The following is a 57,671-nucleotide window of genomic DNA, read 5'->3' as shown; positions in this document are numbered from 1 at the left end:
AGATTACTGGCTCTGGGAATTCCATCCGCTCAAGGATAATTGGTGCTTCAATTGCACATAATGTATCACCAGTAGTTACATCTTTTAAGCCGATAGCAGCTGCGATGTCACCTGCACGAACTTCTTTAATTTCTTCACGTTTGTTAGCGTGCATCTGTACGATACGACCAAAACGTTCACGTTTTTGACGTACAGAGTTTAATACTGTATCACCAGAATTAATAACACCAGAATATACACGGAAGAATGTTAAGTTACCTACGAACGGGTCAGTTGCAATTTTGAATGCTAATGAAGAGAATGGTTCTTCATCACTTGCATGACGTTCGCCTTCAGTTTCATCTGGATTGATACCTTTAATAGCTGGAATATCTGTTGGCGCTGGTAAATATTCAACAACGGCATCTAGCATAGCTTGAACACCTTTGTTTTTGAACGCAGAACCACAGGTTACTAAGATAATTTCACTTGCTAATACACGCTGACGTAATGCAGACTTAATTTCTTCTTCAGTTAAGTCTTCACCGCCTAAGTATTTCTCCATTAACTCCTCAGATGCTTCAGCTGCTGCTTCTACAAGGTTTTGACGCCATTCTTCACAGTCCGCTTGCATATTTGCAGGCACATCTTCATAAGTGAAAGTCATACCTTGGTCTGCTTCATTCCAGTTAATCGCTTTCATTTTGATTAGGTCAACGACACCTGTGAAGCTTTCTTCTGCACCAATTGGAAGTTGAAGTGGAACCGCATTAGCACCTAAGCGAGTTTTTAATTGTTCAACAACACGTAAGAAGTTAGCACCAGTACGGTCCATTTTGTTAACGAACGCGATACGTGGCACTTGGTATTTGTTAGCTTGACGCCATACAGTTTCAGATTGTGGTTGAACACCACCTACCGCACAGTACACCATTACCGCACCATCAAGAACACGCATAGAACGTTCTACTTCAACGGTAAAGTCTACGTGTCCCGGGGTGTCGATAACGTTGATACGGTGTTGTTGGAACTGTTGTGACATACCTGACCAAAATGCGGTAGTTGCCGCAGAGGTAATGGTGATACCACGCTCTTGTTCTTGTTCCATCCAGTCCATCGTTGCAGCACCATCGTGCACTTCACCGATTTTGTGGCTAACACCAGTATAGAATAAGATACGCTCAGTGGTAGTGGTTTTACCAGCGTCAATGTGCGCACTGATACCGATATTACGATATCTTTCAATAGGGGTTGTACGAGCCATTATTATAACCTTGTTTATTTAATATCAGTTTATATAAGGGTAAGGCTTCATCAACGATGAAGCCCTTTAAATTCAAAAAACTTATTACCAACGGTAGTGAGCAAATGCTTTATTAGCTTCAGCCATGCGGTGAACGTCTTCACGTTTTTTCACTGCTGCACCTTTATTATCTGAAGCATCAGATAATTCGTTTGCAAGGCGTAAAGCCATTGATTTATCACCACGTTTACGTGCTGCTTCAACGATCCAACGCATACCTAATGCGTTACGACGTACAGGGCGCACTTCAACTGGTACTTGGTAAGTAGAACCACCAACACGACGAGATTTAACCTCAACAGTTGGACGTACGTTTTCAAGTGCAACTTCAAACGCTTCTAAAGGCTCTTTACCTGTGCGTTGTGCTAAAGTTTCTAAAGCACCATAAACGATTGATTCAGCAACGGATTTTTTACCGTCTACCATGATTACATTAATAAATTTTGCAAGTAATTCTGAACCGAATTTCGGATCTGGAAGAATCTTGCGTGCTTCAACACTACGACGACGTGGCATTGCGAATTTCTCCGTATTTTAATCTTCAGGATATCCAAAACCCATCAGCAATATTTCTCTTTGAGAAAATTTGCAGCGCAAAGCGCTTTTTGACTGGAGTTTATGGTTTAAATTGTTTTGCTAATTTAGACGTTTGGCCTTACTTAACGGAGAACCATTAAGCTTTAGGACGTTTAACGCCGTATTTAGAACGACCTTGTTTACGATCTTTAACGCCTGCGCAGTCTAATGCACCGCGTACTGTGTGGTAACGCACACCCGGTAAGTCTTTAACACGACCACCACGGATTAATACAACACTGTGCTCTTGAAGGTTGTGACCTTCACCACCGATATAAGAAGTTACCTCAAAACCGTTAGTTAAGCGGATACGACATACTTTACGTAGCGCTGAGTTTGGTTTTTTAGGAGTTGTAGTATATACACGAGTACATACACCACGTTTCTGCGGGCAAGCCTCTAATGCAGGAACGTTGCTTTTTACAACCTTTTTCACACGCGGTTTGCGTACTAGCTGGTTGATAGTTGCCATTAAAAAAGCTCCAGTTTAAATGTTATTCAATAATAGAATGTTGTTCAAAAAATCTACTTCCATACAGAAATAGACGGCGAATTTTAATCGTTCTGAGGTTTGTTGTCAATAATTAAACAGCGCCAAAGATCCGTGAAAGGATCTTTCGTTGCGTACAAAAAACGCTTACCAAATTCACCGCACTTTTTATTCAAAATGCCAAACCAATTGCCCCAGCGAAATGACAGTTTTATAATTTCTACTTAATTAGTATTAAATTAATATGATTATGTTACGCTCGCTCAAATTTCACTTACGCTATTTCTTCCATAAAAAGCTACGCCAAACACACAGAATTTCCCACAAAAGTTTAGAATTTATCTGCCTAATTATAGGGGCAACATTTGTCTCACTCTTTTCATTTGGCTTTGCTAAATTGTCCGATCTTGGTCTAGAACTAAACGCTCACTGGTCATCTAAATATCCTATTGCAGTTTGGTTTGTGTTACCCATAGGCATGGCTTGCCTGACTTGGTTTACGAAAAAATATACTCCCTATGTTGGAGGAAGTGGTATTCCGCAAGTCATTGCATCAATTAATCTTCCTCATAGTAGCTATAAAACCAAATTAGTTGAATTCAGCCAAACTATTTGGAAAATTCCTCTTACCTTTCTAGCAATGCTTATTGGCGCATCGGTTGGACGTGAAGGTCCATCAGTACAAGTTGGCGCAGCTGTCATGCTTGCATGGGGAAATTATTGTAGAAAACATAATTTAGCATTTAGAGGATTAAGCACCAATGAATTACTTGCCACAGGTGCAGCAGGTGGGCTTGCAGCAGCCTTTAATGCACCTTTGGCTGGCGTGATATTTGCGATTGAAGAACTCGGGCGTGGTGTAATGTTACGTTGGGAACGACGCGTATTGATGGGCGTATTAGCTGCTGGTTTTATTCTTGTCGCGATTCAAGGAAACAGCCCTTATTTTCCACGTTATCAAGGGGCAAGATCTGTTTCTTATCTCTATCTTTGGCTTGCAATTTGTGGGGTGGTTTGTGGCATTCTAGGTGGCATATTCGGACGATTATTAGCAAAAGGTCTCGCAGGATTATCACCTGAAAAATGGCGTGGTTGGGTTCGCCAACATCCTATTTATATTGCTTTATTATTGGGTTTAGTGCTTGCCGCACTTGGCAGTTACACTCATGGACAAACCTATGGCACTGGCTATGAGGTTGTTGCACGCGCCTTAGAAGGGCAAGCTATAGAGCCTGAAATTGGCATCCTTAAACTTTTGGCAACGGTGACCACTTATTGGAATGGTATTGCCGGTGGTATCTTTACCCCATCGTTGACAACAGGCGCGGGCATTGGCGCAATGCTTTGGGATCTCAGTGGCGGTATGGTTGATCAACGTTTTTTGGTGATTTTATGTATGGCGGCGTTTCTAGCTGGTGGCACACAATCGCCAGTTACTGCCAGTGTTGTTGTAATGGAAATGACAGGCGCACAACCCGTTCTCATTTGGCTCTTGATTTCCAGCATTATTGCATCCATAATCTCGCGCCAATTTAGCCCAAAACCATTTTACCACTTTGCTGCAGGCCGTTTTCGCCAGCAAATGCAAGCTCGCCAAGCCGAAGAATTACGCAGCAAAACCGAATAAGAGAAATAAAAATGCCTCAAAATCTACCGCACTTTTACCGCGGCCGTTTTTCTGTTGCACCAATGTTAGATTGGACAACACGCCATTGTCGTTATTTTCATCGCCAATTTTCAAAGCATGCGTTACTTTACACTGAAATGGTCACCGCACCTGCGATTATCCATGCCAAATACGATCACTTGGATTTTGATTTACAAGAAAATCCCATTGCGTTACAGCTAGGAGGAAGCAATCCTGAGCAACTCAAACATTGTGCAAAACTTGCTGAGGAACGAGGTTATCACGAAATTAATCTTAATGTAGGATGCCCTTCTGATCGCGTACAAAATGGAATGTTTGGCGCTTGCTTAATGGCGAAAGCAGATTTGGTGGCAGACTGTGTAGAACAAATGCAAAGTGCGGTCAAAATTCCAGTCACTGTGAAAACGCGTATTGGCATTGATGAATTAGACAGCTATGAATTTTTATGTGATTTTATTGAGAAGGTTCAAGGAAAAGGTTGCCAAGAGTTTATTATCCATGCACGGAAAGCTTGGCTTTCAGGGTTAAGTCCCAAAGAAAATCGAGAAATTCCACCATTAGATTATGCTAGGGTGTATCAACTAAAACGTGATTTTCCACATCTAACTATCGCAATTAATGGCGGCATAAAAACCATTGAAGAAATGAAACAACATTTGCAATATGTGGACGGCGTGATGGTTGGGCGAGAGGCCTATCAAAATCCAAGTTTACTTGGGCAAATTGATCAAGCCTTATTTGATCCTAACGCACCAATTGTTACCGCTCATGAAGCGGTACAATCAATGCTTCCTTATATTGAACAACAACTTAGCCAAGGCATACACCTTAATCATATCGTCCGTCATATGCTAGGCGCATTCCAAAATTGCAAAGGTGCCCGTCAATGGCGACGCTATTTAAGCGAAAATGCATTTAAACAAGGTGCGGGAATTGAAGTGGTTGAAACCGCCTTAAGCTTTGTAGAAAACGAATCCTAAAAACAAAATAAGCCGCAAAAGTGCGGCTTATTTTTCAGCTGTTTTTCTTATGCAATACGCATTTGAAAAATCACCAATTCAGCTTGGCAACAGAAAGTGAAATCTGCCTTTAATAAATAGCCATCATCCACTTTTGTAATTTCAGATTGAATTTCACAAGGTTCACTTTCTACATCACGCGCTTTCTGAGTAAAAAATGCGAGCGCTTCTTGCGCTTGTTCTTCACTGTCATAAATATATTCAATAACCTGACTACAATCACGATTATCGAAAAGTGATTTCATATCAAATGTGTTACAACCCACACATTCAATCGGTTTTTCAGTTTGAATTGCCATAATATTATCCCTTTTATTTAGATTATTTTGCAGCAACAAAACCTACTGCTTCATACACTTTCGCCAAGGTTTCTTGTGCTTTTGCACGAGCTTTTTGCGCACCTTGTCGTAAGATATTATCTAATAAAGCCTCATCATTGCGATATTGATGGAAACGTTCTTGTAAACCAGCAAGTAAAGTTGAGACTTCATCCGCTACAGCTGTTTTTAAATGTCCGTACATTTTGCCTTCAAATTCTTTTTCAAGATCAGCAATAGGCTTATCTGTAACCGCAGAAAGAATATCTAAAAGATTAGATACCCCCGCTTTATTTTGCACATCATAACGAACAACAGGCGGCTCATCTGAATCTGTTACGGCACGTTTAATTTTCTTCGCCACAGATTTTGGATCTTCTAAAAGTGTCACCACATTGTTGCGGTTATCATCTGATTTTGACATTTTCTTTTCAGGATCTTGCAATGACATAATACGCGCACCTGCTTTTCCTATGAAAATTTCAGGAATGGTGAAAATATTGCCATAAAGCGCATTAAAGCGGTTTGCAATATCACGCGTAATTTCTAAGTGTTGTTTTTGGTCATCGCCAACAGGCACGCTTTTTGCTTGATAAAGTAAAATATCCGCCGCCATTAACACGGGATAATCAAACAAACCCACGTTAATATTTTCTGCATAACGTGCTGATTTATCTTTGAATTGGGTCATTCGGCTCATTTCACCGAAATAGGTGTAGCAGTTTAACACCCAGCTTAATTGCGTGTGTTCTGGAACGTGAGATTGAACAAAAATAGTACTTTTATTTGGATCAATTCCGCACGCTAAATAAAGTGCAAGCACATCAAGCGTTGCTTTGCGAAGGGCAACAGGATCTTGACGAACAGTGATCGCATGCAAATCAACTACGCAGAAAATACATTCATAATCTTCTTGCATTTTTACCCAGTTGCGCAACGCGCCCAAATAATTTCCGATAGTTAATTCACCAGAAGGCTGCACGCCACTAAAAACAATTGGTTTTGCCATAATCAATCCTTAATACCTTAAAACTATTCGCACATCATACCAGAAACTCTAGGCTTTTTTAATGTTCGAGTTCAAAAGCTAGGTTAAAAATGCTATATTTAACGGAAACGTTTTCCTAATATTTCCTAATGAAAAACTACCACGATATTGTTCTTGCCCTTGCTGGAGTGTGCCAATCAGCAAAATTGGTTCATCAACTTGCAACAGAAAGTCGAGCAGATTCAGATACATTTTTAACCGCACTTAATAGCCTTTTCATTACCCAACCACAACGAATCGAAGATGTTTTTGGTGGCGAAGTTCGTCATTTAAAATTAGGTCTAGAAACCTTAATTCATCAGCTCAACGCGCAAGGCGATCAAAATTTAACTCGCTATTGGCTAAGCCTTTTGGCATTAGAAGGAAAATTATCGAAAAATCCCGATGCCAAAAAAACATTGGGCAATCGAATTTCTCGCCTAAAAGAACAGGAAATTCATTACGCTCGAGATAGTGAAACAATGCTATCTATTATGGCAAATATTTACAGCGACGTTATTAGTCCATTGGGCAAAAAAATTCACATACTAGGCTCGCCTGATTATTTGCGACAAGAACTCGTGCAAAATAAAATTCGTGCAGTTTTACTTGCAGGTATTCGCTCTGCCGTACTGTGGAAACAAATGGGCGGAACAAAATGGCAAATTTTATTTTTCCGCAGAAAATTACTTGCCACCGCAAAACAGATTTATTCTTCTATTTATTAATACAATTCTGGAGCAAACATTTATGCAACTCTCTACACTGACCGCACTTTCCCCTCTTGATGGTCGTTATCAAGATAAAGTAACTCCATTACGCGCTATTTTTAGCGAATTCGGGTTAATGAAATTCCGTGTAGCTGTGGAAGTTCGTTGGTTACAAAAATTAGCTTCAACGGCAGACATTACCGAAGTACCGCCATTTTCTACGCAAGCAAATGCTTTTTTAGATGGAATTGTGGCTAATTTTAATGAGACCGATGCTGCGCGTATTAAAGAAATTGAACACACAACCAATCACGATGTGAAAGCTGTTGAATATTTTCTGAAAGAGAAAATTCAAAGTGAAGTGGAACTTGTGAATGTTTCCGAATTTATTCACTTCGCTTGCACCTCAGAAGATATTAACAACCTCTCTCACGCATTAATGTTAAGCACCGCGCGTGACGAAGTGATTTTACCAGAATGGCAAAAACTGATTAATGAAATCACTCGTCTTGCAGAAGAATATAAAACGATCCCATTACTTTCTCGCACACATGGCCAGCCAGCTTCACCAAGCACAGTGGGCAAAGAAATGGCGAATGTTGTTTATCGCCTAAAACGTCAATTTAAACAACTTCAGAACGCAGAAATCTTAGGCAAAATCAATGGCGCAGTAGGTAACTACAATGCGCATTTATCGGCATATCCTAATATTGATTGGCATAAATTCAGCGAAGAATTTGTCACTTCATTAAGTATTCAATGGAATCCTTATACCACGCAAATTGAGCCGCACGATTACATCGCTGAATTTTTTGATGCTGTAGTACGCTTTAATACCATTATCATTGATTTTGATCGTGATTTATGGGGATACATTGCATTAAATCACTTTAAACAACGAACTATAGCAGGCGAAATTGGTTCCTCTACCATGCCACATAAAGTCAATCCAATTGATTTTGAAAACTCAGAGGGCAATCTAGGGTTAGCCAATACAGTGATGACTCATTTAGGTCAAAAGTTACCAATTTCTCGCTGGCAGCGTGACTTAACGGATTCAACCGTATTACGTAATTTAGGTGTAGGATTAGGTTATTGTTTGATCGCTTATGCTTCAACTCGCAAAGGCATTAGTAAACTTGAAGTAAATCAACCGCACTTATTAGAAGAACTCAATCAAAACTGGGAAGTTTTGGCTGAACCAATTCAAACCGTAATGCGCCGCTATGGAATAGAAAAACCTTACGAAAAATTAAAAGAATTAACGCGAGGTAAACGAGTGACAGAACAGGCCATGCGTGAATTTATTGATAAGTTGGATATTCCACAAGAAGAAAAATTACGTTTACAAAAATTAACACCCGCTACTTATATTGGGGCCGCAGTGGAATTAGTAGAGAAACTATCATAGGAATTTGGCTCTTTTTCCAACAATATTCTTTACAAGAACATAGCTTTTCTCTATAATCCTGCGCCTGTGTTAGTCAATCTAACAAATTTCTGGTTGGTGCTTGACCTATTCAAGCCCCATCCAAGACCGTAGGGGAGTAATCTTAATTATCCTACGTAGATGGTGAACAGAATAAGAATTTTTCTTGCTTCTGGGCGCCGAAGTCATCCTAGTCTTAGGATTAGGTAAATTAATTCCGAGTAATCGGAGTGTATTCAGGAGCTAAAAGCCAATGGCATTAAATCTTCAAGACAAACAAGCAATTGTTGCTGAAGTAAATGAAGCAGCCAAAGGTGCACTTTCAGCAGTAATCGCGGACTCTCGCGGTGTAACTGTTGATAAAATGACTGAATTACGTAAATCAGCACGTGAAGCTGGCGTTACAATGCGTGTAGTTCGTAATACTTTATTACGTCGCGCAGTTGAAGGCACAGATTACGAATGCTTAAAAGATACGTTTGTAGGTCCAACACTTATCGCGTTCTCTAACGAACACCCGGGCGCAGCTGCTCGTTTGTTCAAAGAGTTTGCTAAAGCAAACGATAAGTTTGAAATTAAAGGTGCAGCCTTTGAAGGTAAAATCCAAGATGTTGAATTCTTGGCAACATTACCAACTTACGAAGAAGCGATTGCACGTTTAATGGGCACAATGAAAGAAGCTGCAGCAGGCAAACTTGCTCGCACCTTCGCGGCATTACGCGACAAATTACAAGAAGCAGCTTAATCATTAAGCGTTTCTTACTTCATCTAACTTTATTTATTTTAGGAATTGATTGTTATGTCATTAACTAACGAACAAATTATTGAAGCGATTGCTTCAAAAACTGTAACTGAAATCGTTGAATTAATCGCAGCGATGGAAGAAAAATTCGGTGTTTCAGCAGCGGCAGCAGTAGCAGCAGCTCCAGCAGCAGGCGGCGCAGCGGCAGCAGAAGAAAAAACTGAATTCGACGTAATTCTTGCAGCAGCTGGTGCTAACAAAGTAGCAGTAATCAAAGCAGTACGTGGTGCAACTGGTTTAGGCTTAAAAGAAGCTAAAGATTTAGTTGAATCTGCTCCAGCAGCATTAAAAGAAGGTGTTTCTAAAGAAGAAGCTGAAGCACTTAAGAAAGAATTAGAAGAAGCTGGTGCACAAGTAGAAGTTAAATAATTTCTCTTTTAACCACTTTAAAATTCAGAAAACCGATGGGAAACCATCGGTTTTTTCCTATCTACAAAGCCACAACTTCCTTAAGTTAAAAACTTATCATCTTCTCCTTTATACGATAAAATATCTCCCATTATTATTGATAAATAAAGAGAAAATCTATGACTACAAAAGCATTAAGTGCGGTAATTTTAGCAGCCGGAAAAGGAACGCGCATGTATTCCGATTTACCTAAAGTTCTACATACAATAGCTGGTAAACCAATGGTAAAACATGTAATTGATACAGCTCATCAATTAGGCGCAGAAAATATTCATTTAATCTATGGCCACGGTGGGGACTTAATGCGTACCCATCTTACAAATGAACAAGTAAATTGGGTATTACAAACAGAACAACTTGGCACAGCACATGCAGTTCAACAAGCGGCACCTTTCTTTAAAGATAACGAAAATATTGTTGTACTTTACGGCGATGCACCATTAATAACAAAAGAAACATTAGAAAAATTAATTGAAGCAAAACCAGAAAATGGCATTGCATTGCTTACCGTAAATTTAGATAACCCAACAGGCTATGGACGAATTATCCGTGAAAATGGGAATGTTGTAGCAATTGTAGAACAAAAAGATGCAAATGCAGCTCAACTAAATATTAAAGAAGTAAATACTGGCGTGATGGTATCCGATGGTGTAAGTTTCAAAAAATGGCTAGCTCGTGTAGGTAATAATAATGCTCAAGGCGAATATTACTTAACGGATCTTATTGCTCTCGCAAACCAAGATAATTGCCAAGTTATTGCAGTACAAGCAACAGATGTCATGGAAGTTGAAGGTGCAAATAATCGCTTACAATTAGCCGCACTTGAACGTTATTTCCAAAATAAACAAGCCTCCAAATTATTACTTGAAGGCGTAATGATCTACGATCCCGCTCGCTTTGACCTACGTGGAACATTAGAGCATGGAAAAGATGTGGAAATCGACGTTAATGTTATTATCGAAGGTCGTGTTAAACTCGGTGATCGCGTAAAAATTGGCTCAGGTTGCGTATTGAAAAATGTTGTTATTGGCAATGATGTAGAAATAAAACCCTATTCAGTGCTAGAGGATTCTGTAGTGGGAGAAAAAGCCGCAATTGGTCCATTTTCTCGTTTACGCCCAGGTGCAGAACTCGCAGCTGAAACGCATGTCGGTAACTTTGTAGAAATTAAAAAATCTACCGTTGGTAAAGGTTCTAAAGTAAATCACCTTACCTATGTTGGCGATTCAGAAATCGGCTCAAATTGTAATATTGGTGCGGGTGTCATCACCTGTAACTACGATGGTGCAAATAAATTTAAAACGATCATCGGTGATGATGTGTTTGTGGGATCTGATACACAATTAGTCGCGCCAGTGAAAGTCGCAAATGGCGCAACTATTGGTGCTGGAACAACAATTACACGTGATGTTGGCGAAAATGAATTAGTGATTACACGAGTTCCTCAACGCCATATTCAAGATTGGCAACGCCCAACAAAGAAAAAATAAAATAGCATAAAAAATCCTACGTTTTATCGTAGGATTTTTTTATAAACCGATTTTACAAATCGTAATTAAAGCTATATAAAAAATGACCGCACTTAATACCAATAATTTAAAAGCCAATTTTGGTTTTTTCTGATGTAGGCGATATAAAATTCGAGCTACCACCGCAAGAATAATAGGGTAAATCCAAAAAAATATTGAGAATAAATTAACTTGCCAAGTTTCTAAGTTAGGATTTTTATCAAATGTAGTGGAAAGCAACAGAGCCATCGGACATAACAATACAGGGGCACAAAAAATAGCTAATCCCCAGGAAAATAAACTAAAACCACGAGGCAAAGATTGTCTTGTCATAATTTAAAAATTTTACAAATAAAAGATAAGTACAATATAACAAATACTGTGATTATTAGAAAGTAAGTGGAAATCAATAGGCTTGAATAAAATGAAATGGCGCACCCGAAAGGATTCGAACCTTTGACCGCTCGGTTCGTAGCCGAGTACTCTATCCAGCTGAGCTACGGGTGCGTAGATGATGCTTTAATTATTCATAACCACTTTAATAAGATAGAGCCGTTTTAAAATGGCGCACCCGAGAGGATTCGAACCTCTGACCGCTCGGTTCGTAGCCGAGTACTCTATCCAGCTGAGCTACGGGTGCAGAATAAATAAAACAAACAATGGCGGTGAGAGAGGGATTCGAACCCTCGATGGAGCTTTTTAACCCCATACTCCCTTAGCAGGGGAGCGCCTTCAGCCTGCTCGGCCATCTCACCACAATCGGTGTGAGCGGTATAATACGTTTTTTAGAAAATATGTCAAACCATTTTTTGAAAAACATACCTGTTTGAATATTTTATCTACACATTAAATATATTATTGAATAAAAATCTACTCATCATTCAAAAATACTAAAATCTTAGATATTGTTTCCCGTCTCAATTCATCTTGCTCAAATAACACCTCATGTTTAGAATTTAGTGCTGTTAATGCCCCTTTGTTCTATTATTAAAAAAGAACCGCACTTTTTAAAGTGCGGTTATATTTTTAATAGTTTTACGCCACCTGTTTAGGTTGTTTAAATACCGTAACTTCTGGTGCTACATCTGTAAATTTCTCAATCTGAACGATACAAGTATTTGGTGAATTGCCTTGTGCCAATTTAGATGTACCTTCATCTCGAGTTAACACATTTGCACAACCATTTTTACATAATGGTTTTTCACCTTTACCAAGTTCATGTGGATCATACCATGCACCTTCGTGGAGAGCTACAGTACCTTTGATGATATTTTCTGTTACAACTGCACCTGCAAGCACTTGACCGCGTTTGCTATGAATGCGAACAACATCACCGTCTTTAAGACCACGAGCAGCCGCATCTTCAGGGTGAATCATCACTGGCTCACGATCATTTACCGCATATTTTTGACGTAATGAAGTATGCGCCAATTGACTGTGTAAACGATAGTAAGGATGTGGTGTCACTAAAGCTAACGGATATTCTTCCGTCACATTACCCGCAAACTCTTCAGGTTCCATCCAACTAGGATGCCCCTTACAATCGTTATAATTCATTTTCTCAACAACATCAGAGAAAATTTCAATTTTACCTGACGGTGTGCCAAGCGGATTGAGCAATGGATCTTCACGGAATTCACCATAACGCACCCATTTCTTCGCAGCTTCACCCGCCTCAAAACTTAATGGTTTATTTTCTGCCCAGAATTTGTCAAAACGAGGCATTGCTACACAGTTTGCACGTGCGGCACTAAAGGCTGCATTATAGAATTCTTCCAGCCACTCCATTTCAGTTTTACCTTCAGTGTATTGTTCTTCCACTCCGGCACGTTTAGCAAGCTCAACGAAAATATCGTAGTCATTTTTCGCTTCAAATTGTGGTGGAACCACTTGTTTCATCGGGTAAACGCTCATCATGGAGTAGTCGCCAGCCATGGTTAAGTCATTACGTTCATAACTGGTGGTTGCCGGCAATACAATATCTGCCATACGCGCAGTTGGCGTCCAGTTCACTTCATTCACAATTACCACATCCGGTTGTTGGAAAGCCTTCACCAAAGTATTGGTATCTTGATGGTGAACAAATGGATTGCCACCGGCCCAATATACCGCTTTAATATTTGGGTAAGTAATTTCAGTACCGTTATAGTGAATTTTTTTGCCTGGATTGAGCAACACATCTGAAATACGTGCCAGTGGAAAAGCGGATTTAGACGTATCATCTAACCATGTTTTTGCACCCGCTTTGCCTGATGGACTTGCGGTAATGGAGCCGATAATACCCCCTGTCGCCGTTGGCACCCCACCATTTGAATAGTGATAACTCAAACCGAAACCACCACCTGGCAAGCCAATTTGTCCTAACATAGACGCTAGAGTGACTAACATCCAGTGGGTTTGTTCACCATGGCGTTGGCGTTGCATACCCCAACCACCCATTAACATGGTACGTTTGCTAGAGAAATCTGCTGCAAGCTGTTTAATCGTTTCTGCTGGTACACCACAAATTTTTGCCGCCCATTCTGCTGTTTTTGGTTGACCATCTGTTTTACCTAATAAATATTCCTCGAATTTAGCATAACCCGACGTATATTTTTTCAAGAAATCTTTATCATGCTTACCTTGTTCAACTAAAGTATGCGCAATACCAAGCATTAATGGTACATCTGTTGCTGTATTCACTGGAATCCATTCTGCATTCAGCATTTGGCAAGTTTCGCTTTTTTGCGGGTCGATACAAATAATGCGTTTACCACTCGCTTGGAATTTTTTGAAATATTCAATCCCTTTTTGGTCGGTAGACATCCAAGCAATACGCATGGTTGTGAGTGGGTTTGCAGACCAAAGCACAATAATATCGCTGTTTTCTAACACAGATTCCCAGCTGGTTTGTTGTTCATAGACTTCAATAGTACCAAGCACATGCGGCATGATTACTTGCGCAGCACCCGTAGAGTAGTCCCCTTTGTGTCCCACAAAACCACCGGTAGCGTTCATGTAGCGCTGTAATAACGTACGAGATGCATGTAATGAACCACAACTAAACCAACCATAAGAACCGGCAAAAATACCTGTTGGTCCATGTTCGTCACGCACACGTTTAAGTTGATTGTGTACTAAATCTAACGCTTCATCCCAAGAAACGCGCACCCATTCATCACGACCACGCATTGTAGTATCGCTTTTTCCTGGATTAGCTAAAAAGCCTTTGCGCACCATTGGATATTTCACGCGAGCTTCGCTATACAATTGTTCGGCAACAACTGTCTGCAATTCGTTCGGCACTGCAGGCTCAATAGCAGGACCAGATTTCACGACCTTACCATCTTGTACAACAACTCCAAGAGATCCCCAGTGAGCGGCAGTCACTACCGTTTTCATTTCAGCTTCTTTTGCTACCGCACTTTTTGATACGATGCCCACCATACCACTGGAAAGGGCACTACCAGCCACTCCTAAAGATGTTTTTTTCAGAAAATCTCGACGTTGTTCATTTACGTTATTCTTTTTCATTTCAGCCTCGTTTTAGATACTCAGTAATTATTTTTTTGCCATATCTTTGGCATTGCGTTGCAGATAAATAGTTAACGCCCGGACTTCATCTTTATTCATTGATGTACGGTCTTTCATGGAATTCACCACGCCAATCCATTGGTTAGCGGTGTAATGATCAGCGCTAATTGCAGCATGACAACCACTACATTGAGTTTGGTTTAACTGATTACCGTATTGATTAAGTGCGGTTAAATCTGATGTCATTTTTTCTTTAGCTACATTCACCGTAACACTGATTTCTTTCCAATCAGAATCTGTTACTGCATCATGAACTATTTTTAATACTTGAACATGATTACGAGCATCTTCGTCCATTAAAGCAAGCGTGATACGTTTACCTAATTCTTGATACACAACTGCTTCAGCCCCCACTTGTTGCCAGCCATGTAAAGTACCTTGAATTTGATTACCATCCACTTTCCATTGCATTAATTCAACATAAGGCATTAAGCGAACCTCATTTCCTTTAGTATTGGTCGCTTTTACCATTTCAGTAGCAAAAATCGCTGAACCATCAGAGATAGATCCACCTTTTGCTTCATAGGATTTTTGTACATTTTGATCACCGTGCGCCTCAGGGAGGAAATGCACAATTCCCTTGTGACAATCAATACAAGTTTGACCGTTTGTTTGCGCCTCCGTATGAGTTTGTTTTGCTAATTTAGTTTGTTTTGAAAGCTCCATTGCATCAAAACTGTGACAGCTACGACAGGTTTCTGAATCATTGGCTTTCATATCCTCCCACACTCGTTGTGCCATTTCTGCACGGTGGGCTTCATATTTTTCTTTATTCTCAATCTTGCCTTGTGTTTCATACCACAAGTCTTTTAAAGCAATAAATTTAGCTTTCACATAATGCCAGCCTTCTTTTGGAATATGACAATCTGAACATTGTGCTCTAACCCCTTTTACATTAGCAAAATGGCTAGAGCCTTCCCACTCCTGTTGTGGATAACTCATTGAATGACAACTAGCACAAAACTCCGGTGAACTTGTTTTATGCATAACCCACTGCGTTCCCCACAATGCCACAGCGCCGACACCAGCCAAGCAAAGTGCGGTGGCGATTTTCTTCATTTTTGACATAGATACTCCAACGATACAAACGACAAAAAACATAACTACAAATAAGTATTATGGATTGTAGGGATATAGTGAGAAAGAAACTATGATCTTGCTCAATAAAAGGCTAAACACTCATAAGATAGAAATACAAAACATTATATAAATCAATATATAATGTTTTGTATTTAATCTAATTAGGAAAATTTAAGAATGAAGAAATTGATTCACTCGCTCAAACACTGCTTTTCTCACGTTATCCTTTTCAAAAAGGATTTCATGTTTTGCTTGAGGTACAAGCATGGATTCTGCATGCGGAAAAAGTGCGGTCAATTTTTCAAGATTTTTGTTATCCACAATTTTTTCTTTTTCCGCTTGTAAAATAAGCACGGGTGTTTCCACTCTTGGAATGATTTTAGGGAGCGCTTTTATTGCATTCAAACACAAATGCACCCAACGGAATGTTGGTCCGCCAAGATGAATTGCTGGATTCTTACGATTGACACGATTCATCCATTTCATTCTGGTTTTACAGAAACTTAGTTCATTGTATTCCAAATGGGCTTGTTGATAAGGCCCTTTACCAAAAACATAACGCTCGCCTTGTCCGAAAATATTCATCAGGGCAATAATCAGTTCATCTCTAATAGGGTGTTTTAAAGGAATACCGTAAAAAGGTGAAGAAAGTACCGCCTTATTAATGCGATGATCACAATTTGCCAAATAATAGGTTGCAATCAATGCGCCCATCGAATGAGCAAGCAAATGCTGTGTGGAATAATTAAAAAGTGCGGTCACTTTTTCGATGATTTTCGCCATATCATCGACATAGAAACGAAATTCGTCTAAATGCCCTTTTTCAGAATCCTTCAATAAATGGGTTGAATAGCCTTGACCACGGTGGTCAAATAGCAACACATCATAGCCTTGATGATAAAAATCATAAGCTGGCTCCGACCATTTCAACATATTTTCAGCACGACCACTCACTAAAATCATCAATTTTCTATCCGCACTTTTTGCGTGGATTAAATGACGATAAGCGATTTGGACATTATTTTTGCCAGTGAAATATTTCGTTGGAAATTGATTAAAAAAAGGTAACAGTTCAGTAAAGGCAAATTGAGTAAAGTCGGATTCTCGATTCATAAGTTTTTAGATGGGATACATCAACGCATACAAAAGAAAGAAAAAGTGCGTGAGATTTTACCTCACGCACTCTGCCAATTATGCTACCAATTGTTTTAAGATACGGCGAACTGGCTCTGCTGCACCCCATAATAATTGGTCACCCACAGTAAAGGCAGCCAAATATTCAGGGCCCATTGCCAATTTACGTAAACGACCCACTGGTACACTTAATGTACCTGTTACTTTCGCTGGCGTTAATTCACGCAATGTGGTTTCTTTGTCGTTTGGAATCACTTTCACCCATTCATTATGTGATGCAATAATTTGTTCGATTTCTTCTAATGGTAAGTCTTTTTTCAGTTTGATGGTGAATGCTTGGCTATGGCAACGTAATGCACCGATACGCACACATAAACCATCTACAGGAATTGGATTGTCGCTTAAACCTAAGATTTTGTTGGTTTCTGCATAGCCTTTCCATTCTTCTTTAGTTTGTCCGGTTTCTGGAAGAAGTTTGTCAATCCAAGGGATTAAGCTACCACCTAATGCAGCACCGAAGTTTTCTGTTGGGAAACTATCAGAACGCATTTCTGCAGTCACTTTACGTTCAATATCTAAAATAGAAGAAGCAGGGTCTTTTAATTCACTTGAAACAGCTTGTTCTAATAAGCCCATTTGTGAAAGCAACTCACGCATATTTTTTGCGCCAGCACCTGAAGCCGCTTGGTAAGTTGCCACAGAAATCCATTCCACCAAATCTTTTTCAAATAGACCGCCGATAGCCATTAACATTAAGCTTACGGTACAGTTACCGCCCACGAAGGTTTTAATACCTTTTTTCAAACCTTCAGAAATCACGTGTTGATTTACAGGATCAAGCACAATAATTGCATCATCTTTCATGCGTAGTGCAGAAGCAGCATCAACCCAATAACCATCCCAGCCTGTTGCTTTTAATTTTGGATAAACTTCATTGGTATAATCGCCACCTTGGCAAGTCACGATAATGTCTAATTTTTTGAGTTCTTCAATATCGAATGCATTTTTAAGTTCGCCTGCATCCTTGCCACCAAATACAGGGGCTTTTTGACCTGCTTGTGAAGTTGTAAAAAATACGGGATTAAGATTCGCAAAATCATTTTCCTGCGACATACGATCCATTAATACGGAACCCACCATCCCGCGCCAGCCGATAAAGCCTACATTTTTCATTGTTGTTTCCTTAGCTTGTTGTGTTTGAATAGCATTATTAATTACAAGATAGCGTTAGCAAAATCAAGTATTTTTCATGGAAATTTACATTTTGCGAAAGAAATTACATAAGAAATAAAAAAGAGCGGTCAATTTAAAAGAAAATTTAACTCGACCGCTCTTTTTCTAGTTATCTACTTCGACACTTATCACGCCTTCTTCCGCTTTCAACAATGCATACGCATCTTTCAACATTGTGGAATCAATGGAAAAACAGCGAATTTGTAACCGCACTTCACCACTACTTTGATCTTTCACCTGTATATGTTCAATACGATACTGATTGTTTACTAACAATTGGGTGACTTTTCCAATGCTTTCCGCACCATTGACAAGAATATTGAATTTTGTTCGACGACGTTGTGATTTACGATGAACCCAATGTTGAACCAGAGGACTTAATCGAATAGACACCAAAATCATCACAGTGGCGATGACCGCATCAAACACGAAGCCCGCTCCAGCAGCAATACCGATCCCCGCAGAAGCCCAAATAATCGCCGCGGTGGTTAAACCTGAAATCGCATCATTTTTCTTATGCAAAATCACACCTGCACCTAAAAAACCGATGCCACTAATCACTTGAGCCGCAAGACGCATCGGATCCGTACGAATATTTTCTGAAACTTGCGCATAATGCTCTGCGGCTTGAATCGAAACAATCGTTAACACACAAGTGGTGACGGCAATAATGGCACAAGTTTTCACGCCCACAGGTTTGCGCTTAAGCTCACGCTCTAAGCCGATAACGCTACCAAGCACCATTGCCAACAGCATTTTGCTAAAAATAATTAAGTGATAAGGATCGAAAAGTGCGGTTAAAGGTAAAGATGAATTTTCCATAATGATAAAAATAAGTCCGACATAATCGTCTATTCTACATCACTTAGATTAAAATCTTTACCCTTCCAAGCCTTTAATTTATCGCCTTTCTTGCGAAAATTGAGTAAAATCTTGCGTTTGAAATTTTATAGAGCGAAAGAACGGTTATTTTATGCAAAATTCAACCCCAAGCATTGGCTTTGTAAGCCTTGGTTGCCCCAAAAACTTAGTAGATTCTGAACGAATCTTAACGGAACTACGCACCGATGGTTACAACATTGTGCCAAGCTATGAAAATGTGGATTTAGTGATTGTGAACACTTGTGGCTTTATTGATAGTGCGGTGCAGGAATCCCTCGAAGCGATTGGCGAAGCATTAGAAGAAAATGGGCGAGTTATCGTGACTGGCTGTTTGGGGGCAAAAGAAGACCAAATTCGTGAAGTGCATCCCAAAGTTTTGGAAGTCAGCGGTCCACATAGTTATGAAACAGTGATGGCGCAAGTTCACAAATACGTGCCAAAACCGACACATAGCCCTTACACCAGCTTAGTACCAAAACAAGGCATAAAACTCACACCGAAACATTATGCCTATTTGAAAATCTCTGAAGGCTGTGATCACCGTTGTACGTTCTGTATTATTCCATCTATGCGTGGTAATTTGGAAAGCCGTTCTATTACACAAGTTTTGGACGAAGCAAAACGTTTAGCCGAAGCAGGCGTAAAAGAATTGCTTGTGGTATCACAAGACACTTCCGCTTATTCAATGGATTTAAAACGCCAAGAGGGCGGTGTAAAAACGGCGTTCTGGAATGGTATACCAATTAAAAATGATTTAATGACGCTTTGTAAACAGCTTGGCAAACTTGGCATTTGGGTCCGCTTACATTATGTGTATCCCTATCCGCATGTGGATGATTTAATTCCATTAATGGCAGACGGCACGCTCTTGCCGTATTTAGACATTCCATTACAACACGCCAGCCCGAAAATCTTAAAAGCAATGAAAAGACCGGGCAGTATTGACCGCACTTTAGAACGCATTAAACAATGGCGTGAAATTTGCCCAGATTTAACATTACGCTCCACCTTTATTGTAGGTTTCCCAGGTGAAACAGAAGAAGATTTCCAATTATTGCTCGATTTCTTAAAAGAAGCCCAACTTGATCGCGTAGGCTGTTTCAAATTCAGCCCTGTTGAAGGTGCACCTGCAACAGAGATGGCTGACCAAGTACCAGAAGATGTGAAAGAAGAACGTTTCCATCGTTTCATGCAATTACAACAGGAAATTTCTGCAAATCGTTTAAAACAAAAAATCGGCAAAACCCTTGATGTATTAGTGGATGAAATTGACGAAGAAGGCATTATTGGGCGCTCCAAAGCAGATGCCCCTGAAGTGGATGGGTTAGTTTATGTCGATAATTTAAGCGGAATCAATGTAAAAGTCGGCGATGTAATTAAAGTAACCATCACAAATTCTGATGAATATGATTTGTGGGGAAGTTGTTAAATAACAACAATCTTAACGAAATAAACAAAAAATCCATCTTCGTATTGAAGATGGATTTTTTATTAGTCGAACACTTTTTCCAAGTGTGCTTGATAGTCTGCTAAATATTGTTCTACTTGTGGATTTTTAATCACATCGTTACATAAGAATGTTGGCAGACGGGTCAAGCCGATGAACTCGTTAAGTTTGTGGAAAGGCATGTACACAGCATCTACGCCTTTGCCTTCGAAGAAATCGCCTTCACGGGTGAACGCTTCAATCGGCGCATTCCAAGTAAGCGAAAGCATGTGTTTTTTGCCTTGCAACAAGCCACCTGTGCCGTAACCTTCTGTCGGATTGACACGATGACGGCCATCACTGTGGTAAAGCTTGCCGTGTCCGGCGGTTAATACTTCGTCTATGTATTTTTTCACTGTCCAAGGTTCGTGCATCCACCAACTTGGCATCTGCCAAATTACGGCATCCATTCACAAAAATTTTTCGATTTCTGCTTCAACATCATAGCCAGCATCGATCACAGTTTCTTTTACATTGTGTCCAAGTGCGGTCAAAACTTCTTTCGCTTTTTTATGAAGCGTATGGTTCAACTCGCCATGTGAATGACCAAACTCTTTTCCACCGTCTAATAATAAAATATTCATCTTTTTGCTCCTAAAACAAATAATTATAAAAAATGGGGTTGCCATTATGCCTTTTTACGTTAATTTTTAAAAGTATATTTGTCTGCCACGTTATTTCTAGACTATAAGGAAGACTACAGCCCATAGGGTGGGAATAAACCCTAGTTAAACGCGTGGGCTTACGCCCACCCTACATTGACTACATTAGCTGGAATTGAAAGTGCGGTAAAAAATTGGTGGAAATCAAACGAAAAATGACTGCACTTTGCGATTTAGAACTTTTTTATAAAAAATCTGAAAATAAATTTTTTATAAAATAACTTTCTTCAAAAATCCCCATTTAGGGGATTTTTATTTTTTTAAATAACTTGATTTTTTAGAAAAAAGAAATAAAATCAATTAAAAAATATGAATTATATTAAAAGCTTATAAAAAATTTTATTTTATAACCACCTAATATAACATTTTCTAGACATAAGCAAAATATAATTTAAAAAAATTATTTTTTGTTTGTGCCTTTTATTTTTTAATAAAAAATATTATGAATTTATGAGAATATGATTTTGAGGAAATTTATGATAAAAGAGAAATAAATTTTAGAAATATAGCTATACTTTTAACTCATTGAATAGAGTTAGAATTTAGGTATAAATGAGAAGATTATTTTATTGTTAATTGACATGATAAGTCTGATTGAAAAAGTTATTGGTATTTTTGAAAAGTCTGAAATGAAGTAAATAAATTTTCTTGTAGAATTTGTCTTTTTAATGAATCTGAAAAGCTTGTAGATTTCTTGGCAAATTTTAGAATTGATTGACAGACTCTAAAAGAAATTTTTGATGAAAAAATAGCTCCTTATGAAGAAGATAAAGATAATTGTATAGTAGCTATTTTATAAAATAAATTTTTAAAAAAATCCCCATTTAGGGGATTTTTATTTGACTTTATTATAAAATAAGTTATAGATAAGGGTTGTTTAACTTTTAAACAAACAAGGAGAAGCTTATGAAAGTAAAAACATTAGCTATTTTGGCTTTAGCTGCTATTTCTGTTAGTGTTAGCACTCAAGCAGCAATTTTGAAAAAAAATGAAATTGTTATTGATTGTGAACAAGATTCAAGAGTTTATGAAATAGTTAACAATCGACTAAAATTTAAAGCTTGTGGTAAAGAATATTCTTTAATAAGAAAGGGGGATAAATTTATAATTAAAGATTATGAATATACTAGTACAATTGTAGGTGTAAATGAAGCAATGAAGAAATCAGTTCGTCGTCTAGGTTTTGCTCCATATTCACCTTATATTACACTTTCTTACTCTAGTTATTAAATACTGCAAAATTGAAAAAATCCCCAAAAATGGGGATTTTTCTTTTTTTAAAAACTTGACTTTAAAGAATTTTCACTATAATCGAAAAGATTTTTTTTCAATTCAAACTAAGGAGAAAATTATGAAAGAAAGAATTCCAGCTTTTTTAGCTGCAAACCTTGCATATTATAGAAAAACTCATGTACCAAACAAAAAGTAAATCTATAATTTCATAAAACAAAAAATCTAGAAAAAATTTTCTAGTAGAATAACAATCCGCACGTAAAACGTGCGGTTTTTAGGCTCCCCTATAAGGGCCTATACTTCACAATCCCCTCAAGGGGCTTGTGAGAACTGACAACCGCGTCTAATTATTTCCTTGATTACCCCTTAAAGGGGTCAACATGTTCTTTCGTTGATAAATTATCTTGAACCATATCTTCTTTTTCTTGGTTTCTTATATAATCCTCTACTACTTTTGTATTTAACCCTACTGTGCTTACAAAAAATCCTTTCGCCCAGAAATGCCTATTTCCATATCTATATTTTAAGTTCGCGTGTCTTTCAAAAATCATCAGCGCTGATTTCCCCTTCAGGTAGCCCATAAAACCTGATACTGATATTTTAGGTGGGATTTTTAAGAGCATATGGATATGGTCTGGCATTGCATGCGCTTCTATTATCTCCACATTTTTATAGTCACATAGCTGCCTCAATATTTGACCTATATCTGCTCTTAACTTTCCATAAATTGCTTTTCTTCTGTACTTCGGGATAAATACAATGTGATACTTACCATTCCATTTTGTGTGTGATAGACTTAAATTGTCACTGGTTTTACTTACCATGATAATCCTCCTATATGTTGAATTTTGGTTGTCAGCCTTGTTCATTATATAGCGAGGATTTTTTCCGTTCATCGCTTAAGCTATTTGGCTCCATACGCATAGCGTATGGTTTTTATAGCCAGACTTTCGTCTGTCTATAATAAAATGTCGTCTGAAACCATTTTCAGACGACATTTTTCTTCAAAAGTACGGTCAGATTTTGAAATATTTTTGCTTAAAACATCAATCATTTGGACGTTGATGCTTTTCCCTGTGATGAAGAACTGCCCAGCAGCAACATAATGCAAACTTTTTAACCCATCAATTACGTCATCACATTTCCAATGTCTATTATGGAATAGTCAGTCATCTGTTCAAGTAGCCAGGACTTCGCCTATGAAAAGATCATGCTCTTGTTGATTATGTACTTCTGGAATTAGTTTACAAACAACATAGATAGCGCAATATTTAACCATTGATATATCAAAGCCTGCTTGCTATAACGATTCCACTCCATTTTCAGCGAGTTTTTTGAGGTAGCCTTGTAGCTCTATCCCTCGTTATCATAGCTTAGGCTTGTTTGGTAAATGACACTTGGATGGTGAAACTACTACTTTTTACAATTAGCGAGCGGGTAACGCTGATTTTATCCAGCACAACAGCGATCTTAGCAGTTAGCGATCGCACCAAGATGAGGCGTTACATTTCGATGTTATCCACTTTAGCAGATAACAAAATAAGCGTCCCATATTTATCATGACATTAGTAAAAGTGCGAAAAATAGATAAAACAAATGAAATATAGGTTTAATATTACGCACACAAGAATGATTTGTCCCAAAATATTTTAATTTGTCCCGTTTAAGGGGTATAATCTATTAAAAAAGAGAGGTTATAGTAATGAAAAAAGCTGATGTACTTGATTTAATCAAATATCATTTTGAAAATAAAAAAACCGAGTTTCGGAATCAGGCGATTGCAATTGCACGATACTTTGATAAAACAGGCGATTCTCAACTTGCTCAATATATTATGGGAATAATGTCTCAATCAGATAGATTTATCCCTCAACGAGAAGACTACAATGAGAATCTTATTCCAGTGAAGTTGAATACTGATCCATTGCCTTTACCAACAACCATTATGAATGACTTGAAAGGTATAATTAATGCGGTGAATCATAATATTGGTATTAATAAGTTCTTGTTTGTAGGTTCTCCTGGTACAGGCAAGACTGAGAGTGCAAAACAGATTGCTCGACTGTTAAATCGAGAATTATTGATGGTAGATTTTAGCCATTTAGTCGATAGTAAGTTGGGACAAACGGCTAAGAATTTAACTAATGTATTTAATGAAATTAACCAACTACCATTTTTAAATAGTTACATAATTTTATTTGATGAAATTGATACAATTGCACTAGATCGTATCAATCAAAATGATATTCGTGAAATGGGACGTGTAACATCAACTTTCCTGAAAGCTCTAGACAATTTAAGTAATGAAGCCGTGATTATTGCCACTACAAACTTATATAAAAATTTAGATAAAGCACTGGTCAGACGTTTTGATGCAATCATAGATTTCGACAGATATTCAGATGATGATAAGGTTGAAGTGGCAGAGGTTATTCTTAATTATTTCTTGAAACAGTTCAAATATGCAGCAAGAGATACACGTCTTTTCAAAAAAATTATAAAGAGTGCTAAAAAGATTCCAAATCCTGGGAATTTAAAAAATATCATCAGGACATCATTGGCATTCAGTGATATCAATGATCCTTATGACTATTTTAAACGTTTTTTAAAAAGTATATATGGAGGTACAATTCCTAGTATAGAAGAGCTACATAAATTAGGATTTACAGTACGCGAAATAGAGATTTTAACAGGAATATCAAAAAGTAGTGTGTCAAGAGGATTAAATGGAGATAAATAATGAATAATATTTTGGCATTAAAGGGGAATAAATTTAAGCAAGAAAATAGAAAAAATCAAACTGTACAGATTACATTACCTAAACATTCAAAAATAAAACTATCTCACCTGAAAAATCTTCATAGTTCCTTAGTAGCTACGAGAGAATTTTGGTTTGATAATAAAATCATTGAAGGTGTTTTAATTAGTGTGTACTACGATAGAATAGTTGCTAAAAGTAATCGTATTAATGGGTATTTAGATGGTGGTAGAAATTCAACACCAATTGATACAGTGGTTGGTGCAAAATTTAATCCAGATAAAACAAAACACATTATTACGCACTATATTTCTAAGGATATTCTAGATAAAACGATTAATATCTCTAGTAAAGTTATTGATCTATTTGAAAAGTCATTTTCAGAAGGTATTATAACTGACGAGTTATTTAATAAACCATTTATATTTGATAAGTTGCAGTATAGTGATTATTCACTATCAAAAAGTACTTTTAAACAATACTTAAGAGACGCTTTTTTTGTTGAGAAATTTAGTGTTGAAAAAGTAGAAAGGCAAGATTTAAGAAATTCTATTGTTACTTTTTATGATGTTAATACCAATATTCATGATCTATTAAAAAAAATCAATATTGATATATCTGCTGCCAATATATTAGATCGAACTACCGTTCTACTAGATGAAAAAAAAGTGGATATAGTTTTATCCAAGGTTCCTTATCTAGTATCTATGGCGGTTGAAAATTTTTCATCGTTAGCACCAGAAGATTTTCAAGGTATAGTAAATCAAGTTGAAATCCCTATCCCTTTGCCTAAAACAGAGCCTGTTATAGGTGTCATTGATACCTTATTTGATCGAAATGTCTATTTTAGTGAATGGGTTGAGTATCACGATTGGATTTCAGATGATATTCGTAAAGAAGCTGCAGATTACAAACATGGAACAGCAGTATCATCATTAATTGTAGATGCTCCTAATCTGAATAAAAATCTTGATGATGGCTGTGGTAGATTTCAAGTAAGACATTTTGGTGTAGCTCTTCATAAAGGATTTAATTCATTTAATATCATTAAACAAATTAGAGAAATCGTATCTCAAAATACAGACATCAAAGTATGGAATTTATCACTCGGTTCCAATGACGAAATAAAAGATAATTTCATTTCTGCTGAAGCGGCAGTTTTAGATGAAATTCAATTTGAATATGATGTTATTTTTGTGATTGCTGGTACTAATGGAAAAATAAGTGGAGAACAACGAAAAAAAATTGGTTCTCCCGCCGATTCATTAAATTCATTAATCGTAAATTCGGTTGATTTTAATAATAATCCGGCAGATTATTCCCGCAAAGGGATTGTCTTATCATTTTTTATTAAACCAGATATTGCCTATTATGGTGGTGGAAATGGCCAATTTATCAATGTATGTGAACCTTTAGGCTCTGCAAGAGTCAGCGGTACAAGTTATGCGGCTCCCCTTGTTGCACGAAAGTTGGCATACTTAATTTATATTATGGGATTAAGCCGTGAAGAGGCTAAGGCTCTATTGATTGATTCTGCCATTAACTGGAATGACAAAAAAACTTTTGAAGAAAGAATACTGATTGGTAATGGAATTATTCCAGTTAGAATAGAGGATATTCTTTCAACGCCTGATGATGAAATTAAGTTTATTGTTTCAGATATTTCAGAAAAATATAACTCTTATAATTACAATTTTCCGGTACCATTATCTGAAAATAAATATCCTTATGTAGCTAAAGCAACAATGTGTTATTTTCCTAAATGCTCTCGAAATCAAGGCGTTGATTATACCAATACTGAATTAAATATCACTTTTGGAAGATTAACTGGAAAAGACATAAAACCAATTAATGGCGATAGGCAGCATTTTGATGATGCTCCTGGATATATTAAAGAAAATTCTGCACGGTCTATTTTTAGAAAATGGGATAACGTAAAGCATATTGGTGAATCTTTTACCCCGAAAAAACGCTCTAAATCTGTTCTTAATATATCCAACCCACAATGGGGAATGAGTGTTAAGACTATTGAACGTTTAAGGAGAAGAGATGGAGATGGGATACGATTTGGAGTGGTTGTAACCTTAAAAGAAATAAATGGAGTTAATCGCATTGATGATTTTATTAGACAAGCTTTACTAAGAGGCTGGCTTGTAAATGAACTGCGAGTTGAAACTCAAGTTGACATTTATAACAGACTTAATGAGGAAATTGAATTCAATTAACTCTTAAATCTACAATTTAACTGCCATAAAAAAGGATGTCTGAAATTACAGTTTCAGACGACCTTTTTTCTTCCAAGTGATCTGCACCACAAAATCTGGACACCTATTTTGAGGTGCAGATTATGTCCTACTCTTATCAATTTCGTTTGAAAATTATCAAACTCGTCACCGAACAGGATTATGGTATCCGTGAGGTGGCTAAACTTCATAAAATTTCCCACGCTCTCGTCATTTATTGGCTAAAAGCATTTCGGGAAAGAGGGCTTGATGGCGTAAAATCGCCTCATACAAACCTTCAAACACCGAAAATAGTGAAGCCAAAGATGAAAAAGAAAGACATTGAAATTCCAGAAACCACAGACTTTTCACCTAAAGCGTTTAAAAAGTTACAACGAGAGCTCGCCTTGGCTCGAGCGGAGATTGCTTATCTAAAGGAGTTGAAGGCGTTCGACCGTCAAAAACAACGACAGAAAAAAGAAAAATCATTGAAAGATTGAAGCCAAACCATGCATTAAATGATTTACTTCGTGTAGCTAAAACGAGTTAGGCATTCATTCTATTTTACGCAAAAAAAGACATGGAAAACGAGGAAAAACATCTCATATTGCCCCGAATTTGCTGAATCGTGATTTTACCGCAACGGCACTCAATCAAAAATGGGTAACGGATGTAACGGAATTTCAGGTTGGGCAAGAAAAGCTTTATTTTTCACCGTTGATGGACTTGGCTAACCGAGAAATTATTGCCTATAACTTTGCGACACGCCCGAAGTTTTCATTGCTAAAAAAGATGTTAGAACAAGGGCTTAGTCGGCTTAAACCGACAGAATGCCCGATTATTCATAGCGACCAAGGCGTATTGTATGGCACGGAGGAATGGGTAAAGATGTTGAAGGTAAAGCGGTGCAAAGTATGAGCCACCGAGGAAATTGCTACAATAATGCGGTGATTGAAAGTTTTTTGGCGATACTAAAATCAGCGTGTTTTTACTCTCGAACTTATCATTCAATTGCTGAATTACAGGCTGAAATTGAAGAATATTTAGTGTATGACAACCAAGAACGAATTAAACTTGGTTTAAAAGGATTGAGCCCAGTGCAATACCGAGCTCAATATTTAAGTTAACTAACCTGTCCAACTTTTGGGGGGCAGATCATGTTTCCTTAACTCTTCTTAAATTTCCTATTAAAGAAACCCATGCAATGTCTCATTTTATGTTTGTAAATAACATAATTGCTAACCTTAAATACATCATCTAAAGAAGATTAAATGATGAAAAAACTGATGGTTGCACTTTTGAGAGACAGAAATAGGTCTTTGAAAATCAAATTTTGTTTATTTCACGATTTATATCGTTCCATTATTTCTATAGTTTGTTTTTCTAATTCAGGAAATAAAGTTTGAGTGCTAATTCCAAAGGATTTAAGTTCTTCCATTATTTTAGCCTTATTTTTTTACAATAATTTTCTTCCCATCTATTTTTTGCTGCCATTCTTCAGGAACTTTTGCAGGTTGTAATTTGTTTTTATCAAGTCCATATAATAAAAAGCAACCTTGTTGGCGTGATATTCTAGCATTATTAAGTTTAGCTTTCACACAAATCACTCTCTCTAGATCACTACATTCTATTTCAGGACGAAAACTTGGCTTATCCGCCCTCACATCATGAAGTAATTTTATTATTTCTTTTTGTTCATTAAATGATTTTTTGAATGCATCTTTCCCTTCTTCTTTTGATTCAGATAAAATTAATTTTACATATTTATCTATATTCATCATGCTAATACCATGATTTTGACTTAAATAACTTTTAACTTCGTTAAAGTTCTTAACATTCCCTGCCTGGCTAAGTAAATAATTATTTTCTTTCACTATTTTTTGCGTTTCTGCAATTTTAATAGCTTCCATTATTTCAAAATTACTAGGTTGTACACTAATAGCGGTTAAGATTGCAACTGTATCACTATCAAAATATTTTATTTGATCATTCGGAATGTCTAAAATGATTAATTCTCCATTTGTTTGATGATGTTTCTTCTCATGGCAAGCAAAATATAAAGCAACCAAAGCATTTGTGGTTAAATCCAAAAGCCTTGTTTTACAACCATAATGCTGTAATTTCACCAGCTTCTCAAACAAAGTATCAGTAGGTAAAAAATCATCTGGACAATTAGTTAATACATCTTTAATAATTTTATCCTCATTCTCAATAAGATATGGCTCTCTAAAGATACTTGGATTCATGTCCCACTTTTCGTCTGCTTGTCCTCTAAAAAACGAGTGGTTCCCTGTTTAGGTTCTCCTAATTTTTGAATAAGATTATTCAACTCATTGATACTACTAATTTCGTATGTTTTCATTTTACTTCCTATAACTATAAACTAATAAAATCTATCCCATACAACGGCACATTCACCATCCAATCCTGCTCCCTATAATCCGCCATTGAAAAACGAATTGCTTGTTCTGGCTGAAATTGTTCTATATACACTTTCAAACTTTTTGCTTTTAAATTTTCTTCTGCTTTGACTTCAATCGGAATCACAGCTTGCTTACGTTGCACAACAAAATCAACCTCTGCTGTACCTTTTTCAGTTGCCCAATAAAAAACAGGATTTTCTTGCGTGGCAATCAGTTGTTGTAAAACGTATTGTTCGGTTAAAGCGCCTTTAAATTCGGTAAAAATACGACTACCTTCTAGCAGTACGCTGGCTCCAAATTGCTTTGCACGGCAAGCAGCCCACATCTAAACCATACAATTTAAAGGAATTATCTTGATAAGCGGAAAGCGGCAAATGTGGTTTCTTTACTCGAGGCACGCTATGCACTAAGCCGCTGTCTTTTAGCCACTGCAGAGCTATTTCATAGTCTTTGCTTCTCGCCTCTTTTTGTAGCTGAGCATAGATAAATTTTTTATTTTCTTTGGCAAGCTGCTCAGGAATGGAAGCCCAAATTGACCGCACTTTTTGCACAGTTTGACCATCGTGAATATGTTTGGAAAAATCTTGTTCATACGCCATCAATAAATTACGTTGTACTTGGCGCACTTCATCGACATTTTGTGTTTCGATAAATACTTTTACCGCTTCGGGCATACCGCCCACAAAATAATATAGACGGAGCAAATCAATATAGGTGGTTTTCATGGCTAAAATTAGCGACCAGTCTTTCAGCTCAAGCAATTTCACCAAATCTTGTTTGCCAAGTGCGGTTAAAAATTCATGAAAATCCATGGGATAAAGTGGTAGAAAGTCCACTTTGCCGACAGGAAAAGAGACTTGATGATGTAGCGACACCCCAAGCAATGAGCCTGCCGAGACAATATAAAATTGAGGTGCATTTTCGTAAAAATATTTGAGTGATGATAATGCTTGCGGGACTTCTTGTACTTCATCAAAAATAATCAGAGTGTTTTCTGCTTGAATATCGACACCGCTTTCAATTTTCAAACCGAGCATTAAGCGATCAATATCATAGTCGCCAGAAAATAGCGTTTTCATGCGAGGGTTATTATCAAAGTTGATATACGCCACTTTTTCAAATGATTGCTCGCCAAAATGTTTCATCGCCCAGGTTTTTCCTACCTGTCTTGCTCCTTGAATAATTAATGGTTTGCGGTTTGTTTTGAGCTTCCACTTTTCTAAGGATTGTATGATCTTACGCTGCATAATGTTTCTCTAAAACAAGGGATGTAGAGTAATTATGCATTTTTTCTAACAATAGATAGGAACAAATTAACATTTTTTTAAATGAAAAATAGTGAATTAATACACTTTTTAAAACGAAAGATGTTTTTTTCAGACGGTCTTTTATGTTCTAAAGTGCTGTCAATTTGCAAAAATACTTTAAAACCTGACTGCACTTTTCTTCCTGTCTTTTCATTCCAAGCTAGATTTTCTAGCTTCCTTTCAAAATCGCCCTTAATCGATCTAGTTGATTTTGTGTTTTTTCTTGTTTTTGCTCGGTGGTTAGTTTTGGTTTATCGCGTTCCCATAGCACATTGTCATTAGGTAATTCAGCTAAAAATCGGCTGGGTTCTGGGCGAACTAATTCGCCATATTGACGGCGCTCACGACATAAAGAAAAAGTAAGTTCTTTTTGCGCTCTTGTGATACCCACATAAGCCAAGCGGCGTTCTTCTTCCACATTGTCTTCATCAATGCTAGTTTGGTGGGGTAAAATGCCCTCTTCCATACCAATCAAATAAACATAAGGAAATTCCAATCCTTTAGATGCATGCAATGTCATCAGTTGAACTTGATCGCTCTCGTCATCGTCTTCGCCTCGCTCTAACATATCCCGTAATGTCAGGCGGGTTACCACTTGATTAAGGTTCATCGGCTCATTGGTTTCATCACCTTTTAACATATCCGCAACCCAGTCAAATAGCGTGGCGACATTCTTACTTTGCATTTCTGCCGCTTTAGGGCTTGTTGCGTATTCGTACAAATATTCTTCATAATGAATCGCAGATAACATAGAACGTACCGCACGTTCTGGTTCAGAACGTTGAATTTCATCATTAAGTTCTACAATCCAACGGCCAAATTTTTGCAATGAATCATAGGCTTTTGGCGTGATGCGTTGAATAAGCTCAAACTCAAAAATAGCGTCAAACAAACTGATGTGTTTTTCTTGAGCCAACTCTCCAAGTTTTTGTAACGTCGCGGTACCAATTTCACGTTTCGGTGTATTCACAATACGCAGGAATGCGGCATCATCATCTTGATTCACCACCAAGCGCAAATACGCCATCATATCTTTGATTTCTGCACGAGAGAAAAAAGAAGTACCGCCCGAAATTTTGTAAGGAATACGGTTTTGCATCAGTACTTTTTCGAGTAATCGGGATTGATGGTTGCCTCGATACAAAATCGCATAATCTTTATATTTGGTTTTACGGCTAAAACGATGGGCGATCAACTCGGCGACAATCCGTTCTGCTTCGTGTTCTTCATTTTTTGCTTCGATAACAAGCAATTTTTCTCCTTCACCAATGGTTGAAAAGAGTTTCTTATCAAACACGTGCTCATTGTTATCAATCAAAATATTGGCGCAATGCAGAATACGTTGGGTTGAACGATAATTTTGCTCTAGCTTAATCACTTGCAAACGAGGGAAATCATCGCGTAAACGCACCATATTTTCTGGTCGTGCGCCACGCCATGAATAAATAGATTGGTCATCATCGCCCACCACAGTAAAACATGCACGATCACCCACTAAAAGTTTAATCAGTTCATATTGACTGGTGTTGGTATCTTGATATTCATCCACCAACAAATAACGAATTTTTGCCTGCCATTTTGACCTCACTTCTTCATTTTGCTTGAACAATAATGTCGGCAACATAATTAAATCATCAAAATCAAGGGCATTGTAGGCTCGAATTTGTGTGGCGTAACGCTCATAACATTTTGCAAAAGTTTGATACTTTGCATCACACGCTAACGCAAATGCCTGTTTTGGCGAAATCAAATCGTTCTTCCAGTTAGAAATCACTGAAATTAACTCACGCAATAAATCCTTATCTTCTTTTAACACATCAGCGGTTAGCTCTTTTAACAACGCAAATTGATCATGTTCATCAAACAAGGTCATATTTGATTTAAAGCCCAACGCTTTATATTCGCGCTTAATAATGTCAAAACCGAGCGTATGAAAAGTAGAAACAAGCAAGCCTTTGGATTGTTCTTTGCCAATGGAATGAGCAACACGCTCTTTCATCTCACGTGCGGCTTTGTTGGTGAAAGTAACAGCAGCAATTTGTTTTGGAGAATAACCGCACTTTTCAATTAAATGGGCAATTTTATTAATGATTACGCGAGTTTTGCCTGAGCCTGCGCCAGCAAGCACAAGACAAGGGCCTGTCACATATTTAACGGCTTGTTGTTGTTGAGGATTGAGTTTCATAAGAATTATTGAGCCCACACATAGGGCAGTAACACGGTGTCTAATAAAAATGAGAGAGGCAAATCTAAGATTGGCAATCCCCATTGTTGCGCCATTTCAAGATCATAAGCAACCCCTGCATAGGCGGTATATTTTTCTGTTGGATCGATAAGTTTGATCACGGAACCACAACCAGATAAAGCGATAAGTGCGGTTAAAAAAATAAAGGTTTTTATCATCGTGCTTTTAACGCATTGAACACAGACACAGGAACTAGCTCTGCCACATCGCCGCCGTGCAAATAAATTTCACGTACAATGGTGGAAGAAACAAACGCCCATTTTTCTGCTGGCGGGAAAAACAGACTGTCTACGCCTTGTGTGAGTAAACGATTCAGTGCCGCCAATTGAAGTTCATATTCAAAGTCTGTTGTCGTGCGTACGCCGCGAATAATAGCGGAAATACTATGCTGTTTAATTACATTGGCCAACAAATCAGAGAAGCCAAACACCTCAACATTGGATAAATGTGCAACAGATTGACGAACAAGCTCCACGCGTTTATCCAAAGAAAATAGCGTTTTTTTGCTTGGACTATTTGCCACCGCCACTAAAACACGAGGAAAAATTACCGCACTTCTTTCAATAATGTCTAAATGACCGTTCGTAATCGGATCAAAAGTACCGGGATAAATCACGCTCGTCATACATTGCGCTCCAAATAAGGTTTTAATAAATCTAACAAACGCTGTAATGCCCCTCGGTTTTCCATCAGCACTTCATAGCCTGCATTGCCTAAACGTTCGCGAGCTTCTTTTGAGTTTAATAAGGCTTCTACTGCACGTTCTAAGGCATCTGCGGTTGAATTAACTTCCAACACACCTTGCACTTCCACCAACATTCTAAATATCTCGGGGAAATTGAACGTGTGCTTGCCAGTAATCACTGGCATTTTAAATGCAAGAGGTTCCAGTGGATTATGTCCACCATGTTTCACAAGGCTTCCACCCACAAAAGCAATATCAGAAATGCCATACATCAACATCAGTTCGCCCATACTATCACCCAAAATCACTTGAGTATTCTCATTTGGTAACTCATTTGTGGAGCGACGAATAAATTGGAATTTTTCCTTTTTAAGTAAATCAGCCACCACATTAAAACGCTCTGTATGGCGCGGAACGAGCAATAACAATAAATTTGGGTATTTTGCTAACAAAGCGCGGTGAGATTTTAAAATGATTTCATCTTCTCCATTATGCGTGCTGGCAGCAATCCATATTGGGCGATCTTGCTTCCAAAGCGTGCGCAATGAATCAATTTTACGTAATAGTTCATCATTCGTATTGAGATCATATTTAATATTGCCCGTGATATTCAATTTTTCCTTTGGATAGCCCAAAGTGGCATAGCGTTTTCCGCTAATGTTATCCTGCGCTGCAATCAAGCTAATTTGCGACCACATTGTTTGTAAGCGCGCTTTTATTTTTCCGTAACGATGTGCAGAACGCGCAGATAAACGTGCATTAGCGATAACAAATGGAATATTGCGTAAAAATAATTGATGAATAAGATTAGGCCAAAGTTCTGTTTCCATCACGATACATAATTTAGGTTGTACAAAATTAATAAAACGATGGATCGAAAAAGGTAAATCAAGGGGGAGATAATAATGAAAAACGCTGTCTCCAAAAGTGGCTTTGACGCGCTCTGAACCTGTGGGCGTAAAAGTCGTAAAAGTAATGGATAAATGTGGATAATCTTGTTGCAATTGACGAACCAGCGGTATCGCAGCAATCACTTCCCCTACGGAGGCGGCGTGGATAAAGATTCCTTGTGGTGGAGGGCAAGACGCATTGCCATAAAAACCATAACGTTCAGCCAAACGCTGACGATAACGTGGAGATTTAACACTGAGCAAGCCAATAAAACACAATATCAACGGCTGGCAGATTAAAAGCAAGCTGGTATAAAAAAAACGCCACATAAATGAAATTCGGTTATACTTGAAAAAATTTCGGCTAGTATAGCAAAAAAAGGATTGAAAATATGCCTACAATTAGCGTTGCGATGATTGTAAAAAATGAAGCACAAGACCTCGCCAATTGCTTAGACACCGTAAAAGATTGGGTGGATGAAATTATCATTCTAGATTCTGGCAGCACAGATAACACTAAAGAAATTGCACTCAGTTATGGGGCGAAATTCTATGAAAATAGCAACTGGCAAGGCTTTGGTAAACAACGCCAATTAGCCCAACAATATGTAACTAGTGATTATGTACTCTGGTTAGATGCTGACGAACGCGTTACGCCCAAGCTACAACAGGCTATCTTAAGTGCGGTTAAAAATGATCGAGAAAATACCGTTTATGAAATTCCACGGGTTAGTGAAGTATTTGGACGTGAAATTCGCCATTCAGGCTGGTATCCAGATTATGTGGTTCGTCTCTATCGCACAAACTATGCGCAATATAACGATTCGCTTGTACATGAAAAAGTGGAATTTCCAGCTGGCACAAAAGTAGAAAAATTGACAGGTGATTTAGAACATTTCACTTATAAAAGTATCCATCATTATCTAGTGAAATCAGCGGGTTATGCCAAAGCCTGGGCAGATCAACGTCAAACTAAAGGAAAAAAAGCCACACTTTGGCAAGGAATTTCGCACGCCATCGGTTGTTTTGTGAAGATGTATTTGTTAAAAGCGGGTTTTTTAGATGGCAAACAAGGATTTTTATTAGCGGTGTTATCGGCGCATTCAACCTTTGTAAAATACGCCGATTTATGGGAGCGCGATCAGCATAAACACTAGCGAGTTTTGCAAGGACAATCATTTAAATGATCGTCTACTAACCCCATGGACTGCATAAACGCATAGCACGTGGTTTCACCAACAAAGACGAAACCACGTTTTTTTAAGGCTTTAGAAAGTGCTTTCGATGCTTCTGTTTTAGCCGGCACAGTTCGCAAATCAGGCACATCATTGACGATTGGTTTATGATTCACAAATGACCAAATAAAATCACTGAAATTTTCACCGCACTTTTCCATCTCCAAATAAGCTTTCGCATTTTTGACAATGGCCTCTAACTTGGCTCGATGGCGAATTAATCCTGTATTTTGCATGCAAACATCAATATCAAGAGCGGTCATTTTTGCGATTTTTTTCGGATCAAATTGATGAAAAGCCTCACGGTAAGATTCACGTTTTTTCAAAACCGTAATCCACGAAAGCCCCGCTTGCTGCCCTTCCAAACAAATTTTTTCAAATAGCTTTTGGCTGTCGAATTCAGGTTTTCCCCATTCCTTGTCATGATAATCAATATAAATAGGTTGTTCGCCAACCCAAGGGCATCGAGTAGTCATAACATCTCCTTTTTAAGCTGCTCATAAACCGCCACAAAATCTGGCATTACGCCTCGCCATAAATGGAAAGAATGTGCTGCTTGCGCGACCAGCATTCCAAAGCCATCGCTAACATTGGTTAAACCTAAACTTTTACATAATGCAATAAATGGCGTGTCCGCACCTTTCGCATATTGCATATCGTAAAAAGCTGAACCTAATCTTAAAATTTCAGCATCAACTGGAGCCGTTCCACCACTTAATCCAGCTGAAGTTGCATTAATCACCAAATCATAAGTTTGTAGCGGAATAGAATCTATTGAGGCAGCTTGAATATTGCCGTAAGGCTGAAATCTTTCAGCTAATTCTTTGGCTTTCGAAAAAGTGCGGTTAGCAAGCACAATGTTTTGTTTGGCTTGTAAAAGTGGCAATAATACGCCTTTTGTCGCTCCGCCCGCCCCCAAGATTAATACGCGCTGATTTGGGTGAAGCCAATTCAAACGTTGTAAATCTGTCACCAAACCGATCCCATCGGTGTTATCCGCATAAAGTTTTCCATCATCGAGTTTTTTTAGCGTATTGCAGGCTTCCGCCAGTTTTGCTCGTTGGCTATATTCGTCTGCCAGCTGATAAGCTCGTTCTTTAAAAGGCGAAGTAATATTGCAACCTTTTGCGCCCTCCTCAAAAAATGCCAAAAGTTGTTGTTCAAAAGTATCAAGATCACCTAATTTTGCAATGTATTCTATGGTTTGATGGGTTTGTGCGGCTAACTGACTTTGAATCAATGGGGATTTACTTTGCGCAATCGGATTCCCCCATACAGCATAAAGATCCATAAATTATCCCTGTCTAAAAAGTTGATTTGTGCGCAAGTCTCGAATTTCGGATGGATTATGCGCCCCGCCTACCATTTCATCCAATACAGGAAAATCTGCACCGAATTGTGACCGCACTTCATCAGCCATGCGACAAGGGGGCTCTCCTGTTAGATTTGCACTCGTTGAAGTTAATGCAAAACCCGTGATTTCACATAAGGCTTTCACAGATGGGTGATCGCACAAACGTATTGCAATGCTATCAAATTTGCCTGTGAGAAAATGCGGGGTGGTGGATTTAGCTGGCACAATCCAAGTCGTTGGACGTTCATATTTACCTTGCAGGCGAGAAAGCTGTTCATCGTTAATCTGCTCAAAATCAACAAAAGGACGGAAAAAATCCAAGCTAGGCGCCACTAAAATCAATCCTTTTTCTACTGGGCGTTGCTTTAAATCAAGTAATTTTTTTACCGCGCTTTCACTTTGCGGATTACAGCCCAAGCCAAATACAGCTTCAGTGGGATAAGCGACCACTTGATTTTGTCGAAGGGCCTCGGCGATCTGTTCTCTATTCATTTCACTCTTTTACTTTTATTGCTCTAAAATATGACGGCAAGTTTTATTTGCACACTGAAAAATTTGTTTTTCCTCATCTTCACTTTTTAACAAAGAAAGTGGGAAATGGCAGGTTGGGCAAGGCACGGTATAAGGCTTGGTAGGCAAGGAAAATTTACATTTAGGGAAATTATCACAGCCGTAAAAAATTTTTCCTTGGCGACCTCGACGAGAAATCAAATGCCCCATTTTACATTCAGGACAAGCAATTTCTTCCTCAGATTCAGATTCTTCCCGCACCACAAAATCGCATTCAGGATAATGGCTACAACCAATAAACATCCCAAAACTGCCTTGTTTCAACTGCAATAAATTACCGCACTTTGGGCAAATTTCATCAAGTGTTTTTAATACTTTATGTTCCGCTCGCTGCAAAGGACGCAAATAATCACATTCAGGATAAGCAGAGCAACCTAAAAACAGCCCTTTTTTGCCTTGTTTAATTTGCAAAGGCGCTCCACATTGAGGGCAATATTCCTGTTGTTTGCTATGATGAAAAAGGCTTTGATTCATAATCTATCCTTATGCTTGAAGCATTTCTTCCAATTCTTCCTGAGCGGTCATCCATTCCGTTTCTACATCACCTAATGCTTTCTTTACATCCACTTGTTGAGCCAAAAGTGCGGTCAATTTTTCTTTATTTTCGGCATTATATAATTCGGCATCGGCCAGTTGATTTTCTATGTTCGCAAGCTCAGAAGAAAATTTATTCATTTTTTCTTCTAATTGCGTGATTTTTTTACGCAATGGCGCAGTTTGTTGGCGTAACTCTGCTTCACGGCGTTTTTGTTCCTTACGATTTTGAACCGAATTTTCATTATCGCCAACTTTTTCTGAGACTTTATTTTCAGATGTGCTATTTTGCTCACTCAGCCATTTTTGATAGTCTTCTAAATCGCCTTTAAATTCTTCCACTTTTTTATCGTGAACTAAATAAAACTCTTCCACGGTATTACGTAGTAAGTGGCGATCATGGGAAACCACCACCAAAGATCCCTCGTAATCCACCAACGCTTCCGTTAATGCCTGACGCATATCCAAATCCAAATGGTTAGTCGGTTCATCAAGTAGTAACAAATTCGGGCGTTGCCAAACAATCAAAGCCAACACCAATCGAGCTTTTTCTCCTCCTGAAAATGATTTTACTGCTTGATTCACTTTATCACCGTGGAACGCAAAACTGCCCAAATAATCTCGAACCTGTTGCTCCGTTTGTTCGGGTGCGAGTTTCTGCATGTGCCACAGGGCAGATTCGTCTGCGCGTAAAGTATCTAATTGATGCTGGGCAAAATAGCCAAGCTGTACACCTTTTGCCAACTGTACCGTGCCTGAAAGTGCGGTCAGTTCTCCCGCTAAAAGTTTAATCAAGGTTGATTTTCCCGCACCATTTTTTCCGAGTAAACCAATGCGCGAACCTGGCACCAAATTCAGTTTAATTTTACTTAAAATTTCTACCGCACTTTCATCGCTACCATAACCTGCACTCGCCTGCTCAATCATCACCAACGGATTCGGCAAGGATTGCGGCGGACGAAATTCAAAGGTAAAAGGATTATCCACATAAGCCGGTGCAATCAGTTCCATACGCTCTAAGGCTTTCATACGGCTTTGTGCTTGTTTGGCTTTGGTCGCTTTCGCTTTAAAGCAGTCGATATATTTTTGTAAATGAGAGATCTTTTGTTGTTGCTGGCGATACATAGCCGTTTGTTGCGCTAGCTTGGTTGCTCGTTGCACTTCAAAGGAAGAATAATCGCCCGTGTATTCGTTGAGCTTCTGATTTTCGATATGGAGGATTTTTGTCACAATTGGATCGAGAAAATCACGGTCGTGAGAAATTAATACCAAGGTACCTTGATATTGCACTAACCAACGTTCTAACCAAATAACTGCATCCAAATCCAAATGGTTGGTTGGCTCATCCAGTAACAATAAATCTGACGGACAAAGCAGAGCTTGCGCCAAATTCAAACGCATCCGCCAACCACCCGAAAAGGCTTTCACTGGCTGAGTTGTTTCTTCTTGGCTAAATCCTAAACCATGCAATAAGGAAGCTGCACGAGATTGAATTGTCCAAGCATCTAAGGTTTCTAATTGCCCGTGAATGCGCGCAATCGCATGGCCATCATTACGTTCATTTGCCTGCTCAAGCTCTTGTTGCAAACGGCAATATTCACGATCCCCTTGAATCACATAATCAATCGCAGAAATATCCAATGCAGGCGTTTCTTGATTCACCCAAGATACCCGCCAATTTGCTGGGTAATTTATCTCGCCACCCTCTGGCGTTAATTCTTTTTTTAATAAGGAAAAAAGAGACGACTTACCGCAACCATTCTTCCCCACTAAACCGACTTTTTGCTTGGGATTAATCGTAGCAGAAGCATTTTCGAGAAGTTCCGTTTGCCCTCGTTTTAAGGATAAGTTACTAAATACAATCATGAATAAAATTCTTAATTCAATATAGTTTTACAATTTAAATTAATATTCTCTTTCTACTGGTAAATTTGCTTTCTCCCATCCATCAAATCCACCAATCATACTAAACACATTTTCATATCCTTGTTCCACTAGAAAGGTCGCTACATTTTTACTGCTTACGCCATGATAACAACTCACAATGATAGGTGAATCAAAATCTACTAATTCTTCGAATTGCAAAAAACTTTGATTCGTTAAATGAAAAGCACCTTTAGGATGCGAGTGGGTAAAGCGGGCATCATCGCGAATATCAGCTAACACCGCCCCTTGTTGAACCATTTCCCAAGCTTGTTGTGGCGTAATTTCTTTAAATGACATTTATAAACTTCCTTTTGCGTGCTGTTTGTACACACCATCAATCACAACAAGAATCATAGCGAGCACTAAACAAATAAAAAGCGGGTAACTTTCGGCGTCAATTTGTTCACCGATAAAAAACGATACGAAAATCATCATAATGGTTTCCACATAACCAAGTAGCCCAAGCAAATTCATTGGTAGCATATTGCTAGCGATCACATAAGCAATTAATGCCGTGCCGCTAATTAATCCAAGCAACACAAGTAGTCCCCAAATATTAGGATTACTTTGTTCTACCACAGCGAAATCTGTTTGTAACGCAAAATAAATGCTAATTGGGATTAGGCTCAACATCTCTAAACAAAAAGAGGCGAGATCACTATTTTTTAATGCTTTTCGAATGGAAAAATAGGTGGTATAGCCAACACAAATCACAATGGCTTCCCAAGAAAGCCCGCCTTTTAGCACGATATTAGAAATCACACCCAATGCGGCAATCACGACTGCAATAAATTTAAATGTTGAAATACGTTCTTTAAAAATTAAGCGACCAGCCGCCACCATCACAATTGGCAAAAGCAAATAACCAAAAGACACGCTCAACGAACTGCCATTATTCGGTGCCCAAAGAAAAAGCCACATTTGAAAACCCATTAATAAGCCACAAAACAGATAGGGTAATGCCAAGTGCGGTTGTTTTTTGATGAGTTTTAAGCGATTAATCAACGCATTTTTCTGCTTAAACATAAACACGGAAAGGACAACAAAGGGAAACGTAAAAATCATCCGATAACCGAAAATATCCGTGCCACTCAAAGGTTTCAGCAGCGTAGAAAAATAATACATATAGCCAAATAAAAATGAGGCAAGTAATGAAACGAGAACACCTTTAAACATAAGAAATCCTTATTCTAAACAGCCAATCATTCTATTCTAACATCGCCCAAAATGCACGGATTAAGGGTTGTTCGAGATTCCTTTTTTGGGTACAAATAACCAATTCAAAAGGCTCAATAGGCTTATCGAGATTAAGTCTGGAAATTTGGTTATTCATTGGGCTATTGTCAATCACCGCATCAGGCAACATCGCTAATCCGAACCCCAATCCTACCATCGGAACAATCCCTTCATGCCCCGCAACGGTAGCATAAATTTTCGGATGTTTAATATGTTTCTCCCGTAGCCATTGCTCAATCCGTTGTCGAGCATGCCCTTCAACAGGGAAAATAAAAGGCATTTGTTGCCAATTAATGGTTTTTTCTTGCAGTAATTGTGTCGCCAAACAAGCCACGCGCGGTGCAATTAAAGATAAGCTAATATCATCAATTTTATGAAATGCCACACTGGATGGCAGATTATTCGGCTTACCCGCAATAGCGAGGTCAACTTGTTGGGTTTGAATCAACTCTAATGCAAGCGCTGGATCACCCGTCGTCAGCTGAATTTCTACTTTAGGATAACGCTGGCGAAATTGTTTAAGTACGTGCGGAAGATGGCTATAAGATGCGGTTACAGAGCAAAAAAGTTTAATTTCACCGCAAAGTTCATCGGATTCATCCTTGAGCTGTTGTTTAAATTGTTGCCAGTTTTGCCATTCTGTTTTAGCAAATTGCAAAAATTTCTCACCATATTCAGTGAGTTTAACTTGACGGTTATCACGAATAAAAAGTGTTTTCCCTAACTCATCTTCCAACCGTTGAATTTGACGGGAAAGCGTAGAGGGGGACATGTGGTTTTGGGTGGCGGTTTTAGCAAAGTTTTTTGTATCACTAAGGTGGATGAATATTTGTAGATCGGTAAATTCCATAATTTCTTCTTTTATTTTATTTAATATCGGGTTTCGCCGATGGCGACCTACTTTTTCTTTGCTCGTGCAAAGCAAAAGTAGGCAAAAAGAAAACACGCCCTGCTTTGCCTTATTTCCTGAGAAATTGAAAACTTGCTTAACGGAAATTTTCTGAACTCGCTACGCTCAAACAGACGAAAATTTCCTACAAGTTTCCAATTTCTCAGGCGGCAAAGAAGGGAACTAATTTGTTCTTTCTTCAATTTAAAGTGCGGGTAAAATTTAGCGTATTTAAAAAAATACCAGAAAACTAACCGCACTTTTTAATAACGCTCTGATATATTCTGAGCCCCATATAAATCGCCTTTGCGACTTTCAATTTTCAGGCAATTTGCGTCTGTTTGAGCGTAGCGAGTTCAGCAAATTGCCGTTAAGAAAATTGAAACAAAGCAAAGATCAGCGATTTAATTGGGGCGTGTTTTCTTTGCCTACTTTCTTTTACACGAGTAAAAGAAAGTAGGTCGCTCATCGAGCGAAATACGATGCTAATTCACAAAAAAACAAAATCCAAAATAATTGCACAAATCGCAACATTACATTCCCATAATATCACTTTACGCAACAACAAAAAATCCTATAATCAAACCACAACAAAAAAATATGCAAACACAACATCATACAATTATTCACCTTACACAATTAAGGACAACAAAATGGCTAACTATTTCAACACTTTAAATTTACGTCAAAAATTAGACCAATTAGGTCGTTGTCGTTTTATGGATCGCGAAGAATTTGCAGATGAAGCAAACTTCTTAAAAGGCAAAAAAATCGTTATCGTAGGCTGTGGTGCGCAAGGTTTAAACCAAGGTTTGAATATGCGTGATTCTGGCTTAGATATTAGCTATGCCTTACGCCCTGAAGCAATTGCTGAAAAACGTGCGTCATTCCAACGTGCAACTGAAAATGGTTTTAAAGTTGGTACTTATGAAGAATTAATTCCAACTGCAGATTTAGTCGTAAACTTAACACCAGACAAACAACACTCTAAAGTAGTTGCTGATGTGATGCCTTTAATGAAAAAAGACTCTGCATTTGGTTATTCACACGGATTCAACATTGTTGAAGTTGGCGAAGAAATCCGTAAAGACATTACAGTTGTAATGGTTGCACCAAAATGTCCAGGTACTGAAGTGCGTGAAGAATACAAACGTGGTTTCGGTGTGCCAACATTAATCGCGGTTCACCCTGAAAATGACCCGAAAGGCGAAGGCATGGCGATTGCAAAAGCATGGGCTGCGGCAACTGGCGGTCATAAAGCGGGTGTTTTAGAATCTTCATTCGTGGCAGAGGTAAAATCTGACTTAATGGGTGAGCAAACTATCCTGTGCGGTATGTTACAAGCAGGTTCTATCGTATGTTATGACAAATTAGTGGCAGACGGTAAAGATCCAGCATACGCAGGTAAATTAATCCAATACGGTTGGGAAACGATTACCGAAGCATTAAAACAAGGCGGTATCACATTAATGATGGATCGCTTATCAAACAGCGCAAAATTACGTGCATTTGAACTAGCTGAACAAATCAAAGAAAGCCTTGGTTTCTTATATTACAAACACATGGATGACATCATCAGCGGCCACTTCTCTGCAACAATGATGGCTGACTGGGCAAATGGTGATAAAGACTTATTCGCATGGCGTGAAGCAACGGGTAAAACAGCCTTTGAAAATGCACCAAAATATGATGGCAAAATTAGTGAACAAGAATACTTTGATAACGGCGTATTAATGATCGCAATGGTGAAAGCTGGCGTGGAATTAGCTTTTGAAGCTATGGTTGCAAGCGGTATTTATGAAGAATCAGCTTACTACGAATCACTTCACGAATTACCGTTAATCGCAAACACCATCGCGCGTAAACGTTTATACGAAATGAACGTGGTCATTTCTGATACTGCAGAATATGGTAACTACTTATTCTCTAACGTAGCGACCCCAATTCTTGCAAAAGAAATTATCCCTAACCTTCAAAAAGGTGACTTGGGCGAGCCAACTCCAGCAGTGGAAATCGACAACATCACCTTACGCGATGTAAACGATGCAATTCGCAACCACCCTGTTGAATTAATCGGTCAAGAATTACGTGGTTATATGACAGATATGAAACGTATCGCCGTTGCAGGTTAATACTAAATTAAACTAAACAACAAACCGCATGTAAAACGTGCGGTTTGTTGTTAGAAGCAATTAACAATCTTGTTTGCCATAAGCATCTTGGCGAAGAATATGACGAACACCTTCATCAAATTCTGCTAATACGCGATCTGCATCTTTTGGATCTTTACCGCGCGCATCTAAGTAGAATTTAATTTTTGGTTCAGTACCTGAAGGACGAGCAATTAAGCGTCCGCCATTTTCCAAGTTAAATACAAGGATATCGCTTTGACGATCTGTTTTAGTATGATCGATAAATTGCGCCACTTTCACGCCAGCGATTTCTGCTGGTGGATTGTTACGAAGTGCGGTCATTAATTTTCCGATTTCTGAAAGATCGCTTACTCGAATAGAGATTTGTCCACTTACATAAGCACCAAATTCTTTGGTAAATTCATCAGCATAATCTGCTAAAGTTTTGCCTTGTTTTTTCAAGTTACGCACAAGATCTAAGAACACGATTGCCGCAGAAATACCGTCTTTATCGCGTACTTTGTCTGGGTCAACTAAATAGCCCAATGCTTCTTCAAAACCAAACAATAAGCCAGATACTTTACCGATGTATTTGAAACCAGTTAAGGTTTCTTCTGATTGGAAACCGTATTTTTTTGCAATTTCAGCGAGCGCAGGAGAAGAAACAAGTGAGCAAGCCAATGTGCCTTTTTTGCCTTGATATTGTTTTGCTAAGTACCAACCTAAGAAACAGCCTACTACGTTGCCGTGTAGTGATTTCCAGTTGCCTTGCGCATCAGGCACCGCAACGGCTAAACGGTCTGCATCTGGGTCATTAGCAATGATAAATTCAGCATTCTTTTCTTTTGCCACTTTAATTGCTAAATCTAATGCGCCTTTTTCTTCTGGATTTGGGAAATTCACAGTTGGGAATGTGCCATCTGGCCAAACTTGATCTGCGACTACGTGAGGTTGTGGTAAGCCTGCTTTTGCTAGCGTTTTACTTAAAACTTCATAACCCACACCGTGCATAGCGGTATAAACATAGTTAATGTCGCAAGCTGGCTCTTTAGCTAATGATGCAGTTTTTGTAATGTACGCATCTACCACTTCATCATTTAACACTACATAATTATCGCTACGTGGTAAATCTTGGATATTGCCTGCCGCAACTTTATCAATTAATGCTGCGATGTCTTTATCTGCTGGTGAAACGATTTGACCGCCGCCATTTGCTTTACCTAAATACACTTTATAGCCATTATCTTCCGGTGGGTTATGGCTTGCTGTTACCATTACACCAGCAGTGGTATCAAAATATTGGATAGCATAAGCTAAAACTGGAGTCGGTAATTTGCGTGGTAATAAATAAGCTTTTACGCCTGCACCGGCCATAATTTCAGCTGTGTCACGGGCAAATACATCAGAGTTTTTACGGCCATCGTAACCAATTACGATAGACGGCTCTTTATCGTAGCCTTTTAAATATTCCGCTAAACCGCCAGCAGCTTGAGAAACTAACACTCGGTTCATCCCCATTGAGCCAGCTTGTAAACGGCCACGTAAACCTGCCGTACCAAATTGTAAACGACCATCAAAACGCGCATGTAATTCTGTTTCTGCCGCTTTATCTCCGCCTTTTGCCGCATCTAAAAGTGCGGTTAATTCTGCACGAGTTTCTGCGTCAGGATCTTGGTTTAACCAATTTTGCGCTACATGAAAAAGAGTTGTCATAGGATCATCCTTATTCTCTTGAAATAAATAAATCGCTGCTAGACTAGCCGAAATCACCCAAAATGGGAACGGATAATTATCAAAATTTTGATCTACTTAACATTTTTTATTCACGCAATCGGTTATCTGAGCGAATTAGGAAAGCCGTTTGTTGCATAGGCATTTATTTGAAAAATTCGCTATAATACCGCCTTAACATTTACGGCAAAATTTAACCGCACTTTAAGGATTTTCAATGTCATCCCAACCTCGTTTCGTCCATCTTCGCACGCACACAGATTTCTCGATGATCGACAGTATTGTCAAAGTGAAACCTCTTGTGAAAGCTTGTGCTGCCAATGAAATGGTTGCTATGGGATTAACGGATTTTACTAATTTTTGTGGTGTGGTGCGTTTTTATGGCGAAATGCTTTCTTCGGGGATGAAGCCAATTATCGGGGCAGATGTAAAGGTCAAAAGCGCATTGTGTGGCGATGAATACTTTGATCTTACTTTGCTGGCTAAAAATAACGAAGGCTATAAAAACATTACATTATTACTCTCAAAAGCCTATCAGCGCGGTTACGATGACTATCCTTATATCGATCAAAATTGGTTAATTGAACATCGCGAGGGCGTGATTATTTTATCGGGAGGGACGCAAGGCGATGTAGGTAAAAAATTGTTGAAAGAAAACGTAGCCGAAATTGAAAGTGCGATTGCTTTTTACCAAGAGTTTTTTGCTGATCATTTTTATCTTGCACTTACGCGCACTGGAAGACCTGATGAAGAACGTTATATCCAAGCAGCATTAAAATTAGCTAAAAGTCATGGATTGCCTTTGGTCGCGACGAACGATGTGATGTTTTTGAAATCTGATGATTTTGAGGCCCACGAAATTCGCGTAGCGATTCACGATGGCTATACTTTAGACGATCCTAAACGTCCAAAACGTTATACCCCACAACAATATTTCCGCAGCGAAGAGGAAATGTGCAAGTTATTCGCTGACATTCCTTCCGCTCTCGAAAATACCTTATTAATTGCGCAGCGTTGTAGTGTGACTTTGCGCCTTGGTCAATATTTCTTGCCTCAATTCCCGACTGGAGATTTAAGTACAGAAGATTTCTTGGTGCAAAAAGCCAAAGAAGGTTTGGAAGAACGTTTAGCTTTTTTATTCCCTGATGAAAAAGTGCGGTTAGAAAAAAGACCAAAATATGATGAACGCTTGCAAGTTGAGTTGGATGTGATTAACCAAATGGGATTTCCAGGTTATTTCTTGATCGTAATGGAATTTATTCAATGGTCGAAAGATAACGACATTCCTGTTGGTCCGGGTCGAGGTTCTGGTGCGGGTTCATTAGTGGCTTATGCATTAAAAATCACTGATTTAGATCCGCTAGAATTCGATTTGCTTTTTGAACGTTTCTTAAATCCAGAACGTGTGTCTATGCCCGATTTCGACGTGGATTTCTGTATGGATGGTCGAGACCGAGTGATTGAGCACGTTGCTGAAACCTATGGCCGCGGCGCGGTATCACAAATTATCACTTTTGGAACCATGGCAGCAAAAGCAGTGATTCGTGATGTGGGGCGCGTATTAGGGCATCCGTATGGTTTCGTTGATCGTATTTCGAAATTAATTCCGCCCGATCCTGGTATGACGCTTGCGAAAGCATTTGAAGCCGAACCACAATTACAGACCGCCTATGATAGTGATGAAGAAGTGCAAGCGTTGATTGATATGGCGCGCAAGTTGGAAGGCGTGACACGTAATGCAGGTAAACATGCTGGTGGCGTGGTCATTTCACCAACCTTAATTACTGATTTTGCACCGCTCTACTGTGATAATGAAGGCTTACATCCGGTTACTCACTTTGATAAAAATGATGTGGAATATGCGGGTCTTGTGAAATTTGACTTCCTAGGCTTGCGCACACTCACTATTATTAAATGGGCATTAGATATGATTAATGCTCGTATGCTTCGTGAAGGCAAACCATTAGTGGATATTGCCGCCATTCCACTTGATGATCCCGAATCTTTTGAATTACTTAAACGTTCCGAAACTACAGCCGTGTTCCAGCTGGAATCGCGTGGAATGAAGGATTTGATTAAGCGCCTGCAACCTGACTGTTTTGAAGATATCATCGCGTTGGTGGCATTGTTCCGTCCTGGTCCGTTGCAATCAGGCATGGTGGATAACTTTATCGACCGTAAACATGGACGAGAAGAAGTATCTTATCCTGATGCGGAATATCAACATGAAAGCTTGAAACCTATTCTTGAGCCGACCTACGGTATTATTTTGTATCAAGAACAAGTGATGCAAATTGCGCAGGTGTTGGCTGGCTATACCTTGGGTGGGGCTGACTTATTGCGTCGAGCAATGGGTAAAAAGAAACCAGAAGAAATGGCAAAACAGCGTTCCGTATTTAAAGAAGGTGCAGAGAAAAACGGTGTTGATGGTGAGTTATCCATGAAGATTTTCGACTTGGTGGAAAAATTTGCTGGCTATGGTTTTAATAAATCTCACTCTGCCGCTTATGCCTTGGTGTCTTACCAAACCCTTTGGCTCAAAACCCATTTCCCTGCAGAATTCATGGCTGCAGTGATGACATCTGAAATGGATAATACGGATAAAATCGTAGGTTTGTACGACGAATGTTTACGTATGGGCTTAAAAGTAACGCCACCAGATATTAATATCGGCAAACATCATTTTAGCGTCAATGAACAAGGCGAAATTGTGTATGGTATTGGCGCGATTAAAGGGGTAGGAGAAGGCCCGATTGACGCACTTGTGACGGCAAGAAATGAAGGGGGGATTTTCAAAGATTTATTCGATTTATGCGCTCGTGTAGATTTGAAAAAAATTAACCGCCGTACCTTTGAAAGCTTAATTATGTCGGGCGCCTTTGATAAATTAGGCCCACATCGCGCCGCACTTTCTAAGAATTTAGAAGATGCGCTTAGAGCTTCCGATCAGCATGCGAAAGATGAAGCAATGGGACAAACGGATATGTTCGGTGTACTGACGGAAACCCATGAAGAAGTGGAAAATGCCTATGCCAATACACCGCCTTATACCGAAAAACAAATCCTTGATGGTGAACGAGAAACCTTGGGACTTTATTTAAGTAGCCATCCTGTTAGCCGTTATCTGAAAGAACTTTCCCATTACACATCAACGCGGTTGAAAGATCTTGCACCAAATCGTCGTGGACAAATTAGCACTGTGGCGGGGCTAGTTGTAGCATCGAGAATTGCGATGACGAAAAAAGGCAATCGGCTAGGTATTGCTACATTGGATGACCGCTCAGGTCGCTTAGATTTAACATTATTTGGTGAAAGCCTAGAACAATTTGGTGAAAAATTACAAAAAGATACAGTGATTGTTGCTTCTGGGCAGGTGAGCTTTGATGATTTCTCTGGTGGCTTAAAAATGACGGTGCGAGAATTAATGACTTTAGATGAGGCTCGTTCTCGTTATGTCAAATCCTTAGCTATCAGCCTTTCTGAGCATCAAATTACACCAAGTTTCATTAAACAACTTAAAGCATTACTTGAGCCGGTAAGTGGTGGAACCTTGCCTATTAACGTGTATTACCAAAGTCTGAAAGGTCGTGCGTTGTTACGTTTGGGTGTGCAATGGTCGATCATTCCAACAGATGAAATTCTGACGGAATTGGTGAATTTACTCGGCGAAAGTGCGGTGGAATTAGAGTTTGAATAATACAAAGGCGTGAAAAATATCGCGCCTTTTTTATAAGTTTATAAGATTAACGTAAGAAATAACGATAGGATTTGCTTTCTGTTACATCTTCAAAAACATAATTGAGTTGGGCAAGTGTCTGTTCAAATTCTGCTTGTTCGCATTCTTCAATTTGGAAACCTGCAAGGATATTTCCATAGTCCGCACCATGGGCACGATAGTGGAATAAGGAAATATTCCAACGATTTTGCAAGGTTTCTAGAAATTTCAATAACGCACCTTTTTGCTCTGGGAATTCGAACGTATATAAGCGTTCATTATCATTGGCTGCTCGCCCCCCCATTAAATAGCGAACGTGGGTTTTAGCAATATCATCATCAGACATATCCTCAACATCAAAACCATTTTTTGTGAGGTCTGCAATAATATCTGCTTTTTCTTGCTCATTTGTCGTTCTTACCCCAACAAACACGCAAGCACGTTTATCATCTGCATAACGGTAACTGAATTCGGTTACAGCTCTGTTACCTAATACATAAGCAAATTTTAAGAAACTACCGGGTTGTTCAGGCATGGTCACGGCTAATAAAGCTTCTCGGTTTTCACCAATTTCACAACGTTCAGATACATAACGTAATGTGTGGAAATTCAAGTTCGCGCCAGACAAAATTGCCGCCATATTTTTGCCTTCAATATGGTTTTGTTTTGCATATTTTTTCAAACCAGCTAAACCTAATGCACCAGATGGTTCTGCAACAGCACGCACGTTCTCAAACAAATCTTTCATTGCTGCGCACACTTCATCACTATCGACCAATACCATATCATCAAGATATTGCTGGCATAGACGGAATGTTTCGTCACCAATGCGTTTTACGGCAACACCATCCGCAAATAATCCAACATGGGTTAAATCTGTTGGTTCGCCTTTGTCGAGAGCGGCTTTTAAGCATGCAGAATCCTTTGATTCTACACCGATGATTTTAATTTCTGGCATAAATTGCTTAAGCAAAATTGCCACACCCGCAGCTAAGCCACCACCGCCGACTTGTACAAACACATAATCCAAATCTGTCACTTGTTGTAGCATTTCCATCGCTAACGTGCCTTGTCCTGCGATCACTAATGGATGATCGAATGGTGGAATAAATGTCATGTGTTTTTCTCGGGAAAGTTCAATCGCTTTTGCTTTGGCTTCATCAAAATTAGCACCATGCAACAACACCTCACCACCAAAACCACGCACCGCATCCACTTTAATACTTGGAGTATTTTGTGGCATGACGATCAATGCTTTTAAGCCTAATTGTTTCGCTGATAATGCCACGCCTTGCGCATGGTTACCTGCAGATGCCGCTATTACGCCTGCTGCTTTTTGTTCTGCTGAAAGGCTAGAAATCATTGCGTAAGCGCCGCGTAGTTTAAAGCTATTTACTGGTTGGCGATCTTCGCGCTTGATCCAGATATTATTGTGCAGTCGTTCAGAAAGTTTTCCCATTTTTTGTAAAGGGGTCACTTGCGCAGCTTCATATACGCGCGAACCAAGTTTAACAATGGCATTGATATAATCTGATTGAGAAGGTTGAGGATTGGTAAGTAGGTTTTTCATAGTGTTTGTTTTGATGATGAAGTGCGGTTAGTTTTTCCTTTGTTTTATCCCCCTCTTATGAAGGAGGGGGAACCGTTAAATTATTTTAATAATGTTTTATCTCGTACCGCACCTTTGTCCGCTGAGGTCGCAAAGTGACCGAATACTTTCAACGCGAAAGATACTTCACGTTCACGGTGAACGGGTTGCCAACCTTTTTGATCTTGTTCAGATCTGCGTGTTGCGAGTTCTTCATTACTGATTTCTAAGTTAATTGCACGATTTGGAATATCAATGTTGATAATATCGCCATCGCGTACTAAGCCTATTGCACCGCCAGAGGCAGCTTCTGGTGAAGCATGTCCAATAGACAAGCCTGATGTACCACCAGAGAAACGACCATCCGTTAATAAAGCACATTTTTTGCCCAATCCCATCGATTTTAAGTAACTGGTTGGGTATAACATTTCTTGCATACCAGGTCCGCCTTTAGGGCCTTCGTAACGGATAACAACGACATGACCTTCTTTAACTTTGCCACCTAAAATGCCTGCAACTGCATCTTCTTGGCTTTCAAATACGATTGCAGTGCCGGTGAATTTCCAAATAGATTCATCTACGCCCGCGGTTTTAACGATACATCCGTCTTCCGCGAGATTACCGAATAATACGGCTAAGCCACCTTCTTGCGAGATCGCATTTTCTTTATTGCGAATACAACCGTTTACACGATCATTATCGACGGTATCCCAGCGGCAATCTTGTGAGAATGCTTGAGTTGTGCGGATGCCTGCAGGGCCTGCACGGAAGAATTTATGTAATTCTTCATCTTGATTGCGAATAATATCGTATTGGTCTAGTTGTTCTCCCATGCTCATTCCAAGCACGGTGTGCGTATTTTTATGAATTAATCCAGCGCGATCTAATTCCCCCAACAATCCCATAATACCGCCTGCACGGTGTACGTCTTCCATGTGGTATTTATTGGTGTTTGGTGCAATTTTGCTTAAACAAGGTACTTTGCGCGATAAACGGTCAATATCTTCCATTTTAAAATCTACGCCCGCTTCTTGAGCAGCCGCTAATAAGTGTAAAACAGTATTGCTTGAACCACCCATTGCGATATCGAGGCTCATTGCATTTTCAAAGGCATCAAAGGTACCGATTGAACGAGGTAATACGCTTGCATCATCTTGTTCGTAATAACGTTTGCAAAGCTCAACAATTTGACGACCTGCTTTTAAGAATAATTCTTTACGGTCTGCGTGAGTAGCCAACATGGAACCATTGCCAGGTAAAGATAAACCTAACGCTTCAGTTAAGCAGTTCATGGAATTGGCGGTAAACATACCAGAGCATGAACCACAAGTTGGGCAAGCACTACGTTCGATGGCATCAATGCGTTCATCTGACACATTTGGATCGGCTGCCTCAATCATCGCATCAACTAAATCTAAGCGGATTAATTGATCAGAAAGTTTAGTTTTACCCGCTTCCATTGGGCCGCCTGAAACGAAGATAGTTGGAATATTTAAACGCATTGCCGCCATTAACATTCCCGGGGTGATTTTGTCACAGTTGGAAATACACACCATAGCATCTGCGCAGTGCGCATTGACCATATATTCTACGCTATCAGCGATTAAATCACGGCTTGGTAAGGAATAAAGCATCCCACCGTGACCCATTGCGATACCATCATCCACCGCAATGGTGTTAAATTCTTTTGCTACGCCGCCCGCTTTTTCAATTTCTGCGGCAACAAGCTGTCCCATATCTTTTAAATGTACATGCCCTGGCACAAATTGGGTGAAAGAGTTCACCACCGCAATAATCGGTTTACCAAAGTCATTTTCTTTCATCCCTGTTGCACGCCATAAGGCACGTGCGCCTGCCATATTACGACCTTGTGTACTGGTCGCTGAACGTAGTTTTGGCATAAATAATCTCTCCGAGTTTTAAAAGTATATTTTATTCGTTAGACTTTACTTAAAAGTAGTCTGAAGTATTGAATCATTTTTCTTTTAAATCAAAATGTTAGCTCTTAAGTTATTACTTCTGAGTAACTTCATAGTTTCGATAGAAAAAATCAGTTAGTCTGAACCGCTGTTTCGGATTATTATTACTTTTTTCTGTTTTCTCAATCCAGTTTTTTAAAACTAAAGGTTCTATAAATTTTTGGTATGAATAAGTGCTGTTAGCTTTATTGAGTAAAGCTAAAATATCTTTACGGCTTTTTTCTCCCATAAGTAGAAACTCAATAATTTTTTGTTCTGTTTCGGTACATAAGGGTAAATTAGATTTTATATGTTCATTTTTTGCTGTGAATTCAATAAGAAAAAAGGTTCTATCCTCATCAAACTCAAATTTTGCAGGCTCAGATCCATTTTTACGCAATTCATTTTTAATCGTGGGTAATCCTGTTCCTTTTCCTTCTGATAGCTTAAGTTCTTTCAAAAAATCTCCAAGACGGCGATTTTTATAACGTCTCGCTCTAACATTACCCGCAATTAAATCTGCTTTTTGAATTGATTTATCAGGTCCATTATAACTAATGATCTCTAGTGAATTTGGTTGAATAATGATCTCTACTGGCTGTCTTTCTTGATAATTTCGATGATATAACGCATTAACTACAGCCTCTTCAAGAGCTTGATATGGATAATTAAATAACCGAATAGATTCTGCTTGTTCTTTTGGTTTTAATATAAATTCCTTGATTAGATTATTTCTGAGATAGCGTAGCGTATCATTAATAATAGAATCAATAGGGCCCTTTATTGATGGAATTTCCACAAAATAATCTGGGTTATTTACTTTCCCTTCAGGAAAAATAGTAATATCAACCTGAGTTTGAGGGAAAAATTGATCGGGATTATCACAAAACATCATTAATGCAATATTTTTAGGATAATATACACCACCTATATTTTCTACTAAGTCTAATTGTTTTAATAAGGATATTTTATCTGTTTCTAGTACATAAGATGCTAATTTACTTTCTGTTTTGACTAAAAAATCATTAATACGGAGTAATGAAATATCATTGATATTAGCCTGTCTATTAATACGATCATCAAAAGGAATTTTATTTGCTAATTCCTTTAATTCTTGTTCCTGTTCGCTATTAGCAATGATAGATGATGTATTATATCGAATATAATATTCATATTGCTTTTGTCTAGATGTAATTGATTGAGGAACCTGATAAGGCCGATTTGAGCCACTAATAACCCATAAAATAATAACTTTTTTACCATCTAGTTCTTCTACATAAGTTTTTGGGAAATAATTAGGTGTTATCAAATGATTAAAACCCAACATCTCACGCTGAATACGATCTATATCAGAATCATCAAGTCCTTTAACTGGTCTTTTTGCAATTCCATTTTCTTCTTCAACGCCAATAAAAATATATCCTCCGCCAATATCCTCAATATCATTTGCAAAAGCACAAATAGAACGATAAATCGAATCTGGGTTCCAACCAGATTTAAATTCAATCCGATTACTTTCGATCGTTTTATGTGTGAGCAATGATTCAATATTGATTGGCAACATAATAGTATTTCTCTTAGTATGTTGGAGCAGTAATCACATCTGGCAATTTCGCCAACTGATTCACTAATAGATCTAAAGCGCGGTCAGATTTTACGGTGATTTTTAACCGCACTTGGGTTTCAATCAGTGTCATTTCCATTGTTGTAACGGTAAATCCGCGGTGGCGTGCTACGCGTAAAATGCGCTCTAGGACTTCAGGACGATGGCGAGCGACGAGTTCAAGTTTATATTCATTCATTAGTTCATCTCCTCTACCATATCCGCGTTACATGCCCCCGGTGGAACAAGTGGCCATACACATTCATCAGGTGGAATACATACTTGTAATAAATAGGCTGTTTTGCTGTTTAATAATCGGTTGAGTGCAGCATCCACATCATCGGCTGACGCAATACGTTCTGCAGGAATACCGAACGCGTTAGCAAGCATCACAAAATCTGGGTTGTCGTCTAAAATAGTTTCACTGCGACGTTTATTCCAGAATAAATCCTGCCATTGACGAACCATACCTAAGCGTTGGTTATCCAAGAGCAAAATTTTTACAGGTAAATTGCCACGTTTGATTGAACCCAATTCTTGGATATTCATCATGAGTGAGCCATCCCCAGTAACCAAAATGACTTCATCTTGCGGGCGTGCTTTTTTTGCACCTACAGCAGCGGGTAAGCCAAAGCCCATTGTGCCGAAACCTGCCGATGTAATGTAGTTCTCTGGTGCAAAATGTTTCATGTGTTGCGCTGACCACATTTGATGCTGCCCCACATCGGTACAAATTATTGCATTATTTGGTTTGCGATTAGATAGGGTGTTGAGTAATGCCCAAGGATCAATCGGGCGATTGCCTTGATTTTCAATATAAGTGAAATCTAATTTTGCTTTGAAATCTCTGATTTGTTCACGCCAAGGTTCAATATCAAGCTCTTGTTTGAGTGCATTAAGTGCTTGGATTAAATCCCCTTGTAGTGCAACATCTGCACGGCGTAATTTATGGATTTCTGCCGCATCAATATCACAATGAATCACTTTGGCATGAGGCGCAAAAGTATCGAGTTTACCTGTTACACGGTCGTCAAAACGCGCACCGCATACGAGTAATAAATCGCTTTCTTGCACGGCAAAATTAGCAGCTTTTGTGCCATGCATACCAATCATTCCCATATACACATCATCATTTGGATCAATTGCACCTAAACCTTTTAAAGTTGAGACTGATGGCATTTGGGTCTGGGCTAAAAATTCGCGTAAGGCAGGAACAGCCTTCGCCATACCAACACCGCCACCAACATAAAGCACCGGTTTTTTAGCATTTTTTAATAATTCTTTTGCTTCAGCAAGTTTATCTGTCGAAAGTGCGGTCGGTTTTTCTGGTGTTTTAACGTAGGCTTTTACATTCTCAGGTACTTCACCGATTTGGATATCACGAGGCACATCAATAAGAACAGGGCCTGGACGTCCGCTTTGGGCAATTTCAAAGGCTTCCGCAAAAACATCAGCTAATTCATCCGCACTTTGAACGATAAAGCTGTGTTTAGTGCAAGCAAGGGAAAGACCTAGAACATCGGCTTCTTGGAACGCATCCGTGCCGATTAATGGCGAGGAAACTTGACCGGTAATGGCTACAACTGGAATGGAGTCCATCATGGCATCGCCTAATCCTGTGACTAAATTGGTTGCGCCAGGGCCTGATGTTGCAATGCATACGCCGACTTTTCCTGTGGATCGAGCATAACCGATCGCTGCGATGGCTGCACCTTGTTCATTACGACATAGTAAGTGATCTAAGCCTGCATCATAAAGGGCATCGTAGGTTGGCATGATTGCGCCGCCTGGATAGCCGAAAAGAGTCGTGACATGGTGTGCTTTCAGGCACTCCATGATGAGTTGTGCACCTGTCATTGTGTTTGTTTCCTGTTGTTTTTATTTTGGGATAAGTTCAGCATTGTAGCGAAATTTCGAGTCATTGGTAGGGTTTAGAGCGAAAAAAAACGAAAAAAGTGCGGTGAAAATTGGCTTTTTTTGAATGTTTATGTTCTTTTTATTAAAAAATTCGTGAATTTTGATCTGCACCCCAAAAGTTGGACTCAACAAACCAACAATTGAGGTGCAGATTTTTTTATGGGTAAACACTACACAATCGAATTTAAATTACAGGCTCTCCAACCTATTCTGAATCGAAAAATGAGTATTAGAGAAGCTGCGCGTTTTTACAA

Annotated in this window: 47 protein-coding genes, 3 tRNA genes and 3 pseudogenes (1 of these 53 running past the window's edge); 17 read left to right on the top strand and 36 right to left on the bottom strand. The window is 38.7% G+C overall.

Annotated features, from left to right (window positions below; translation table 11 throughout):
* The 3 genes from fusA to rpsL all read right to left on the bottom strand — a co-directional run.
* Nucleotides 1–1,243, bottom strand: partial view of an elongation factor G gene (fusA, locus tag DV415_RS09465; RefSeq protein WP_118791022.1) — the 5' portion only. Its footprint begins 860 nt before the window's first position; the window shows 1,243 of its 2,103 coding nt (coding positions 1–1,243); it begins with the start codon at nt 1,241–1,243; its stop codon lies off the left edge, out of view.
* Between the two features lie 84 nt (nt 1,244–1,327).
* Nucleotides 1,328–1,798, bottom strand: a complete 471-nt coding sequence (gene rpsG / locus DV415_RS09460) for a 30S ribosomal protein S7 (protein WP_005626581.1) — start codon at nt 1,796–1,798, stop codon at nt 1,328–1,330.
* A 157-nt stretch (nt 1,799–1,955) separates the two neighbouring features.
* The gene (gene rpsL / locus DV415_RS09455; protein ID WP_005543325.1) at nt 1,956–2,330 is read right to left on the bottom strand and encodes a 30S ribosomal protein S12; all 375 of its coding nucleotides are present in this window, start codon (nt 2,328–2,330) and stop codon (nt 1,956–1,958) included.
* Between the two features lie 268 nt (nt 2,331–2,598).
* On the opposite strand from rpsL, the gene DV415_RS09450 reads away from it, so the two are divergent.
* Together DV415_RS09450 and dusA are read left to right on the top strand one after the other, a co-directional pair.
* Nucleotides 2,599–3,975 carry a chloride channel protein gene (locus DV415_RS09450; RefSeq protein WP_118791056.1) on the top strand — a complete coding sequence of 459 codons (1,377 nt, stop codon included), beginning with the start codon at nt 2,599–2,601 and terminating at the stop codon, nt 3,973–3,975.
* 11 nt (nt 3,976–3,986) lie between these two features.
* Nucleotides 3,987–4,976 (top strand): tRNA dihydrouridine(20/20a) synthase DusA, encoded by a 990-nt coding sequence (gene dusA, locus DV415_RS09445; protein WP_114908506.1) that lies wholly within the window; start codon nt 3,987–3,989, stop codon nt 4,974–4,976.
* Between the two features lie 47 nt (nt 4,977–5,023).
* On the opposite strand, the gene DV415_RS09440 is transcribed toward dusA, so the two are convergent.
* Together DV415_RS09440 and trpS are read right to left on the bottom strand one after the other, a co-directional pair.
* Nucleotides 5,024–5,314 (bottom strand): YfcZ/YiiS family protein, encoded by a 291-nt coding sequence (locus DV415_RS09440; protein ID WP_005636074.1) that lies wholly within the window; start codon nt 5,312–5,314, stop codon nt 5,024–5,026.
* Nucleotides 5,315–5,336: 22 nt separating this feature from the next.
* Nucleotides 5,337–6,341, bottom strand: coding sequence for a tryptophan--tRNA ligase (gene trpS, locus DV415_RS09435; protein ID WP_118794478.1), 1,005 nt, complete (start codon nt 6,339–6,341; stop codon nt 5,337–5,339).
* A 128-nt stretch (nt 6,342–6,469) separates the two neighbouring features.
* Between trpS and hflD the strand changes: the two genes are divergently transcribed.
* The 5 genes from hflD (at nt 6,470) to glmU (ending at nt 11,198) form a co-directional block, all read left to right on the top strand.
* Complete coding sequence (gene hflD / locus DV415_RS09430; RefSeq protein WP_114908505.1) at nt 6,470–7,087, top strand: high frequency lysogenization protein HflD; 618 nt, start codon at nt 6,470–6,472, stop codon at nt 7,085–7,087.
* 22 nt (nt 7,088–7,109) lie between these two features.
* Nucleotides 7,110–8,480 (top strand): adenylosuccinate lyase, encoded by a 1,371-nt coding sequence (gene purB, locus DV415_RS09425; protein WP_114908504.1) that lies wholly within the window; start codon nt 7,110–7,112, stop codon nt 8,478–8,480.
* A 271-nt stretch (nt 8,481–8,751) separates the two neighbouring features.
* Nucleotides 8,752–9,243 (top strand): 50S ribosomal protein L10, encoded by a 492-nt coding sequence (gene rplJ / locus DV415_RS09420; RefSeq protein ID WP_077414192.1) that lies wholly within the window; start codon nt 8,752–8,754, stop codon nt 9,241–9,243.
* Between the two features lie 54 nt (nt 9,244–9,297).
* Nucleotides 9,298–9,669, top strand: a complete 372-nt coding sequence (gene rplL / locus DV415_RS09415; RefSeq protein WP_005626607.1) for a 50S ribosomal protein L7/L12 — start codon at nt 9,298–9,300, stop codon at nt 9,667–9,669.
* A gap of 158 nt (nt 9,670–9,827) precedes the next feature.
* Complete coding sequence (glmU, locus tag DV415_RS09410; RefSeq protein ID WP_118791023.1) at nt 9,828–11,198, top strand: bifunctional UDP-N-acetylglucosamine diphosphorylase/glucosamine-1-phosphate N-acetyltransferase GlmU; 1,371 nt, start codon at nt 9,828–9,830, stop codon at nt 11,196–11,198.
* Between the two features lie 39 nt (nt 11,199–11,237).
* Here the strand turns inward: glmU and DV415_RS09405 are convergent, their stop codons facing one another.
* From DV415_RS09405 to DV415_RS09365, 9 genes are all read right to left on the bottom strand, one after another.
* Nucleotides 11,238–11,549 (bottom strand): DUF5389 family protein, encoded by a 312-nt coding sequence (locus tag DV415_RS09405; protein ID WP_114908502.1) that lies wholly within the window; start codon nt 11,547–11,549, stop codon nt 11,238–11,240.
* 97 nt (nt 11,550–11,646) lie between these two features.
* Nucleotides 11,647–11,723, bottom strand: a tRNA-Arg gene (locus DV415_RS09400).
* A gap of 56 nt (nt 11,724–11,779) precedes the next feature.
* A tRNA-Arg gene (locus DV415_RS09395) sits at nt 11,780–11,856 on the bottom strand.
* 20 nt (nt 11,857–11,876) lie between these two features.
* A tRNA-Ser gene (locus DV415_RS09390) sits at nt 11,877–11,971 on the bottom strand.
* A gap of 280 nt (nt 11,972–12,251) precedes the next feature.
* Nucleotides 12,252–14,729: a trimethylamine-N-oxide reductase TorA gene (gene torA / locus DV415_RS09385; RefSeq protein ID WP_118791688.1), complete on the bottom strand. Its 2,478-nt coding sequence runs from the start codon at nt 14,727–14,729 to the stop codon at nt 12,252–12,254.
* A 27-nt stretch (nt 14,730–14,756) separates the two neighbouring features.
* Nucleotides 14,757–15,857, bottom strand: a complete 1,101-nt coding sequence (locus DV415_RS09380) for a NapC/NirT family cytochrome c (protein ID WP_118791025.1) — start codon at nt 15,855–15,857, stop codon at nt 14,757–14,759.
* A gap of 183 nt (nt 15,858–16,040) precedes the next feature.
* Nucleotides 16,041–16,982: an alpha/beta fold hydrolase gene (locus tag DV415_RS09375; protein WP_118794477.1), complete on the bottom strand. Its 942-nt coding sequence runs from the start codon at nt 16,980–16,982 to the stop codon at nt 16,041–16,043.
* 78 nt (nt 16,983–17,060) lie between these two features.
* Entirely contained in the window at nt 17,061–18,176 is a 1,116-nt protein-coding gene (gene asd / locus DV415_RS09370; protein WP_118794476.1) for an aspartate-semialdehyde dehydrogenase, read from the bottom strand.
* Nucleotides 18,177–18,341: 165 nt separating this feature from the next.
* The gene (locus DV415_RS09365) at nt 18,342–19,058 is read right to left on the bottom strand and encodes an MgtC/SapB family protein (RefSeq protein ID WP_118794475.1); all 717 of its coding nucleotides are present in this window, start codon (nt 19,056–19,058) and stop codon (nt 18,342–18,344) included.
* A gap of 151 nt (nt 19,059–19,209) precedes the next feature.
* Here DV415_RS09365 and rimO point away from each other — a divergent pair, with 151 nt between their 5' ends.
* Nucleotides 19,210–20,547 carry a 30S ribosomal protein S12 methylthiotransferase RimO gene (gene rimO / locus DV415_RS09360; protein WP_118794474.1) on the top strand — a complete coding sequence of 446 codons (1,338 nt, stop codon included), beginning with the start codon at nt 19,210–19,212 and terminating at the stop codon, nt 20,545–20,547.
* Nucleotides 20,548–20,609: 62 nt separating this feature from the next.
* On the opposite strand, the pseudogene DV415_RS09355 reads toward rimO, so the two are convergent.
* Nucleotides 20,610–21,188: pseudogene (locus tag DV415_RS09355) on the bottom strand (NAD(P)H-dependent oxidoreductase).
* A 984-nt stretch (nt 21,189–22,172) separates the two neighbouring features.
* On the opposite strand from DV415_RS09355, the gene DV415_RS09350 reads away from it, so the two are divergent.
* Complete coding sequence (locus DV415_RS09350; RefSeq protein ID WP_118791031.1) at nt 22,173–22,496, top strand: hypothetical protein; 324 nt, start codon at nt 22,173–22,175, stop codon at nt 22,494–22,496.
* Nucleotides 22,497–22,858: 362 nt separating this feature from the next.
* Here the strand turns inward: DV415_RS09350 and tnpA are convergent, their stop codons facing one another.
* Nucleotides 22,859–23,323, bottom strand: a complete 465-nt coding sequence (gene tnpA / locus DV415_RS09345; protein ID WP_118791032.1) for an IS200/IS605 family transposase — start codon at nt 23,321–23,323, stop codon at nt 22,859–22,861.
* A gap of 878 nt (nt 23,324–24,201) precedes the next feature.
* Here tnpA and DV415_RS09340 point away from each other — a divergent pair.
* The 5 genes from DV415_RS09340 to DV415_RS09320 all read left to right on the top strand — a co-directional run bounded on the left by DV415_RS09340 (nt 24,202) and on the right by DV415_RS09320 (nt 28,606).
* Nucleotides 24,202–25,239 carry an ATP-binding protein gene (locus tag DV415_RS09340; RefSeq protein ID WP_118791033.1) on the top strand — a complete coding sequence of 346 codons (1,038 nt, stop codon included), beginning with the start codon at nt 24,202–24,204 and terminating at the stop codon, nt 25,237–25,239.
* Nucleotides 25,239–27,482, top strand: a complete 2,244-nt coding sequence (locus DV415_RS09335) for a S8 family peptidase (protein ID WP_118791034.1) — start codon at nt 25,239–25,241, stop codon at nt 27,480–27,482. The genes DV415_RS09340 and DV415_RS09335 overlap by 1 nt, the downstream gene beginning before the upstream one ends.
* Nucleotides 27,483–27,604: 122 nt before the next feature.
* The gene (locus DV415_RS09330) at nt 27,605–27,979 is read left to right on the top strand and encodes a transposase (protein ID WP_118791035.1); all 375 of its coding nucleotides are present in this window, start codon (nt 27,605–27,607) and stop codon (nt 27,977–27,979) included.
* 118 nt (nt 27,980–28,097) lie between these two features.
* On the top strand, nt 28,098–28,397 hold the full coding sequence (locus DV415_RS09325) for a DDE-type integrase/transposase/recombinase (RefSeq protein WP_192879124.1): 300 nt from the start codon (nt 28,098–28,100) through the stop codon (nt 28,395–28,397).
* Nucleotides 28,358–28,606 (top strand): IS3 family transposase, encoded by a 249-nt coding sequence (locus DV415_RS09320; RefSeq protein ID WP_118791037.1) that lies wholly within the window; start codon nt 28,358–28,360, stop codon nt 28,604–28,606. The genes DV415_RS09325 and DV415_RS09320 overlap by 40 nt, the downstream gene beginning before the upstream one ends.
* Nucleotides 28,607–28,927: 321 nt before the next feature.
* Here the strand turns inward: DV415_RS09320 and DV415_RS09315 are convergent.
* From DV415_RS09315 to waaA, 6 genes and pseudogenes are all read right to left on the bottom strand, one after another.
* Nucleotides 28,928–29,752: pseudogene (locus DV415_RS09315) on the bottom strand (FRG domain-containing protein); the annotation flags it as partial.
* Between the two features lie 103 nt (nt 29,753–29,855).
* A pseudogene (locus DV415_RS09310) lies at nt 29,856–31,149 on the bottom strand (ATP-binding protein).
* A 229-nt stretch (nt 31,150–31,378) separates the two neighbouring features.
* A complete protein-coding gene (gene rep, locus DV415_RS09305; RefSeq protein ID WP_118791038.1) occupies nt 31,379–33,394 on the bottom strand; it encodes a DNA helicase Rep in 2,016 nt (671 codons plus the stop codon).
* A 5-nt stretch (nt 33,395–33,399) separates the two neighbouring features.
* Nucleotides 33,400–33,612: a YceK/YidQ family lipoprotein gene (locus DV415_RS09300; protein ID WP_118791039.1), complete on the bottom strand. Its 213-nt coding sequence runs from the start codon at nt 33,610–33,612 to the stop codon at nt 33,400–33,402.
* Complete coding sequence (gene coaD, locus DV415_RS09295) at nt 33,609–34,079, bottom strand: pantetheine-phosphate adenylyltransferase (RefSeq protein ID WP_118791040.1); 471 nt, start codon at nt 34,077–34,079, stop codon at nt 33,609–33,611. The genes DV415_RS09300 and coaD overlap by 4 nt, the downstream gene beginning before the upstream one ends.
* A complete protein-coding gene (gene waaA / locus DV415_RS09290; RefSeq protein WP_118791041.1) occupies nt 34,076–35,359 on the bottom strand; it encodes a lipid IV(A) 3-deoxy-D-manno-octulosonic acid transferase in 1,284 nt (427 codons plus the stop codon). Before waaA ends, coaD begins: the two co-directional genes overlap by 4 nt.
* Nucleotides 35,360–35,421: 62 nt before the next feature.
* Here waaA and DV415_RS09285 point away from each other — a divergent pair, with 62 nt between their 5' ends.
* Nucleotides 35,422–36,186, top strand: coding sequence for a glycosyltransferase family 2 protein (locus DV415_RS09285; protein WP_118791042.1), 765 nt, complete (start codon nt 35,422–35,424; stop codon nt 36,184–36,186).
* Here DV415_RS09285 and DV415_RS09280 read toward each other — a convergent pair.
* From DV415_RS09280 to ilvY, 8 genes are read right to left on the bottom strand one after another with little or no spacing between them, the layout of a single operon-like run.
* On the bottom strand, nt 36,183–36,740 hold the full coding sequence (locus DV415_RS09280; protein ID WP_118782499.1) for a DNA-3-methyladenine glycosylase I: 558 nt from the start codon (nt 36,738–36,740) through the stop codon (nt 36,183–36,185). The two genes, DV415_RS09285 and DV415_RS09280, sit on opposite strands and share 4 nt — an antisense overlap.
* Nucleotides 36,737–37,555 (bottom strand): shikimate dehydrogenase, encoded by an 819-nt coding sequence (aroE, locus tag DV415_RS09275; RefSeq protein ID WP_118791043.1) that lies wholly within the window; start codon nt 37,553–37,555, stop codon nt 36,737–36,739. Before aroE ends, DV415_RS09280 begins: the two co-directional genes overlap by 4 nt.
* Nucleotides 37,556–37,558: 3 nt before the next feature.
* A complete protein-coding gene (tsaC, locus tag DV415_RS09270; RefSeq protein ID WP_118782501.1) occupies nt 37,559–38,110 on the bottom strand; it encodes an L-threonylcarbamoyladenylate synthase type 1 TsaC in 552 nt (183 codons plus the stop codon).
* A 15-nt stretch (nt 38,111–38,125) separates the two neighbouring features.
* Nucleotides 38,126–38,662 carry a DNA topoisomerase family protein gene (locus DV415_RS09265; RefSeq protein ID WP_118791044.1) on the bottom strand — a complete coding sequence of 179 codons (537 nt, stop codon included), beginning with the start codon at nt 38,660–38,662 and terminating at the stop codon, nt 38,126–38,128.
* Between the two features lie 9 nt (nt 38,663–38,671).
* A complete protein-coding gene (locus DV415_RS09260) occupies nt 38,672–40,588 on the bottom strand; it encodes an ABC transporter ATP-binding protein (RefSeq protein ID WP_118791045.1) in 1,917 nt (638 codons plus the stop codon).
* A gap of 39 nt (nt 40,589–40,627) precedes the next feature.
* Entirely contained in the window at nt 40,628–40,945 is a 318-nt protein-coding gene (gene glpE, locus DV415_RS09255; RefSeq protein WP_118791046.1) for a thiosulfate sulfurtransferase GlpE, read from the bottom strand.
* A complete protein-coding gene (rarD, locus tag DV415_RS09250) occupies nt 40,946–41,824 on the bottom strand; it encodes an EamA family transporter RarD (protein ID WP_118791047.1) in 879 nt (292 codons plus the stop codon). It abuts the gene before it with no gap.
* Nucleotides 41,825–41,855: 31 nt separating this feature from the next.
* Complete coding sequence (gene ilvY / locus DV415_RS09245; RefSeq protein WP_118782505.1) at nt 41,856–42,734, bottom strand: HTH-type transcriptional activator IlvY; 879 nt, start codon at nt 42,732–42,734, stop codon at nt 41,856–41,858.
* A gap of 692 nt (nt 42,735–43,426) precedes the next feature.
* On the opposite strand from ilvY, the gene ilvC reads away from it, so the two are divergent.
* On the top strand, nt 43,427–44,905 hold the full coding sequence (gene ilvC / locus DV415_RS09235) for a ketol-acid reductoisomerase (RefSeq protein WP_049364180.1): 1,479 nt from the start codon (nt 43,427–43,429) through the stop codon (nt 44,903–44,905).
* A 60-nt stretch (nt 44,906–44,965) separates the two neighbouring features.
* On the opposite strand, the gene DV415_RS09230 is transcribed toward ilvC, so the two are convergent.
* Nucleotides 44,966–46,618, bottom strand: coding sequence for a phospho-sugar mutase (locus DV415_RS09230; protein ID WP_118791050.1), 1,653 nt, complete (start codon nt 46,616–46,618; stop codon nt 44,966–44,968).
* A gap of 235 nt (nt 46,619–46,853) precedes the next feature.
* On the opposite strand from DV415_RS09230, the gene dnaE reads away from it, so the two are divergent.
* Nucleotides 46,854–50,333, top strand: coding sequence for a DNA polymerase III subunit alpha (dnaE, locus tag DV415_RS09225; protein WP_118791051.1), 3,480 nt, complete (start codon nt 46,854–46,856; stop codon nt 50,331–50,333).
* A gap of 46 nt (nt 50,334–50,379) precedes the next feature.
* On the opposite strand, the gene ilvA is transcribed toward dnaE, so the two are convergent.
* The 5 genes from ilvA to ilvG form a co-directional block, all read right to left on the bottom strand.
* Complete coding sequence (gene ilvA, locus DV415_RS09220; RefSeq protein WP_118791052.1) at nt 50,380–51,921, bottom strand: threonine ammonia-lyase, biosynthetic; 1,542 nt, start codon at nt 51,919–51,921, stop codon at nt 50,380–50,382.
* A gap of 80 nt (nt 51,922–52,001) precedes the next feature.
* The gene (gene ilvD, locus DV415_RS09215; protein ID WP_118791053.1) at nt 52,002–53,840 is read right to left on the bottom strand and encodes a dihydroxy-acid dehydratase; all 1,839 of its coding nucleotides are present in this window, start codon (nt 53,838–53,840) and stop codon (nt 52,002–52,004) included.
* 112 nt (nt 53,841–53,952) lie between these two features.
* On the bottom strand, nt 53,953–55,461 hold the full coding sequence (locus DV415_RS09210) for an RNA-binding domain-containing protein (protein ID WP_118791054.1): 1,509 nt from the start codon (nt 55,459–55,461) through the stop codon (nt 53,953–53,955).
* A 13-nt stretch (nt 55,462–55,474) separates the two neighbouring features.
* Nucleotides 55,475–55,699 (bottom strand): acetolactate synthase 2 small subunit, encoded by a 225-nt coding sequence (gene ilvM / locus DV415_RS09205; RefSeq protein ID WP_118785200.1) that lies wholly within the window; start codon nt 55,697–55,699, stop codon nt 55,475–55,477.
* A complete protein-coding gene (gene ilvG / locus DV415_RS09200) occupies nt 55,699–57,357 on the bottom strand; it encodes an acetolactate synthase 2 catalytic subunit (RefSeq protein WP_118791055.1) in 1,659 nt (552 codons plus the stop codon). Before ilvG ends, ilvM begins: the two co-directional genes overlap by 1 nt.
* Between the last annotated feature and the right edge of the window lie 314 nt (nt 57,358–57,671).

The organism is Haemophilus haemolyticus (assembly GCF_003490595.1).
Lineage (GTDB): Bacteria > Pseudomonadota > Gammaproteobacteria > Enterobacterales > Pasteurellaceae > Haemophilus > Haemophilus haemolyticus_L.
This window is presented reverse-complemented; position numbering and strand designations above follow the sequence as displayed.

Coding starts and splice junctions, on each gene's coding strand:
- tnpA (WP_118791032.1), bottom strand. CDS start 23,323: ATGGTAAGTAAAACCAGTGACAATTTAAGTCTATCACACACAAAATGG.
- DV415_RS09210 (WP_118791054.1), bottom strand. CDS start 55,461: ATGTTGCCAATCAATATTGAATCATTGCTCACACATAAAACGATCGAA.
- rarD (WP_118791047.1), bottom strand. CDS start 41,824: ATGTTTAAAGGTGTTCTCGTTTCATTACTTGCCTCATTTTTATTTGGC.
- tsaC (WP_118782501.1), bottom strand. CDS start 38,110: ATGAATAGAGAACAGATCGCCGAGGCCCTTCGACAAAATCAAGTGGTC.
- DV415_RS09260 (WP_118791045.1), bottom strand. CDS start 40,588: ATGATTGTATTTAGTAACTTATCCTTAAAACGAGGGCAAACGGAACTT.
- DV415_RS09285 (WP_118791042.1), top strand. CDS start 35,422: ATGCCTACAATTAGCGTTGCGATGATTGTAAAAAATGAAGCACAAGAC.
- ilvG (WP_118791055.1), bottom strand. CDS start 57,357: ATGACAGGTGCACAACTCATCATGGAGTGCCTGAAAGCACACCATGTC.
- hflD (WP_114908505.1), top strand. CDS start 6,470: ATGAAAAACTACCACGATATTGTTCTTGCCCTTGCTGGAGTGTGCCAA.
- glmU (WP_118791023.1), top strand. CDS start 9,828: ATGACTACAAAAGCATTAAGTGCGGTAATTTTAGCAGCCGGAAAAGGA.
- DV415_RS09230 (WP_118791050.1), bottom strand. CDS start 46,618: ATGACAACTCTTTTTCATGTAGCGCAAAATTGGTTAAACCAAGATCCT.
- torA (WP_118791688.1), bottom strand. CDS start 14,729: ATGAAAAAGAATAACGTAAATGAACAACGTCGAGATTTTCTGAAAAAA.
- dusA (WP_114908506.1), top strand. CDS start 3,987: ATGCCTCAAAATCTACCGCACTTTTACCGCGGCCGTTTTTCTGTTGCA.
- rep (WP_118791038.1), bottom strand. CDS start 33,394: ATGAAACTCAATCCTCAACAACAACAAGCCGTTAAATATGTGACAGGC.
- DV415_RS09330 (WP_118791035.1), top strand. CDS start 27,605: ATGTCCTACTCTTATCAATTTCGTTTGAAAATTATCAAACTCGTCACC.
- ilvM (WP_118785200.1), bottom strand. CDS start 55,699: ATGAATGAATATAAACTTGAACTCGTCGCTCGCCATCGTCCTGAAGTC.
- glpE (WP_118791046.1), bottom strand. CDS start 40,945: ATGTCATTTAAAGAAATTACGCCACAACAAGCTTGGGAAATGGTTCAA.
- DV415_RS09340 (WP_118791033.1), top strand. CDS start 24,202: ATGAAAAAAGCTGATGTACTTGATTTAATCAAATATCATTTTGAAAAT.
- DV415_RS09300 (WP_118791039.1), bottom strand. CDS start 33,612: ATGATAAAAACCTTTATTTTTTTAACCGCACTTATCGCTTTATCTGGT.
- waaA (WP_118791041.1), bottom strand. CDS start 35,359: ATGTGGCGTTTTTTTTATACCAGCTTGCTTTTAATCTGCCAGCCGTTG.
- DV415_RS09335 (WP_118791034.1), top strand. CDS start 25,239: ATGAATAATATTTTGGCATTAAAGGGGAATAAATTTAAGCAAGAAAAT.
- DV415_RS09365 (WP_118794475.1), bottom strand. CDS start 19,058: ATGGAAAATTCATCTTTACCTTTAACCGCACTTTTCGATCCTTATCAC.
- DV415_RS09350 (WP_118791031.1), top strand. CDS start 22,173: ATGAAAGTAAAAACATTAGCTATTTTGGCTTTAGCTGCTATTTCTGTT.
- rpsL (WP_005543325.1), bottom strand. CDS start 2,330: ATGGCAACTATCAACCAGCTAGTACGCAAACCGCGTGTGAAAAAGGTT.
- ilvD (WP_118791053.1), bottom strand. CDS start 53,840: ATGCCAAAACTACGTTCAGCGACCAGTACACAAGGTCGTAATATGGCA.
- DV415_RS09280 (WP_118782499.1), bottom strand. CDS start 36,740: ATGACTACTCGATGCCCTTGGGTTGGCGAACAACCTATTTATATTGAT.
- DV415_RS09265 (WP_118791044.1), bottom strand. CDS start 38,662: ATGAATCAAAGCCTTTTTCATCATAGCAAACAACAGGAATATTGCCCT.
- trpS (WP_118794478.1), bottom strand. CDS start 6,341: ATGGCAAAACCAATTGTTTTTAGTGGCGTGCAGCCTTCTGGTGAATTA.
- ilvY (WP_118782505.1), bottom strand. CDS start 42,734: ATGGAATTTACCGATCTACAAATATTCATCCACCTTAGTGATACAAAA.
- rplJ (WP_077414192.1), top strand. CDS start 8,752: ATGGCATTAAATCTTCAAGACAAACAAGCAATTGTTGCTGAAGTAAAT.
- aroE (WP_118791043.1), bottom strand. CDS start 37,555: ATGGATCTTTATGCTGTATGGGGGAATCCGATTGCGCAAAGTAAATCC.
- asd (WP_118794476.1), bottom strand. CDS start 18,176: ATGAAAAATGTAGGCTTTATCGGCTGGCGCGGGATGGTGGGTTCCGTA.
- DV415_RS09440 (WP_005636074.1), bottom strand. CDS start 5,314: ATGGCAATTCAAACTGAAAAACCGATTGAATGTGTGGGTTGTAACACA.
- DV415_RS09405 (WP_114908502.1), bottom strand. CDS start 11,549: ATGACAAGACAATCTTTGCCTCGTGGTTTTAGTTTATTTTCCTGGGGA.
- ilvC (WP_049364180.1), top strand. CDS start 43,427: ATGGCTAACTATTTCAACACTTTAAATTTACGTCAAAAATTAGACCAA.
- dnaE (WP_118791051.1), top strand. CDS start 46,854: ATGTCATCCCAACCTCGTTTCGTCCATCTTCGCACGCACACAGATTTC.
- DV415_RS09380 (WP_118791025.1), bottom strand. CDS start 15,857: ATGTCAAAAATGAAGAAAATCGCCACCGCACTTTGCTTGGCTGGTGTC.
- DV415_RS09320 (WP_118791037.1), top strand. CDS start 28,358: ATGGGTAAAGATGTTGAAGGTAAAGCGGTGCAAAGTATGAGCCACCGA.
- rimO (WP_118794474.1), top strand. CDS start 19,210: ATGCAAAATTCAACCCCAAGCATTGGCTTTGTAAGCCTTGGTTGCCCC.
- DV415_RS09375 (WP_118794477.1), bottom strand. CDS start 16,982: ATGAATCGAGAATCCGACTTTACTCAATTTGCCTTTACTGAACTGTTA.
- ilvA (WP_118791052.1), bottom strand. CDS start 51,921: ATGAAAAACCTACTTACCAATCCTCAACCTTCTCAATCAGATTATATC.
- rpsG (WP_005626581.1), bottom strand. CDS start 1,798: ATGCCACGTCGTCGTAGTGTTGAAGCACGCAAGATTCTTCCAGATCCG.
- purB (WP_114908504.1), top strand. CDS start 7,110: ATGCAACTCTCTACACTGACCGCACTTTCCCCTCTTGATGGTCGTTAT.
- DV415_RS09450 (WP_118791056.1), top strand. CDS start 2,599: ATGTTACGCTCGCTCAAATTTCACTTACGCTATTTCTTCCATAAAAAG.
- rplL (WP_005626607.1), top strand. CDS start 9,298: ATGTCATTAACTAACGAACAAATTATTGAAGCGATTGCTTCAAAAACT.
- coaD (WP_118791040.1), bottom strand. CDS start 34,079: ATGACGAGCGTGATTTATCCCGGTACTTTTGATCCGATTACGAACGGT.